The organism is Nonomuraea soli (assembly GCF_013761175.1).
Lineage (GTDB): Bacteria > Actinomycetota > Actinomycetes > Streptosporangiales > Streptosporangiaceae > Nonomuraea > Nonomuraea soli.
Window position 1 is genome coordinate 782,678 of sequence record NZ_JACDUR010000005.1, and the last position, 56,528, is coordinate 839,205.

A 56,528-nucleotide genomic window follows, 5' to 3' on the forward strand; every position below is an offset into this window, starting at 1 on the left:
TGGCTTGCTCTCCTCTGAAACGTCCGGGACGGTTCTGCGTGGTCGGTAGTGGCCGATCGCGAGGGCGATGAACGGCACGGCCAGCGTTGCCGCTCTGATCGTCTGGCCTCCGGAACTCGCCGTGGTGAGCCAGAGGCCGGTGACGGCGAGCTGGAACAGGTTCGCGGTGACCGATGCGGCGGGAGACCAGGTGGTGGTGTTCCCCTGGCTCACGGTCCCGGCGCAGAGGCATCCGAGGTCCTGCGTGGGCTGCGTGATGCTGGAGCGGATCGTGTTGTGGATGGCGAAACCCGTGAAGAGAAGGCCCAGACCGCTGGCGATGGCGACGTGATCGATGTCGAGCGTGAGCGCCACGGCCAGGCCGAGTTCGATCGTGATCACGAGGTGGAGGACGCCCGCTGCGAGCCGTACAGGAAGGCGCAGGATCTGGGCGAACACCGGATATAGGGACCGGCGGCTTCGGAGTTTGGCCAGCGCCGTCGCGGCCAAGGTGATGATCAGGTAGCAGGCGGAGACGGTGTGGAGGAGGTGGTTCACCGCTCAGGTGCGGTCTGACGGGTCGAGCCCAACGCGAATCACCACGCGCGTCGTGTTCGGGTCCATGCCCCTGAGATGTTCGAGGGAGACCTCCACGGTCTGCTCCGTGGTGGTGGCCGCGAGTGCCGTGCGGAATTCGGGCGACACGGGGATCGACAGCATGTACGCGCCGCCGGTCTTGGCCAGGATCTCGCGCAGAAGCGGCCCCTGACTGTCGTGAGTGTCCGTGATCGCCAGGCCGGCCTGGGTGCCTGCCTGGGCGATCGCCGTCGCTTGAGCGATGAATCTGGCCATGGAAAGCCTTCCTCGGGGGGTTACGGGACGATGCGCCGCAGCTCGGCGACCGATTACGCGCATCATGACAGTGCGGCTGACGGCGGATAAGATCGTGTTCCACACGTGGGACACAGCGGGACTGACCCGCCTCCGACCTGTCGTGACAGGGGCAGCCGGCGGGACAGACCGGGACGGAGAAATCCGTGGCAGTCTGGCGGTCTTTGCCCGCGACGCTCTCGCCCGAGCTTCGCACTCTGGTGATCGAACTGCGGGTGCTGAAGGATCGCACCGGGTTGAGCATCGCCACGCTGGGGCGGCGCACCGCGTGCAGCAAGTCGGCGTGGGGGCGCTATCTCAACGGGCAGGCGTTGCCGCCCCGCGACGTGACCCGTGCACTCGTGCAGTTGGCGGAGGCTGATGAGGCCCGGCTGATGGTGCTGTGGGAACTGGCCCGATCGGCGGATCGGCAGGCTGTGCCCGTCCAGCCGCCTCCCGCGCCGCCTGACCCACTGGTGGAGGTCACGGTCCCCGGCGAGTCGTCGCCGCGGTCGCGTCTCACGAGAGTTGTCGCCGGGAGCACGGTCGTCCTGCTCTGCCTCGTCGCGTTCGCGTGGGGCATGCTGAGGCAGGCGCCCCGGGAAGGGACCGCATCGGTGGTCCGGCCGGCGTCGGTGGGATATGTGCTGACGCTGGGCGGGTTCTGCCTGTCGGAGAAGGGCGAGATGGACAAGTCCGGGCTCGTGCATCTGGCCGACTGCGCACGGAGTTTCCCACCACGCTTGCTCAAACCGTACGGCGAGCAAGCGTGGCGGGTCACCACCGAGCATCCCTATTGGGGTGCCGGCTGCATGGGCACCCTGAACGGTTCCGTCCAGGCGGATGTGGCGCTTTCCGACGACGTGTGTGACGGCATCCAGATGGACCGGTTCACGCTGCAGCACACCGATGGCGGCGTACTGATCCTCCCCGCAGGGCAGAGCCTGCTGTGCCTGGGGGTGAAGGGGAGCCCGCGATCCGGGTCCCCCCTGGTTCAGGTGCCCTGCGACCCTCGTGACGACGGGCAGTTGTTCGAGGTTCGTAGCGGCGGTGCAGGGTCCTGAGCCGGTGCGGGCGCTCAGTCGGTGCTGCGCACCAGTGGCCAGTCGATGGCGACGCGGCCGCTCTTGTTGAGGTAGTTGGTGAAGACGTTCAGCGCCACGTGCGCGACGACCTCGGCGATCTCGCCTTCGGACAGGTGTTCGCCCGCGGCTTCGAGTTCGGGGTCGGAGACGTCGCCCTGGTTGCGCACGAGGCTCGTGGCCAGGGTGAGGGCGGCAGCGGTCCTGGCGTCGGTGGCCTGGCCCTTGCGGGCGTCGGTGGCGGCCTCGGGTGAGAGGCCGGCCAGTTTGGTGCCGATGTAGGTGTGGGCGGACAGGCAGTAGTCGCAGCCGTTCTCCTGGGCGACCAGCAGGGCGATGCTCTCGCGGGTGGAGGCGGGCAGCGCGCCGGCGGACAGGGCGGTGCTGAAGTCCAGGTAGGCCTTGAGCACCGCGGGGCTGTTGGCCATGGCCTTGGTCATGTTCGGGGTGACTCCGAGCGCCGTCTGTACGGCGGCGAGCAGGTCGGCCGCCTTGCCGGTGGCGGTGTCGGGCTGAATCAGTGAAAGTCCGGACATGTGGGGCTCCTTCTCAGTCAGTGGAACTGAGAGGGAGCATGCGGGCGAGGCTTGCTACATTCGCCATTCGTTCGCCATGTATGGACCAACGGGGGGATCGGCGTGCGGTTCGTGGTGCTTGGACCGGTGACGGTGTCGGTGTCGAAGGACGGGCGGCCGGCGGAGGGACTGGCGCCCCGGCAGCGGGCGGTGCTGGCCTATCTGCTGCTGCACGCCGGGACGGTGATCAGCGCCGAGCGGCTGATCGGCGCGATGTGGGGCATGGCGGCGCCGGACACCGCACGCGCCCAGTTGCAGGCGTCGATCGCGGCGATCAGGAAGGTGCTGCGCGCGGAGGGGGCCGAAGGGCTGCTGGCGACCCGCGGCGGCGGGTATGCGATCGACCTGGAGGCCGGTCAGCTGGATCTGCACGAGTTCACCGGCCTGGTCACCACAGCTGCCGGGCTCGGCCCGGCGCAGGCGGCGGCGCAGATCCGGCGGGCGCTGGGGTTGTGGCAGGGCGAGGCGCTGGCCGACGTGAACGCCGATTTCGTCGCCCAGGCGCGCGTCAGGCTGGAGGAGCGACGGCTCGGCGCGGTGGAGCAGCTGGCGGAGCTAGGGCTGAAACTGGGTGGTCACAAGGCCGTGGCCGAGGAACTGGGCGCGCAGGTCGCCGCCTACCCGCTGCGCGAGCGGCTGGCCCGCCAGCTCATGCTGGCCCTGCACCGCTCCGGCCGTCAGAGCGACGCCCTGGCCGTCGGCAGGACCTTCCGCGCCACGCTGGCCGACCAGCAGGGACTGGACCCCGGCCGCGAGTTCGAGCAGCTGGAGCAGTCGATCCTGCGCGACGACCCGTCCCTGGCCCCGCCCGCCGAGCCAGCCGCCGAACCCGAAACCGCCGCCCAGGCGCGGCCGCTGTCGTTCCTGCCCTTCGACATCCCCGACTTCGCGGGACGTGCCGGCGAGCTGGACCGGCTCGCCGACTCCTGGGCCAAAGGCAGCGCGGTGGTGACGATCTCGGCGATCGACGGCATGGCAGGGGTCGGCAAGACCACGCTGGCCGTACATGCCGCCCACCGGCTGGCCGGCCGGTTCCCCGACGGGCAGCTCTTCGTCGACCTGCACGCCCACACTCCCGGGCAGCCGCCCATCGAACCGGGCGCCGCGCTGGAAACCCTGCTGCGCCAGCTCGGACTACCCGCCGAGCGCATCCCGCTGTTACTCGCCGAACGCGCCGCGCTCTGGCGCGCCGAGCTGACCGACCGGCGTGCCGTCATCGTCCTCGACAACGCGGGCGACACCGAACAGGTGCGGCCCCTGCTGCCCGGCGCCACCCACAGCCTCATGCTGATCACCAGCAGGCGTCGGCTGCTCGACCTGGACGGCGCCGACCTGCTGTCGCTGGAGGTGCTGCCCGCCGAGGACGCGATCGCGCTGTTCACCTCGATCGTCGGCGAACGTGCGCAGGCGGAGCCGGTCGCCGCGCTGGACGTGCTGCACCTGTGCGGGATGCTGCCGCTCGCGGTGCGCATCGCCGCCGCCCGGCTGCGCCACCGGCCTCGCTGGAGCGTCGCCTACCTGGCCGCCCGGCTGCGCGACCAGCGCCGCAGGCTCAGCGAGCTGGCCACGACCGACCGGGGGGTCGCGGCGGCCTTCGCGCTGTCCTACGAGCAGCTCGGGGACGGCCAGCAGCGCATGTTCCGGCTGCTGGGGCTGCATCCGGGTGTCGATCTCGACGCTCACGCCGCCGCCGCGCTGGCCGATCTGCGCGTGGAGGAGGCTGAGGAACTGCTGGAGGGGCTGCTGGACGCGCACATGCTCGTTCAGACGGAGCCGGGACGGTACACCTTTCACGACCTGCTGCGTGAATACGCCCGGGGCATCGTCGCCACCTCCGACCAGGCCCTCGCCCGGCTGGTCGAGCACTACCTCCACACCGCCGCCACCGCGGTGGACCTGATCTACCCCCAGGAGCTCGACCCCAGGCCCGCTGTCCCCCGCCCCCACACCCCCGAGGTCCCGCTCGCCACCCCCGACCAGGCCCTCGCCTGGCTGGACGCGGAACGCGCCAACCTCCTGGCCATCAGCCACACCGCCGACGACAACCAGCTGTGCCTCCTGTCCGCGGTCCTGGACCCGTACCTCGACAGCCGGGCCCATCACGCCGACGCGCTCGCCCTGCACACCCGCGCGGCCCGCGCGGCCAAGGCGCTCGGCGACAGGAACAGGGAGGCGCGTGCCGTCGTCAGCCTGGGCTGGGCCCACCGCCGCCATGGCGACTTCCTGCCGGGCTACGAGATCACCCTGACCGCGCTGGCCCTGTACGGCGAGACAGGCCATCGGATCGGCGAGGCGCTGGCCCACAACGCCCTGGGGAACATCATCTTCCACACCTGGGACTTCGACCGCGCCACCGGGCACTACCAGCGCTACCTGGACCTGAGCCGCGAGCTCGGCCTGCTCCAGGGCCAGGCGGCCGCGCTGAACAACCTCGGCCTGATCCCGATGAACCGCAAGCAGTACGGCCTGGCCATGGACTACTTCGAGCAGGCGCTCGCCGTGCACCGGCAACTCGGCAACCGCCTCGGCCAGGCCAAGGCTCTGGGGAACATGGGATGGATGCAGCAGTACGCGGGCTCCTACGAGCGGGCCGTGGAGCTTCACCGGGAGTCGTTGGAGATCTTCCGCGAGCTCGGCTACCGCGACCACGAGATCAACGCGCTCAACGGGATCGGCGAATGCCGGCGGCTGGCCGGTGATCCCGGGGCGGCGGCGCGGATCCATCAGGAGGCGCTGGACCTCGCGCTGATCGCCGGAAACCGCGCCGAGCAGGCACGCGCCCGCGCGGGGCTGGCCTTCTCGCAGCGCGACCTCGGGCACCCGGGGGCGGCACGCGAGCAGGCCGAGCGGGCGTTGGAGCATTTCGCCGCGTGCGGGGATCCCGAGGCCGACGACATGAGAGCGCTGCTGGAGGAGCTCGGCCACTGAGCATCGGCCCTCAGGCCGAGGCTGCGCGCAGCCTCGCGTTCTCCGCCTCGAGTGCGGCGACCCGGTCCTGCAGGTGGGTGAGCGCGTGCTCGACGGCCTCGCGAGGGAACAGCTGGGGGATGTGCTGGGGGCAGTTCCAGTCGTGGCCCTCGACGTCGATCAGTACGGCACGCTCCACCTTCGCCGCGTATCCGGCGACCGCCAGTTCCTGGTCGTCCTCCACCACCCGGGCGCGGCCGAGGATCTTCAGCCGCGTCCGGTTGGCGTAGTCCATCAGGAACAGCGACACCCGGTCGTCGTGGCCGAGGTTGCCGACGGAGATGTACTGGCGGTTGCCGCGGAAGTCGGCGAATCCGAGGGTGTGGTCGTCCAGCACGCGCAGGAAGCCGGGCGGGCCGCCGCGGTGCTGGATGTACGGCCAGCCGGTCTCGCTCACGGTGGCCAGGTAGAAGCTGTCGCGCTCGGCGACGAAGGCGCGCTCGTAGGCTCCCAGGCGGTCCGGCTCGGCGGGGCCGGCGAGCATGCGCCGGTAGGCGCGGTCACTGCCGTGGGCCTTCTGCTGGGCTCGGACGCCGTCGGTGAAGGCCAGCTGGGCGAAGCGGCTCATGCGCGGGACCACCCTGTCGTACGGGATCCGAAGATCGTGCGATCACTCTCGTCGATGGGAACGTCGTTGATGCTGGCCTCGCGGCGGGCCATGAGCCCGTCCGGGGTGAACTCCCACAGCTCGTTGCCGTGCGAGCGCCACCACTGCCCGGACTCGTCGTGCCACTCGTACTGGAAGCGGACCGCGATCCGGTCCTCGGTGTAGGCCCACAGCTGCTTGCGCAGCGCGTAGCCGTTCTCCTTGGCCCATTTGCGGGCCAGGAACTCCTTGATCTCCTCGCGGCCGGTGAAAAACTCGTCGCGGTTTCGCCAGACGGAGTCCGGGGTGTAGGCGAGGGCGACCCGTTCGGGGTCGCGGCTGTTCCAGGCGTCCTCGGCGAGCTGGACTTTCTGCGCGGCGGTCGCGGCGGTGAAGGGCGGCAGCGGGGGACGGGACATGATCGTGCTCCTGTCGAGGTGGTGGCGCCGGTACGGCCCGCGCCGCTGGCGCGGGCGCGAGCCGTACCGGAGATCGGGCGGATCATCTAATGCATAGAAAGCCCATAAACCGTTAGATCGATTCCCGCTGTGGCGAGGAATTTTCGGGATCGTTCAGTTGAGCGTGCGGGCCAGGAAGTCACGGATGAGGCCGGCGATCTCCTCACCATGGGTCTCCAGAGCGAAGTGACCCGCGTCCAGCAGGTGGAGCTCGGCCTCCGGCAAGTCGCGCAGGAAGGCCTTGGCGCCGGCGGCGGCGAAGATCTCGTCGTTGCTGCCCCACGCGATGAGGACCGGCGGCCGGTGGGTGCGGAAGTACTCCTGGAAGGCGGGATAGCCGTCGAGGTTGTTCCTGTAGTCGTAGAAGAGCTGGAGCTGGATCTCCTTGTTGCCCGGCCGGTCGAGGTAGGCCTGGTCGAGAGTCCAGGTGTCGGGGCTGATCAGGCCGAGCCTGTCGGCGGGGACGCCGTGGGTGTACTGCCAGCGGGTGGCGTCGGCTTCGAGCAGCTTGCGTACGGCAGGCTCGTGGGTGACCCGGTCGGTGGCGTGCGCGAACAGCACCTCCCAGAAGGGCGTGAAGCCCTCCAGGTAGGCGTTGCCGCTCTGGGTGATGATCGCCGTGATCCGCTCGGGGTTGCGCGAGGCGATGCGCAGGCCGATCGGCGCGCCGTAATCCTGGATGTAGAGGGCGAAACGGCCGACGCCGAGCGTGTCGAGCAGTTCCAGGGTGAGCGCGGTGAGCGACTCGAAAGAGTAGTCGAACCCGGTGACGGGCGGCATCGCGGACTGGCCGAAGCCGAGGTGGTCGGGGGCGATGACGTGATAGTCGCCCGCCAGCGCCGGGATCAGGTTGCGGAACATGGCCGAGCTGGTCGGGAAGCCGTGCAGCAGGACGAGCGTGGGCTTGGAGGGGTCGCCCGCCTCGCGGTAGAAGATCTGCTGACCCTGGATCTCGAGGGTGTTGTGGGTGACGGTCATGAGGTGAACACCGGCTTTCTGTCAGGAGTGAGGAGTACGGCAGCCGCGATGCTGAAGGCCAGGCCGAGCAAGAAGTAGCCGCGGTAGCCGCCGGTCAGGGAGTGGATCAGGGCCGCCACGCCGAGTCCCGACGCGGCGGCGAGCTGGTGGGTGACCCAGGCGGGGGCCAGGGTGCGGCCGATCCTCCCGGGCTCGAGCCCGCGGGACATGATCGCCATGGTCAGCGGGATCACCGGGAAGGAGGCGGCCCCGAACAGCACCGCCACGGCGACGAGCACCTCCTGGCCGGGGATGGAGACGGCCAGGAGCAGGGCGAGCGCGCGCACGCCGTACAGGACGCGGAGCAGCGTCTCCGGACGGTGAGTGCGCAGCAGGCGGGCCACCACGGCGGAGGTGAGGCCCGCGGCGATGGCGACGACCGCGACCAGCCGGCCCGCGCCGACGACCGTCCAGCCGGTCTCCAGGGCGTGCCTGGGCAGCATGAGGACGACGACGTACATGGTCGCCGCGTGGAGGCCGAACGACACCAGGACCTTCCCGCGCCCGGCCGCCGCCTCGCCGCCCGGCGAAGCGTTTCGCGGGGCGTTTCGCGGGGCCACCGCGTCGCGGACCCGGTCAGGCGGGAGCATGAACCACAACACCGCCGTCACCACCAGGCTCAAGGCGCCCAGGATCGCGTAGGCGCCCCGGACCCCGACCGGCTCGAACAGGGCGGTCGCCGCCCACGGAGCGAGCACCTGGCCCAGGTTGATGCCGATGGCGGCGCGGGCGAGCGCGGGCGAGGCCCGCGTGCCGTACGACCGCGAGATCAGCGTGGTGATCGTCAAACTGGAGGAGGCGGCGAACCCGAGACCGCCCAGCACCATGTAGGTGACGACGAACTCCCAGGTCTGCCGGACCACCGACAGGGCCAGGTAGCTGCCCGAGCTGAGGATCAGCCCCACGGCGAGCACCGCCCTGGCCCCCACCAGATCCAGCAGTCTCCCGATGCGCCACTGCACCAGGCCCGTGAGCGCGGTGCTCGCCGCCGCCGCCAGCGACAGCGCGGACGCGCCGATGCCGTAGGCGGACGCCGTGGGGGCGAAGAAGACGCCCATGGAGAAGTTGAGGCCGAACGAGACCGTCATCGCCGCCAGCGCCACGTTCGCGGTGCGGCTCATCGGATGCGCCTTTCTCCGGGCGCGTTCTCGGGCTTGATCAGGAAAGGTCGGGACACGACGGCCCTCCGGTTGCTCATGGGTATCCACACGTTGCTGGTGGGGCGAGCCTTGTGTGGTGCGCCCCGCTTCGCTTCGTGAAGGAGCATCCGGGAGGGTCCTGATAGATTCCCCATGCGTTCGCCATGGAAGGCCCGATAGCGCCCCCGTGGCGGCGTCACCGCGGTTGGCAGCGCCCCCGTGCGGAGTGGGGCGAGAGCTGCCCCTGCAGCGGCGCCCGGCGAACGTCCGGGCCCCAGGTGCTCAGCGCACGGCGGGCACGTTCGAGAGCCGCCGCAAAGGAGCCGCGCACCCGCGACGCGCGAAGGCCAGGCGCAGCAGCGGGTGGGTGTGCCCCCAGAGCGGCGTACGCCGGCACCTTGTCGAGGTCGGGGCAGAACACGGCGACCTCGTGCTGCGTTCTTGGGTTGAGCTGGACGAGCGTCACCGTACCGCCGCCCACGAGCCCCGGCCACCGCGCGGCTGACCTCATGAACGCTTGGTGGACGTCATCTCGGATCTGCCAACGGATGCGCACGACCCAGGCACCCGTTCGCCCTTCTTCATGACGAGATCAACGACCTCGCTGAACACTTCCTAGATCATTTCTGCTGGCCCCCCCACCCCTCCAACCACGGCAACGACACGGGGGACCCGGGGGCCGGCAGGCCCCCGGCTGGGGGTCTTGGGGGGCTGGGCCCCCCAAAGAAGGGGAGCCCGACCCCCCAGGCGCGAAGCGCCCGACAGGGGAGGCCCATGCCTTTCAGGCGTCGCGCCCCGCCTTCAGCAGCCCGTACGTGACCGCCTGCTCCAGCGCCTGCCAAGACGCCTCGATGATGTTCTCGGCCACCCCCACCGTGTCCCACTCGCTCGTCTCGTCGCTCGATGTGACGAGCACCCGCGTGATGGCGTCCGTGCCGTGGGTGCCCTCGAGGATGCGCACCTTGAAGTCGACCAGTTCCACCTTCGCCAGCTCCGGGTAGAGCTTCTCCAGCGCCAGCCGGACGGCGCGGTCGAGGGCGTTGACGGGGCCGTTGCCCTCGCCGGTGGCGACGATGCGCTCGCCCTTGGCGTGCAGTTTGACGGTGGCTTCCGAGACGAGTTCGCCGCCCTTGGTGCGTTCGACGATGACGCGCCACGACTCGACCTCGAAGTGGCGGCGGCGCTCTCCGTGGACGGTGTCGCGCAGCAGCAGTTCGAAGGAGGCGTCGGCGGCTTCGAAGGTGTAGCCCCTGGATTCGAGGTCCTTGACCCGGTCGACGAGTTCCTTGGTGGTTTCGGGGGTGAGCTCGTAGCCGAGCTCGCGGCCCTTCAGTTCGACCGATGCGCGTCCGGCCATGTCGGAGACGAGCATGCGCATGTCGTTGCCGACGAGTGCGGGGTCGATGTGCTGGTAGAGGTTGGGGTCGACCTTGATGGCGCTGGCGTGCAGGCCGGCCTTGTGGGCGAAGGCGGACATGCCGACGTAGGGCGCGTGGGAGTTGGGGGTGACGTTGGTGACCTCGGTGATCGCGTGGGCGATGCGGGTCATGTCGGCCAGCGCGGAGGGAGGCACGAGGTCGAAGCCGCGCTTGAGTTGCAGGTTGGCGACGACGGTGAAGAGGTTGGCGTTGCCGGAACGCTCGCCGTACCCGTTGGCGCAGCCCTGGACGTGGGTGGCGCCGGCCTTGACGGCGGCCAGGGTGTTGGCGACGGCGCAGCCGGTGTCGTCGTGGCAGTGGATGCCGATGCGGGCGCTGGTGCCGGCGGCGGCGTGAACCACGTCGGCGAGCTCGTCGGGGAGCATGCCGCCGTTGGTGTCGCACAGGGCGATGACGTCGGCTCCGGCTTCGGCGGCAGCCAGGATGACCTCCAGCGCGTAGGCTGGGTTGGACTTGTAGCCGTCGAAGAAGTGCTCGGCATCGAGGAAGACTCGCTGTCCCTCCGCACGAAGGTGAGAAACCGTGTCGCGGATCATCGCGAGGTTCTCCTGGAGAGTCGTACGGAGGGCCAGCTCCACGTGCCGGTCGTGACTCTTGGCGACAAGGGTCACGACCGGCGCGCCGGATTCGCGCAAGGCGGCTACCAACGGGTCGTCGGCTGCCTTCACACCGGCTCGGCGGGTCGCACCGAACGCGGCGAGTTGCGCGTGCTTCAGGTCCAGCTCTGTTTGAGCACGCCTGAAGAACTCTGTGTCCTTGGGGTTGGCGCCCGGCCAGCCCCCTTCGATGAAGCCGACGCCGATCCCGTCCAGGTGCCGCGCGATGGCGAGCTTGTCGGCGACAGTGAGGTTGAGCCCCTCCTGCTGAGCGCCGTCTCGCAGCGTGGTGTCGTAGACGTGGAAGCGGTCGTCGGCCATCTGAAGTCTCCTGAAGCAAAGAAAAAGACCCCTCACGGACGTGAGAGGTCTGCGCGCTGGCGGTGTCCTTTGTCAGCCAGCGCGCCTGCCGATAATGAGCAGACCGTAGAACATGGTGAAACCGAGTCTGCCACAGGCATTCAACATCTGGCACATGGATCTCAGGATTCGAGATACGTGCCGCCGAGCTGCGCCACGACCTGCTCCAGGGCGTTGGGGTCGAAGGCGAGGTCGCCGAGCATCTGACCGTTGAGCAGCACGGTGGGCGTGCCTTCGAGCTGCGGGTTGTCCTTGAGGTGGCCGGCCGCCCGCTCCTGGCCGCGCACGCAGGAGTCGAATCCGGTCGCCCGTACTCCTGCCTTCTGCCCTGCGGCGACGAGTTCGTCGAGGGTGAATCCGCTGGCGGTGCCGTGCGGTTCGGGCTGCATGCCGTACAGCTGCTCGCGGTAGGCCAGCCAGCTCTCGGCCGGGACGCAGCGTGCGGCGGCCGCGGCGCGGATGGAGTTGGAGCGCATCGGCTCGTCCGCGAAGATCGTCACGGGGTGGAAGACGACCTTCAGGCGGCCCTGCGCGGCCAGCTTCAGGAGGGTGGAGTTCACCTTGCCGTGCAGTTCCCGGCAGATCGGGCAGTCGAAGTCCTCGTAGAGGTCGAGCACGGGCTGTGTCACCCCGGGCAGGGCCAGCACGAGCGAACCGTCAGCTTGGCGCGTGATCGGCGTCTGGGCCTGTGCCTGGTCGGGCGCCTTGTCGCCGCCGGCCCAGAACACGGTGGCCATCACGGCGACGGCGACCACGACCACGGCCACACGCTTGATCATCGGCACTCCTTAAGCTGGCAGGCATGAGCTACATCGATCCCGCTGTCGAGCAGTACATTCTGGACCACACGACACGTTCCGACGAATTGTTCACTCAGCTCGCAGAAGAGACTCGCCGTCTGACAGGTGACGCCGCGGGCATGCAGATCTCAGCTGACCAGGGACGATTCCTGACGATGCTCACCCAGCTGGTCGATCCCACGCTGGCGGTCGAGGTCGGCACGTTCACCGGGTACTCCTCGCTGTGCATCGCGCGCGGGCTCACCCACGGGCGCCTGCACTGCTTCGACGTGAGCGACGAGTGGACCTCCGTCGCCCGCCGCTACTGGGAGAAGGCCGGGCTCGCCGAGAAGATCACGCTCACGCTGGGCCCGGCCACCGAGACCCTGCGCGAGGTGGAGGGCCCGATCCAGCTCGCCTTCATCGACGCGGACAAGACGAACTACCCCGCCTACTACGAGCTCGTCATGGAGCGTATGGAGCCGGGCGGGCTGATCCTGGCCGACAACACGCTGCGGGGCGGGACCGTGGCCGATCCCGCCCGCACCGAGCGTTATGTGCAGGAGATGCGCGAGTTCAACGAGCTGGTGATCAATGATCCTCGCGTGACCACGACGATCATGCCGATCCGCGACGGCGTGACGCTGATCAGGAAGAACTAGAAAAACCGGGAGGGGCTAGCGGGCGAACGCGATGGCCGTCGCCGTCGAGATGGCCGAGACCAGCACCACGACCACCACCACGGTGCCCAGCGGGTTGCGGCGTTGGGGCGGCGCCGCGGCGATCCGCAGCGGCCGGCGCTCGGGGACGGGCGCCACCACCGCTCGCGGGGTCTTCTTCGGCTTGTCGGGAGCCGGAGGCGGCACCACGATCGGCACCGGCTGCGCCAGCCTGGGCTGCTTGGTCGGCGTCGGCGTCGGCGTCGGTGTCGGTGTCGGCGTCGGCTCGGGGGTCGGTTCCGGACTGTATGTGGGCGGCGGCGGGGCGGGGCTGTAGGTGGGCTTGGGGCTCGGCTTGGGCGCGGGCGGCGGAGCGCACTCCGCCGGGCACCCGCAGCCGAGGTTGATCGACACGAGCCCGCCGACGTTCACGCAGAGCTCGACGTCGACCGGCCCGACCACGACGCCGCCGCCCTTGCCGTGCTCGTCGTGGACGGCGTCGTCCTCGGACGTCACGTCCGGCTCGCCGGCGTCTTCGACGGTCTCGGCGTGGTCGGCGTCCTCCGGTTCGTCGGCGGCCCCCGAGGGGTGGGCCGCCATCGCGACGACCCGGCCGACGGGCTCCGGCTCGGCGACCGCCCCCGCGGCCGAGGCGCCCGCTGCCATCAGGATGGCCAGTACGGCAAGCGCCAGCCGCATGGTCAGGCGCTCCAGGAGATGCGCTGGAGCTCGGAGAGCAGCCCGGAGAAGGCGTCAGGCGTGACCGCCAGCGCCCCGTCGAAGACACGCGAGATGTCGACGGTCAGGTAGATGCCCATGCCCAGCAGGACCGCCATCAGCGCGAGCGGCAGCAGCGCCATCCCGCGTGGCCTGGCCCCGCCCAGCAGCGGCAGCACGAGAACGGCCAGACCGGTGGCCACGGTGACGCCGAGCAGGCTCGGCGGCGGGGTGGCGGCGGCGTCCATCGCCCGCTGCCTGCGGGTGGCGGAGATCTCGCTGATGTGCTGCAGGACCGAGGCCTGGGCCTCCTCCTCGTCGTTGCCCTTGACCTGCAGGTCGACGACGCCCTTGCGCAGGTCCTCCAGGCGTGCCCAGCCTTCTGGGCTGAGCTTGCCGTCCGCCATGAGCGGCCACTCGGCGTCCTTGACGAACCTGGCGTAGTCGTGCAGGCCGGTCTGGATCGTGGCGACCGAGGCGGCGGGCAGTTCGGCCGCCGACCACGACGCCTCGGCGATGGCCTGGGACTCGGCGTAGGTGTTGAGCCTGGCCGCGTCGGCGGTAGTCCACGGCACCACGATCGCGATGGCGAACGCGATGAGGAACAGCGCCGAGATCATCGACCCGGCGTGGGCGACGGTGGGACCAGCCGGGTCGCCGTCGTCGGATGCGCTGCGCAGCTTCCTGATCAACACGCTGGCGATGATCACCAGTGCGATGGCGCTCGCTCCGGCGAGAAGATATCCGGCCATGACCCTACCAGTCTCTCGGTGTCAACTACGGAGAGAGACATTAACATCACCATAGGTAGCCATGGGTGTCATCGACGGCGTGGCGGCGGCCGTGTTCGCCGCAGCCACGCCCGATCGTCAGCCGATCTTGTGGATCCACCCGTGGTGGTCGGGGCGGCCGCCGTACTGAATGCCGACGAGCTCCTCGCGCACGCGCATGGTCACCGGCCCTGGGGTGCCGTCGCCGATGGTCCAGGCGCGGTCGGCGCCCTTGACGAAGCCGACAGGCGTCACGACGGCGGCGGTGCCGCAGGCGAAGACCTCTCCGAGCTCTCCCGACTCGCAGCCGGCCTGCCACTCCTCGATGGACAGCCGTCCCTCGACGGGCTCGAGGCCGAGCTCGGCGGCGAGGGTGAGGATCGAGTCGCGGGTGATGCCGGGCAGCAGGGTGCCGGTGAGGGCGGGCGTGAGCAGCTTGTCGCCGTAGACGAAGAACAGGTTCATCCCGCCCATCTCTTCGACGTAGCGGTGCTCGTGCGAGTCGAGCCAGACCACCTGGTCGCAGCCCTGCTCGACGGCCTGCCGGGTGGCGACGAACGCGCCCGCGTAGTTGCCGCCGCACTTGGCGGCGCCGGTGCCGCCGGGGGCGGCGCGGGTGTACTCCGTGGACAGCCACACCGACACCGGCTTGAGGCCGCCGGTGAAGTAGGAGGCGGCCGGCGAGGCGATCACCATGAACTTGTAGCTGCGCGAGGGGTAGTTCACGCCCAGCCCGACCTGGGTGGCGATGATGAAGGGCCGCAGGTAGAGGCTGTGGCCCTCGGTGGTGGGCACCCAGTCGCGGTCGGTCTGGACGAGCAGCTCCAGCGCCTCGACGAAGGTCTCCTCGGGCAGCTCCGGCATGGCCATGCGCTGGCACGACAGGTTGAAGCGGGCGGCGTTGGCGTAGGGCCTGAACGTCACGATCGAGCCGTTGACCTGGCGGTAGGCCTTGAGGCCCTCGAAGAGCTCCTGGCCGTAGTGGAAGACCGAGGTGGCCGGGTCGAGGGTCAGCGGGCCGTACGGCATGAGCCGCGCGTTGTGCCAGCCAAGCTCCTCGGTGTAGTCGATCGAGATCATGTGATCGGTGAAGTGCTGCCCGAACCCGGGGCTGGAAAGTACCTGCTCGCGCTCCGCATCGGTGCGCGCGTGGTCGGAGAGCTGCACATCGAAGCTGAGCTGAGTCATGGGATTCCCTTCATGAACGACTGCGTGACCAATACTAGGACGTAAAAAGAAATACCCGGCAGCTGTCCAGCCACCGGGCATTCGAGGGCGGCCGAGCGCGGAGGGCGCCCAGCCGTGCGGCTAGGCGCCGCCGGCTACTCGGGTCGCGATGTCGTCGCCGATCCGGCTGGTGCTGCGGCCGGGGGTGCGGGCGAGGATGTCGGCGGCGACGGCCTGCTCGACGCGGACCGCCTCGGCGGCGTGGCCGAGGTGGTCGAGGAGCATGGCGACCGACAGGATCGTGGCGGTCGGGTCGGCCTTGCCCTGGCCGGCGATGTCGGGGGCGCTGCCGTGGACCGGCTCGAACATGCTCGGCGCGGTGCGGTCGGGGTTGACGTTGCCGCTGGCGGCCAGGCCGATGCCGCCGGCGATGGCGGCGCCGATGTCGGTGATGATGTCGCCGAAGAGGTTGTCGGTGACGATCACGTCGAAGCGCGAGGGGTGGGTCACGAAGAACATCGACGCGGCGTCGACGTGCTGGTAGTCGGTGGTGACCTCGGGATAGTCGGCGGCGACGCGCTTGACCGTGCGGGCCCACAGGTCGCCGGCGAAGGTGAGCACGTTGGTCTTGTGGACCAGGGTGAGGTGCTTGCGCGGGCGCGACTGGGCCTTGTCGAAGGCGTAGCGCACGACGCGCTCGACGCCGAAGGCGGTGTTGAGCGACTCCTGGGTGGCGACCTCGTGCGGGGTGCCCTTGCGCAGCACGCCTCCGGCGCCCGCGTAGAGCGACTCGGTGCCCTCGCGGACGACGACCATGTCGATGTCGTCGGGTCCGGCGTCGGCGATGGGGGTCTTCACGCCGGGGAAGAGCTTGACCGGGCGCAGGTTGACGTAGTGGTCGAGCTCGAATCGCAGCTTGAGCAGCAGGTCGCGCTCCAGGACGCCAGGGGGCACGCTGGGGTCGCCGACAGCGCCGAGCAGGATGGCGTCGAAGCCGCGCAGTTCCTCGAGCACGGAGTCGGGCAGGGTCTCGCCGGTGCGGTGGTAGCGCGCGGCGCCGAGGTCGTAGTGGTGGGTGTCGAACTTGACGCCCACAGCCTCCAGGACCTTCAGCCCCTCGGCCACGACTTCGGTGCCGATGCCGTCTCCGGGGATCACTGCCAAACGTGTCATGCGGAGCACTTTACCGGTCCGTCTCGCCGTACGAACACACATCTCAGGATTCGGACACGAGTAAATGTCTGATTTGCACCCTTTTGACCATTTCGTTAGAGTCCTGACCTGCCAAATCCGCCGCGCCGTCCGTGGCGGAGCCGGGGACCCATTCTCCCCCGGGGCGAATCGGCGCTTTCCGCCGTAGGGCCGCGCTTCCAGGCCCGAGCCCGTCAGCTAACCCGGCCGGCCTCGTGGAAGGTCAATCCCCTGTCCCCCATTCGCCTTGCCCTGCTCGTGTCCGCTCCCCTCGGACTCGGCCTCGTGCTCACCGCCTCCCCCGCCTCCGCCTCCGCTCCCGAGAAGCCCGTCACCCTCACGCTCGACGGCGCCGGGATCAAGGAGATCCGCGACAAGGCCCTCAAGCCGCCCGCCTGGAAGAAGGCCCTGGCCTTCGCCATGGCCGAGCGCGGCACCCCGTACGTGTGGGGCGGCGCCTCCGCCAGCGGCTACGACTGTTCGGGGCTGATGCTGCGGGCCTACGAGAGCGCCGGCATCGAGCTGCCGCGCACCGCGGCCGAGCAGTACTCCGCCTTCGATCGCAAGATCTCCTGGGACGACCTCAAGCCGGGCGACATGGTCTTCTTCTCCGGCCTCGGGCACGTCGGCATGATCAGCCGGCCCGGCTACATGGTGCACGCGCCGCACTCGGGCGACGTGGTCAAGGAGGAGAGGCTCAGCGGCTGGCGCCGCCAGGCGTTCGCGGGCGCCGTACGGCCCGACCCCAAGGGCGTCACCGCCTGGGCGGCCCAGATCAAGCAGAGGCGCGCTCCCGCACCCGCGATGCTCACCGCGAGCCTGTGAGCCCTTCCCGATCTATCGTGGAGGCATGGAGAAGATCCGGCTGACCGGCGCGCAGGCCACCATGCTGGCCACCCTGTACGGCAAGGCCGTCGACGCCGGCTCTCCCCGCTCGATCCTGCACGACACCATGGCACTCGACGCCATCGGGAAGATCGACCACGATTTCTCCAAGGTCGGCATGAAGCCCGGCGACGCCGCCACGGTCGCGCTGCGCAGCCTCCACTTCGACGGCTGGACGCGCGAGTTCCTCGCCGCGCACCCCTCGTGCACCGTGCTGCACCTGGGCTGCGGCATGGACACGCGCGTCTTCCGCATCGGCCCCGGCTCCGGGGTGCGGTGGTACGACGTGGACTATCCCGACGTCATCGACCTGCGGCGCAAGCTCTACCCCGCCGGCCGTCCCGGCTACGAGATCGTCGCGACGTCGGTCACCCCTCCCGGCTGGCTCGACCGGGTGCCGGCGGACCTGCCGGTGCTCGTGGTCGCCGAGGGGCTGACCATGTACCTCCGCGAGGAGGAGGGGCGCGAGCTGTTGCGCCGCATCGTGGAGCACTTCCCCGGCGGGCAGCTCGTCTTCGACGCCTTCAGCCGTCGCGGCATCAGGATGCAGAGGATGAACAAGCCCGTCCAGGTCGCCGGGGCGAGGCTGCACTGGGGCGTGGACGGTGCCGCCGAGCTGACCTCCGTCCACCCCCGGCTGCGCTGCCTCGACGCGGTGAGCGCCTTCGACATCGGAGGTTACGACCAGGTGGGGTTGCGCTACCGGGCTCTGGTGGGGGTGGCCCGGATGTTGCCGTTCATGCGGCGCATGGCCGTCATGTACCGGCTGGCGTTCTAGTCACTCGCTGGGACGGCCGCCGTTGTCGCGGCGGTCCAGGGACAGCTGAACGGCCTCGACCGCCTCGTTCTCGGTCTCTTCTGGCGCGTTCCAGGAATACATCTCGTACATGATGCGACTCGTCTCGGTTCGCGGGCGTGGTTGGGGAATGTCGGACTCCGGTCGCGAATCCAACCGGGCCTGGGCTCCCCTGATCCGGATCGCGGATCCTGCGGGGAGAAGGGACTGACCGGCCGACGCGACGCCACTCACCGCGGCGAGTCGTCGACCTGCCCTAACAGGCCTCGCCGCGGCAGGTAATAAGTACGAGTACCTGGCGCATTACCGCAAGGATAACCCGACTGTCTCGTAGGACGTCCTACTATCTCATATCGTGAGACAGCAGAACGGCCGGCGCCCCTGGCGGGACGCCGGCCGTACAAGGTCGCGAAAGGCTAGTCGGCCAGGTCGACCGTGCGTCCGCTCTCGGCGCCGATCTCGCTCACGATCTGGTCGAGCACCTCGGCAGGAAGCGCCGAGTCGACGGTGAGGGCGATGAGCGCCTTGCCGCCCTTGGTGTCGCGCGACACCTGCATCGAGGCGATGTTGATCGAGTGGTCACCCAGAATGCGGCCGACCACGCCCACGATGCCGGGACGGTCGGTGTAGGCGAAGAAGGCCAGGTGGTCGGTCGGCTCGATCTCCATCTGGTAGCCGTTGACCTCGACGATCTTGGTGATCTGCCGGGGACCGGACAGCGTGCCCGAGACCGAGACCTGGCGGCCGTCGGCCAGGACGCCGCGCACCGTGATGACGTTGCGCCAGTCGGGGCTCTCCTCGCTGGTGACCAGCTCGACGGTCAGGCCGCGCTCCTTGGCGATGAGCGGGGCGTTGACGTAGGTGACCTGCTCCTCGATCACGTCGGCGAAGACACCCTTGAGCGCGGCCAGCTCGACCACGCGCACGTCCTGCGTGGCGATCTCGCCGCGCACCTCGATGTCGAGCTTGGTCGCGCTCTCGCCGGCCAGGGCGGTGAAGACGCGGCCCAGCTTCTCGGCGAGCGGCAGGCCAGGCTTGACGTCCTCGGCGACGGCGCCGCCCTGGACGTTGACGGCGTCGGGCACGAACTCACCGGCGAGGGCGAGCTTGACGCTGCGCGCCACCTGGGTGCCGGCCTTCTCCTGGGCCTCGTGGGTGGAGGCGCCCAGGTGCGGGGTGACGACGACCTGGTCGAGCTCGAAGAGCGGGTGCTCGGTCATCGGCTCCTTGGAGAAGACGTCGAGACCGGCGCCGGCGACGCGCCCCTCCTTGATCGCGGAGTAGAGCGCGTTCTCGTCGACGATGCCGCCGCGGGCGACGTTGATGATGCGCACGCTCGGCTTGACCTCGTGCAGCTCCCTGTCACCGAGCAGGCCCAGGGTCTCCTTCGACTTGGGCAGGTGCACGGTGATGAAGTCGGCGGTCCTGATGGCCTCCTCGAGGCTGACCAGGCGCACGCCCATCTGCGCGGCGCGGGCCGGCGGCAGGTAGGGGTCGTAGGCGATCAGCTCGACGCCGAACGGCTGCAGGCGCTGCGCGACCAGCTGGCCGATCTTGCCGAGGCCGAGGATGGCGACGACCTTCTCGTCGAGCTCGACACCGGTGTACTTGGAGCGCTTCCACTCGCCGTTCTTCAGGGCCGCGTGGGCCTGGGCGGTGTTGCGGGCGCTGGCCAGGATGAGCGCGATGGTCTGCTCGGCGGCGCTGGTGATGTTGGAGGTCGGCGCGTTGACGACCATCACACCGGCCTTGGTGGCGGCCTCGACGTCGACGTTGTCGAGTCCGACGCCCGCGCGGGCCACCACGCGCAGCTTCGGCGCGGCGGCGATGGCCTCGGCGTCCACCTGCGTGGCGGAGCGGACGATGAGCGCGTCAACGTCGGCGAGAGCGGGCAGGAGCTGGGAGCGGTCGGCGCCATCGGTGTGGCGGACTTCGAAGTCCGCGCCGAGGACGGCAAGGCCGGCCTCCGACAGCTCCTCTGCGACCAGGACGACGGGCTTGTTCACAGGTGCGGATCCTTAAGGGCGGGCGTGATCAGGGGCACTTCGACGGGCCCCCGTGGGATCCCCCAGAGTCTATCCGGCCTTGTGAACGCGTTCACGAGTGTCCCAGGATCTGGGCACTACCCAGGGGTTTACAAGATCATTCAAGCTCACAGCATCTTTGTCTTGATCGGGAGTTTTCTTCACCATTAGCCTGATAAGTCGTGGCCGACTACCTATGGTTCGTCATATGAGCATCGGGAACGCTGCCCTCGCCGAAGTGCTGCGTCAGCATGGCAACCCGCACCGCCTGCTGTCCGCACTCGCCGACGGTGGAGTCCTGGTGGCCGTGCGACCAGACCGCTCCGTCGTGCTTGGAACAACCCAGGCCGGCGACCGAGTCCTGCTCGGATACACCGGGCCGGACACCTACGCACGACACCGCGGAAGCCATTCGCTGTCGGCGTGCGACGCCGACACCATCCTCGACATTCAGCGCGTCACCGGTGTGCGGGAGATCGTGATCGACGCTGCGGGCCCGGCTGCGGCAGCCGTGCCCATCGAGGACCTCCAGCGCTTCCTGCGCGCGATCCGCTCGGGGCCCATGCCCGCGCTGTCGGGGGCCGTTCCCGCGGCCTACGCCACCGGCGCCATGGCCACGGTGTCGCGAAGCGCCCCGCCGTCAGAGCGATCGTTCGCCCTGGCCGCCCCGGTCGCCTCGCCGCCGCAGAGCTGGATCCCCGCTCCCCGTCCGCACCTGTCGGGCCCCATGCAACAGGTCGACCCGGGCTACCGGCGCTGCACCCATCCGATCCTGCCCGCCCTGCGCAAGGGGATCGCCACGCTGCTGGCCGACTTCCCCCTGGTGCACCACGTGTGGATCTCCGAGGCTCGCACGGCCTCCGGGGCTCCGGGGATCATGCTGCACGTCAAGGTGCACATGTCGGCGGCCGAGGACGTGGTGCGCGACCTCCATCGCGGGATCCGCGCCAGGCTGCCCCAGCTGGCGGCCAGCGAGGCTCCCATCCTGATGGCCCGGGTGGCCGACACCCGCAGCGAGCGGCGGATGATCGAGATCGGCGCCCACGTCGTCTGCGCCGACGTGACCGACTGAGGAGCCCGGGGTAGGGGGTAGGCGTGAAGCGCACCAGCCCCCTGCACCAGCTCCGCTACGCCGTACGGCATCCCGGCCGTATCGTCCCGCACGTGCGGCGGCTGCTCCGCGACACCTGGTACCGCCTCCGGACCAGCGACCACGTGGCCTACTACCGCGCCGTCATGAAGTCGGACACGGCCAGGAACCCCGAGGCGGCCGTGGGCTCGCAGACGCACAAGCGCTGGCTGGCGCTCGGGCGGATGCAGTTCGACTACCTGAAGGGCCACGGGCTGCTGCCGGAGCACACGATGCTGGAGATCGGCTGCGGCAACCTGCGGGCGGGCCGGTTGTTCATCGACCACCTGAAGCCCGGCCACTACTACGGGATCGACATCTCGCCCGACATCCTCTTCGCCGCCCAGGCCACGCTCGTGGAGCACGGCCTGCGCGACAAGCTGCCGCACCTCACGCCGGTGCGTGACCTGACCTTCGCCTTCCTGCCCGACGAGCACTTCGACGTCGTGCACGCGCACAGCGTCTTCTCGCACTCGCCGCTGCACGTGATCGAGGAGTGCTTCGCGCACGTGGCCAGGGTGATGAAGCCGAGCGGATGGTTCGACTTCACCTTCGACAGGACCGAGGGCGAGGAGCACCAGGTGCTGCGGGAGGACTTTTACTACCGCGCCGAGACGCTGATCGCCCTGGCGGACGCTCATGGCCTCGACGCGGTCCTCATGGACGACTGGGAGAAGCTGCCGCACCGGCAGTCGAAGATCCGCGTCACGCGGCGGGCGTGAGCGCGCTCAGGTCGCCCGCCGGGTGAGCGCCGGTCGCGGCCTGCGGGTGAACACCCCGGCGATCAGCGCCGCCAGCAGCGGCAGGCCGAGCACCATCGCCACCGTGAATCCCCACGGCACCACGAAGGTCGTGGTCTCGGGCAGTTCGAAAGAGCCACTCCTCTTGGCGGTGAGCGAGATCGCCAGCGCCGCTCCCGCGACCCCGCCGACGAACATGCCCGCCACCGAGCCGAGGAGCGCGATGAACCCCGCCTGGCCGGCGAGCATGCCCCGGTGCGTCCCCGCCCCGGCGCCGATGGCGGCCATGGTCGCCTGCTCCTGACGCCAGTCCGCGGCGGCCAGCCGGGTGGCGATGAGCGTGCCTCCGAGCACGACCACCAGCGAGCTTCCGAAGAGAATCCACAACTGTCCGGCCATGGGGTCGGGGTAGCCGTGCTCCACGAAGAGATCCGCGCTGCCCGCCGCCATGAGGTCGCGTTCCAGGCGCAACTCGTCGGCGGGCACGTGCATGCCGTACAGGCGCGCCTCGGCCACCTTGAGCCCGGAGGCGGCGGCGACCGCCGCAGCGGGCAGGACCGCGCCGCCCTGAGCGGGGTCGGCGGCGGTGGCGCGGACGGCGGGCAGGGTCACCCGCACGGGATCGGGGATGGCGTCGTAGCGGTAGTAGCCGTTCAGCGTGATCGTGCCGTTGTCGATGATCACGCCCGAGTCGAAGATCACGGCCTTGCCCTCCGACAGCGCGGCGGCCGCGGCGGGGTCATCCCTGCCCTGGAAGAGCCGCAGCAGTGCCGCGTCGCCCATGGGCAGTTCCTCGCCGTGCCAGCCGTACGACTTGCACCCGGCGGAACACGTGCGCGGCATGCTGAAGGTGATCACCCGGTCCTCGGCGTCGAGGGCCACCATGCCGGGCACGAGGCCCACTCCCGGCAGCCGGGCCTCGGCCTCGGCGCGTACCCGTTCCCAGGTCGTCACCCCGTGCTGGCCGTTGACCATCATCATCCCGAGCGGCGCACCGGCCCGGTAGTTCGCCAGGTTGCCCCTGTGGTTGCTCTGGTAGCCGATGGCGAACGCCAGCGCCGCCGCGGTGACGGCCATCACCGCGGCAGCGGCCGACGCCGTGCGGACCCGGTGGCGGGAGGCGTCGCGCACCGGCAGCCGGAGCACCATGGGCAGGCGCCTGGCGGCCCGCCCGCTCCGCACCACCAGCCACGGCATCAGCGCGATGACCCCCAGCACCACGACGACCGAGGCGGCGACGACCAGGACGTCGGTCAGCGCCCGCCACTCCCAGGAGCCGAAGCCGAATATCGCATCGCCCTGCAGGATGAGCACGGTCGCCGCCAGCCCCAGCCCGATCAGGACCACGCCCAGCACCGGCTTGCCGGCCTTCCGGCGAGCGGATCGGCTCTCCCGGCCCACCTGAACGGCAGGCGCGATGGCGGCGCACACCCCGCTGACCAGCCCCAGTGCGACCACGGCGAGCACCTGCGCCCACGGCACCTCGGGCGGGCCCAGCGGGGTGCCAAGCCTGGCGACGAAGGGCGTGCCCACGAGCGCCAGCACCACTCCCAGCAGGCCGCCCGCGATCGCGCCGAGCCCGCCGAGCAGCAGCCCGTCGGCCAGGACGATCATCCGCAGGTGTCGCTTCGACGCGCCCTGGGCGGCGATCGTGGCCAGCTCGTCGCGGCGTCTGCGCAGGCCCACGGTGAAGGCGGGCCCGGCCAGCAGCACGACCTCCAGGACCACCATGAAGACGGCGAGCGCGGACCCCAGCGCGTAACCGGGGGCGTAGCCCGATCGCGACGTCTCGTCCGGCGGGTCCATGATCACAGCCCGCGAGAGCACGCCGAGCCCCGACCGGTTGAGCCGCTGGACCTCCGGCCACGTCACCGGCGCGGGAGTGTCGACCAGGAAGCCGAGGTCCTCTCCCTTCTGGGGGCGGAGCAGCAGCAGGCCCGGCAGGGAGACGATCTCGTCGGCGGTCGGCCGCTGCGGGTGCTCCACGACGCCCACCACGGTGGCCGGGCGGGCGTGCCGGGTGACGGGGACCGTGTCGCCGAGCCGTACACCGAGGTCGAGGACCGCCTCCGTGACCGCGACCTCGCCCGCGGCGGCGGGCAGCCGTCCCTCGACCAGGGTCCGCATCCCGTCCGTCAGCGGGTCGCGCAGGTCCACCTCGACCGCGTCGAGGGTCTCGAACCCGCCGGGCAGCCGCACCTCGGCCGTCCCCACCTGGTACGGCAGGGCACGATGGCCGGGCGGCAGCAGCGCGGCCACCTCCTCGGGCCGCCACGGCTCGGGCGGCTGGTTGCCGAGCCCGAGGTGGAAGGCCATTGCCGACAGGGGATGCTGCTCCACCGGTCCGTGCACGGACGAGGGCCGCACGATCGCGTCCGCCCGGCCCATGCTCGTCTCGACGCCCTCGCGCGGGGAGACCAGCACGGTGGCGTAGCCGGTGAGCAGCGCCGAGACGACCAGCACGGGCAGCCCGATCATGGCCATGATCAGGGCCGAGCGTCCCTTCGCGCGCCGGATGTCCCGCCAGGCCAGACGCAGGACCGCTCTCATCGAGCGCTCTCCAGCAGGGAGGCGTCGACGATCCTGCCGTCACGCAGGAAGATCACCCGGTCGGCCCAGGCGGCGTAGCGGGGTTCGTGCGTGACCAGCAGCACCGCCGCTCCCGCGTCCGCGCGAGCGCGGAGCAGGGTCAGGATCTCGTCGCCCGTGGCCGTGTCGAGCGCGCCGGTGGGCTCGTCGGCCAGGACCAGCCGCCGCTCGCCCACCAGCGCACGCGCGATCGCCACCCGCTGGCGCTGGCCGCCCGACAGCTCGTCGGGGAAGGCCTCGGCTTGTTCTCGCAGGCCCACCTCGTCCAGGACGGCCAGGGCCTCCTGGCGGGCCTGCCGGGCGGCGACGCCGTCGAGTTCGCGGGGCAGCATGACGTTCTCGACGGCGGTGAGCGAGTGGATCAGGTTGAGTTCCTGGAAGACGTAGCCCACGCTGCGCCGCCGCAGCGCCGCCAGGTCGCGCACCCGCGCGAGGTCCTCGCCGGCGACCGCGACGGTGCCCGAGCTCGGCCGGTCCAGGCCGCCGGCCAGGTTGAGCAGGGTGGACTTGCCCGACCCCGACGGTCCCATCACGGCGACCAGCTCGCCGGCCGCGACCGTCAGGTCGACGCCGTCGAGGGCCTTGACCTCCCCGTAGGTCCGGCTCACCGATTCCAGTGTTAACAGCGTCATGACAGCCCCTTCTCGCAGTGGTCCAGCCAGCGAAGCTCGGCCTCGGCGTGGAAGATCATCGAATCGAGCACCAGCCGGTGCGCCAGGTCCCCGTCGGCCTGGCGTTTGGCCCTCGTCAGCTCCTGCATCGTGCGCATGGTGGCGGTGCGCTGCGCCTGGATCACCGAGAGGGCGTCGGGATGGGCGGCGACCGCCATGGCGAGTTTGATGACCAGCTCGTCCCGAGGCCGGTCGGACGGGGCGACGGGGGTGCCGAACCATCGCCCCACTTCCGCCCGGCCGGCCTCGGTGATCCGGTAGACGACCCGGCCCTGTTCGTCGGTCTCGCCGGGCTCGACCAGGCCGTCGCGTTCGGCACGGGACAGCGTCGTGTACACCTGGCCGATGTTGAGCGGCCAGGTGGCCCCGGTGCACGCTTCGAACTCCGCGCGCAGCTGGTAGCCGTAGCGCGGGCCTCGGCTCAGCAGGGCGAGCAGCCCGTGTCGGATGGACATGAATACTGAGTATGCATACCCAGTATGCTCCAGACAAGCGGGATTTCTGGACATCGGCCGTCAATCAGCCCGATACTCTGGGGCATGGGCTCGACGCAACCTCCATATCGCGCATCAGATGGAGAGCGCGATCGCGCGATCGATGAGCTCCGTGACCGCGCCGTCGAGGGACGCCTGTCCCCCGAAACCTTCGTCGGACGCGTCGACATGGCCCTGCGCGCCCAGAACGTGCACGAGCTCGACGACCTGGTCGCGGACTTACCGCCGCGCGACACCTTCCGGCTGCGGGTCACCAACGCCGTCAGCTCGGTCTCGGAGTTCCTCACCCGCCTGCAGTCGGCCTGGCGGCGCCCGCGCCTGCCCCGCCTGGCGTTGCCCGACGACACCAGGGTGCGGTTCGTCGTGGGCCGGGGATCGGCCTGCGACCTGGTGCTGTCCGACCTGACCGTCTCACGCGTGCATGCGGAGCTGCGGCGCGAGGACGACGGCGGCTGGATGATCCACGACCTGGGCTCGCTCAACGGCACCCGGCTCAACGGCTGGCGCCTCGTCGGCCCGGCGCGGGTGCGCGCGGGAGACGAGCTCTCCTTCGGAGACTGCGGCTTCCTCGTCAGCTCCGGGCAACCATCTCCGCCGCGGTGAGCCGGTAGCGCAGCGTCAGCACGATCGCCACCCCGATGAACACCGCGGGCAGCAGCGTGCCGCCCAGCAGCACGGCCTGGATCGCCGAGCCCGGCTGGGCCACCTTCGTGCCCGGCTGCGACTCCACGAAGCCGTTGAGGCCGAGCACCCAGCCCAGCACCGTCGCGCCGAAGGCGAACACCACGGTCTCGCAGGCCGTCCAGAGCCCCGTGAAGACCCCGGCGCGAGCCTTGCCGCTCGTCGCGGCGTCGTGCACGATCACATCGGCCATCATCGAGAACTGCAGCAACTGGATGCCCGCGTAGCCGACGCCCACGAAGAACACGCACACGTGCGCGTAGACCGAGCCGAGGACCGGGGTGAGCGACATGGCCGCCGCACCCGCCATGAACAGCGCCGACGACAGGACCATCGCGCCCTTCTTGTCGAGCACCCTGGCCAGCCACACCCACAGCGGCATGGTGAGCAGGATCGGGCCGACCAGGCACAGGAACAGGGTCGTCGTTGCGCCCGAGTCGCCGAGCGTGTAGGTCGCGAAGTACGGCGCGCCCGCCAGCATGACGCCGGCCGCGAACATCTGGGAGCAGCTGAAGCCCAGGAGCAGCAGGAAGTGCTTGTTCGTGCGGGCCACCGCGAGCTGCCTGGCCAGGGACGGCTCGGCCTCCGAGCGGGTGACGACCGGGGCCTTGGCCGTACCGAAGTAGGTGCCCAGCATCGCCGCGAACAGCACCACGCCGACGGCCACGCCCATCACGTGGTAGCCGAAGGCCTCGGCGATCGGCTGGGCCACCGCTCCCGACAGCAGGATCGCGATGCCAAGGAAGATCATGCGCCACTGGAGCAGGCTCGACCGCTCGTGGTAGTCCTCGGTCATCTCGGCGGGCATCGCCTTGTACGGCACCTCGAAGAAGGCGTAGGCGGTGGCGGTCAGGAAGTAGAGCACGGCCACGTAGATCGCGGCGGGAGTGCCGGTCATGCCGGGCGCGGCGAAGATCAGCGCGAACGCGATCGGCAGCGTCAGCGCGCCGAGTAGCAACCACGGGCGTCTGGAGCCCGATCGGTCGGAACGTTGCCCGACCCACGGGTTGATCAGCACGTCCCAGAGCTTGGGCAGGAACACGACGAAGCTGGCGAGCCAGGCCGGCACGGCCAGCTGGTTGGTCATGTAGAAGAGCAGCAGCAGGCCTGGGACCGTGGAGAACGTTCCCGTGCAGAAGGAGCCGATGCCGTAACCGATCCGAACACTCCTGGGGACCATTGCCCTATTAGAGCCGAGCGGCCGCTCGTTCGGTAGATCTCCTGGAATATACGGATATTTGCGGATTGCAGGACGGGGTTTTCGCCTCATGATCCGATCGAGATCCCCCAGTCCCCTCTTGGAGACCCCATGCGGCGCACCTCAGCCTCCCTCATCGCGGGCGCGCTCGTCGCCACGCTCGCCTGGTCGTCCAGTCCCGCCACCGCCGTCGACCCCTCGCCCGGCATCACGGACCTGACCACGGACATCAACCAGATCCTCGCCGACAACCGGCTCACCATCGCCCGCTCCGCGGTCACCGTGCGCAGCGCCGTGAACGGCGAGGAACTCTACGCCCACGACCAGGGCAAGCTCATGACGCCCGCGTCCAACACCAAGCTCTTCACCTCCGCGGCCGCCGCCGAAACCCTCGGCCTCGACCACCGCTTCGAGACCTCCGCCCTGCGCGCCGGACGCCAGGTCGGCAGCTCGATCATCGGCGACCTCGTCCTGCGCGGCACCGGCGACCCCACCATGCTCGGCGAGGACTACGCGAGCCTCGCCGCCGCTGTGGCCGCCAAGGGCGTCAAGCTCGTCACCGGCCGGCTGATCACCGACGACACCTGGTTCGACGCCGTACGGCTCGGCAACGACTGGGCCTGGGACGACGAGCCCTACTACTACGCCGCCCAGATCTCCGCGCTGACCGCCTCACCCGACCGCGACTACGACGCCGGCACCGCCATCGTCTCCGTCGCACCCTCGGGCGACTCGGTCAAGGTCTCCGTCACCCCGCCCAACGACTACCTCAAGATCGACAACCGGGCCGTCGTCGGCACCACCACGGACGTCGTCATCGAGCGGCAGCACTCCACCAACACCGTCCTCATCACCGGCACGGTGAGCGAGGAGTACTCCGAGTGGGTGACCGTCGAGAACCCGGCCCTGTACGCCGCCGCCCTCTTCCGCGACGCCCTGGCCAAGCACGGCGTCCGCGTGATCGGCCGCACCACCGCCGGCGCCGCCCCCGCCTCGGCCGTGTCGCTCGCGACCCACCAGTCCATGCCCCTCAGCGAGCTGCTCGTCCCGTTCATGAAGCTGAGCAACAACATGCACGCCGAGATCCTCACCAAGGCGATGGGCCGCAAGGTCTCCGGCCAGGGCAGCTGGACGGCGGGACTCAAGGTGGTCAGCGACTTCGCCAAGGCCAACGGGGTGCAGGTGCTCAACCTGCGCGACGGCTCCGGCCTGTCGCGTCGAGACGGGATCACGACCTCGTCGATCGCTCAGCTCCTGTACTCGGTTCGGTCCAAGCCCTGGTACCCGGTCTGGTACGCGTCGCTGCCCATCGCCGGCGACCCCGACCGGCTCGTGGGAGGCACCCTGCGCAGCCGGATGCGGGGAACCGCGGCGGCCGGGAACGTGCACGCCAAGACGGGTTCGCTGACCGGAGTGACGTCGTTGTCGGGATACGTGACCAGCGCCGACGGGGAGCCACTGGTCTTCTCGATCATGCTCAACCAGTACCTGTCCTCGTCGCCGAAGGACATCGAGGACAAGATCGCCGTACGGCTGGCGACGTTCTCACGGAACGCGGCGAACGTGAGCGCGCAACTGCGCGGCGGGGAGAGCACGCAGGAGTTCCCCGACCTCGAGTGCTCGTGGCTCAAGCCGCTGCCCTGCTGACCTGACGGACGACAGTGGGGGCGCGCCTTTTTCCCGCTCCCCCGCTGTCGGATCCGGCGCGAGCCGTTCGTGGAAGGGATGAACACTCACCCACCCAGAGGATCCATCCCATGAAGCTGACCACCATGACCCAGGTGACCCTCGACGGCGTCATGCAAGGAAACGGCGGCACCACCGACGAGGACCGCAGAACCGGCTTCACCCGAGGCGGCTGGGCCAGGGGCGCGGGCGACGACGGCACGCGCGCCCTCATCGCCCAGACCTACCAGCGCGCCGAGGCCTTCCTGTTCGGCCGGCGGACCTACGAGATCTTCGCCTCCACCTGGGGCGAGACCGAGCCGTGGCGCTCCCACCCCATCGGCGTGGCGCTGAGCCGGGCTCCCAAGTACGTGGCGTCCACGACGCTCACCGAGCCTCGCTGGGCGGACACGACCGTCCTGTCCGGTGACCTCGCCGCCGCCATCGGCGAGCTGAAGGCCAAGCCAGGCGGGGAGCTGCAGGTGCACGGCAGCGGCGAGCTGTTCCGCTGGCTGCTCGGCAACCGGCTGATCGACGAGATCACGCTGCTCACGGTGCCCGTGGTCCTCGGCCAGGGTGCCCGCCTGTTCGCCGGGTCCGGCCCCGACGTGCCACTCGACCTGGTCGACTCGCGCGTCGACTCCAAGGGCGTGATGATCCAGGTCTACCGGCCGCGTTGAAGGGACCTGCCGTGCAGTATCTGATTTCTGTGATCCACGACACCTCCGACCTGGCCACCGCCGAGGAGGACGCCGCGATCGACGTGTTCAACGACCGGCTCGTGGCCGACGGGCACTGGGTCTTCGCCGGAGGGCTCGCAGGCCCCGCCACGGCCACGGTGCTCGACAACCGAGGCGGCAAGGCGATGCTCACCGACGGACCGTTCCTGGAGTCGAAGGAGTTCCTCGCCGGGTTCTGGATCATCGAGGCGCCCGACCTCGACACGGCGCTCGACCTGGCCGCCGAGGGCTCCAAGGCCTGCAACCGCAGGGTGGAGGTGCGTGCGTTCCTGTGAACACGATCGACGTCCGGGAGGCGGTCGGCCGGGCCCACCGAGAGGAGTGGGCCCGGCTGGTCGCCGCCCTGACCAGGAGATTCGGCGACCTCGACATCGCCGAGGAGGCGGCTGCCGACGCGTTCGCGGTGGCCGTACGGCGGTGGCCGGACGACGGCGTGCCGCCCAACCCCGGCGCCTGGCTGACCACGACGGCCACCCGCAAGGCGATCGACCGGATCCGGCGCGAGAGCAAGCGCGACCGCAAGCACAGGCAGGCGCGGATGACGTACGACGACCGGCCCGGCACTCCCGAACCCATCGGCGACGAGCGACTGCGACTGATCTTCACCTGCTGCCATCCCGCCCTGGCGATGGAGTCGCGCGTGGCGCTGACGTTGCGCCTGGTCGGCGGGCTGACCATGGCCGAGATCGCCCGCGCCTTCCTCGTCCAGGAGAGCACCATGGGACAGCGCATCACCCGAGCGAAGGCCAAGATCAAGGCGGCGCGCATCCCCTACCGGGTCCCGTCCGCCCACGATCTGCCCGCGCGCGTCTCCGGCGTGCTCGCCGTCCTGTATCTCGTCTTCAACGAGGGCTACCTGGCCACCGGACCCGGCACCGATCCCGTACGGCACGACCTGACCGCCGAGGCGATCCGCCTCACGCGCCTGATCCACGCCCTCGTGCCCGGCGACGGCGAGGCGGCCGGGCTGCTGGCGCTGATGCTCATGACCGAGGCCCGCCGTACGGCACGCCTGTCCGGCAGCGGCGCCCTGGTCCCCCTCGGCGAGCAGGATCGCGGCACGTGGGACGCGGAGCTGATCGCCGAAGGCCATCAGCTGGTGCGCCGGCGCCTGGCCTCCGGAGAACCGCCGGGCCCCTACCAGATCCTCGCCGCAATCAACGCCGTGCACACCTCGGCCCGCGACGTGCGCGACACCGACTGGCCGCAGGTCGTCGCCCTCTACGACCAGCTCGCCGCCCTCGACCCCTCGCCGGTCGTCGCCCTCAACCGGGCCATCGCGGTCGCCGAACTCGACGGCGCCGAAGTGGGACTGGCCCTCGTCGACCGGCTCGGCGACCGGCTCGCCGGCTACCACGCCTACCACGCGACCCGCGCCGACCTGCTGCGGCGGCTGGAGCGGGACGACGAGGCGCACCAGGCGTACGGCAGGGCCATCGAGCTGGCGGGCAACACCGCCGAGACCGCCCACCTGACCCGCCTCCGCGACCGGCTCCCGGTTGCTCACAACGCGCCATCCGCGACGGTGATCCCCGAGCAGGCGTAATGTGCCGAACATGAAGCTAGGTCTGCACTACTGGAACTTCTCCACCCCGGCCGACCCGGCGAGCATCGCCCCCACGCTGGCCGAGACCGCACGCATCGCGGAGGAGGCCGGGTTCGCCTCCTTCACCGTCATGGACCACTTCTTCCAGATGGAGACGGCCACCACCGCCGCCACGGAACCCATGCTGGAGGGGTACACGACCCTGGGCTTCGTCGCCGCCCACACCCGCGCGATGACCCTCGGCCTGCTCGTCACCGGCGTCATGTACCGCCACCCCGGCCTGCTCGCCAAGACCGTGAGCACCCTGGACGTACTGTCCGGCGGCAGGGCACGGCTCGGGCTCGGCGCGTCATGGTACGAGCGCGAGCAGCACGGCCTCGGCGTGCCCGTCGTCCCGGTCGCCGACCGGTTCGAGCGGCTGGAGGAGACGCTGCGCATCTGCCTGCAGATGTGGAGCGACGACGACGGGGCCTTCGAGGGGCGGCACTACCGGCTGGCCGAGACGATCTGCGTGCCGCGGCCGCTCACCTCGCCGCGACCACCGATCATGATCGGCGGGGGCGGCGAGCAGAAGACGCTGCGGCTCGTGGCCCGGTACGCCGACGCCTGCAACCTGTTCGGGACCGATCCCGACGAGGTCGAGCGCAAGCTCGGGGTGCTGCGCGGGCATTGCGAGACTGAGGGACGCGACTACGACACGATCGAGAAGACCGTGATGTACGTGCCCGCCGTCCTCGACGACGTCGACGCCTTCCTCGCCGCCGTGCAGACGTACGCCGCGATGGGGGTGAGCGAGATCCAGCTCATGCCGGCCGGCCACCCGGCGCGGTTCGCCGAGCAGGTGGCGAGCGTGGTGGTGCCCAAGCTCTGACGGGGCGCGGGTTGTAGATCATCACCAGCAGGTGCCGGGTGGCGGCACCTGCTCCACACCTGCGCGAGCCACACGCCCTCCGCCCGGGGGTCACCACCCGCTCGTGGCCCGCGTGCCGTACGGCCTTCCGGCACCGCCCGTCGTCGGGTAGCTCCGGTTCTTGCCCTCCAGGTAGAACGTTCCCATCCTCCAAGGATCACCTACGGCGGAGCCTGGCGGAAATCATGGCGCTTCCTTGATGTCTGCACCGGCTTCCACCAGCGCTGATGAGACGGCCAGCGAGACAAGGAGATCCCCCCGGGGGAGCCCCTACAACTCGGCCACCACCGGAATGGCGATCAACCCAAGACGGGCGATCATGCGGACAGCCTCCGCAGAGAGCTCTCGCACTTTGTCCCACCCGGGAACCAACACCCAGCAGTCCACGCCCTCAGGCAGCGGACCGCTCATTGCCTCAAGCCGCTCGTCAATCTCCTTGAGGATCAACAGCAGTTGCTCCGGCAGCAAGCCTGGCGACCGGTCTTCGACTGTCCACGGAACCCAGCTCAGCGCCCAGTCGAAATCCAGCGCCAGCTCGTCCTCGGACCACTGGTGCCTCTCGCACCAGGCCTCCTGCTCCTCCGCGGTCGCCGCGAGCATCACCAGTGTCCCAGCCAGAGCCCGAACTGAAGCGGGAACATCCGGATAACCCGGCTCCGCCCAACAGGGCTCATAGCCCGGAACATCAGCCCCGTCACGAACGGGCCACCATGCCGGAAAGGTCACGGAGCACGATACCAACCAAGCCCTGACCAGCAGAGACACAGCATCCGGCCAGCCCGTCGACGCGGCTCGCACCCTGCCCCGCCCCAATCCGGACACCGCAAGCCCGGAGCCCAGCCACCAACCAACCGGGGAACGGCCACCCATACCTGGAGTCACAGCTGATTCGTCAGCTAGCGCCCTCAGCCGCCACAGAAGCCTCAGTCCCACTTTTCGCCAGCTCAGACGCACGAGTCGCCAAAGGGTTTACCGAGGCCAGAGAGATGTTTGTTACGAATGAGCAACATGGAGCTCCAGGTATAGGAGCGTTTTTCGTGACATGACCGATCTGCGCACACCAGAATGCCGGTTCGAAGCAGCGTCTAACCCTCCATGGAGGCACATCGTGCGCAGACAGCTCCTGGCACTCTCCTGCCTAGGCAGTCTTGCGGCATTGAGCACTCCCGTCGCCGTCGCCCAAGCATCGACGGCCACGCCCGCCGCGGAATGCCGGGTCGGTGCGGTCAAGCCGTACCTCGACCAGAAGGGCATGATCCGCGGAACGGGCATCAGAAGTGGCTGCGACGACCGAGCCCTGCTGCGAGTGCGCATCAAGCAAGCCAAGCGCGGCCCCGACCGCACGCTCAAGAGCGGTTCCCTCCGCGTGACGAACGGCACCATCACCGCCGGCGTCCGCTGCACCGACGTCCCGCGCCGCTACTACGTGGTCGCCATCGACTACCGCGGCCACAAGCAGACGTCGAGGGCGGTCACGCTCTCGTGCGAGTCGCCCGCCACGCCCACACCCACGCCGACGACCTCACCCAGCACCAGCCCCACCACCCCACCGCCGAGCTCGGCGCCCACCACGCCCCCGCCCTCGGGCGGCGGCATCGGCACCGCGATCGAGGAGGAGGTCGTCAAGCTCACCAACGCCGCCCGCGCACAGCAGGGCTGCGGCGCCCTCGTCCACGACGCGAAGCTCCACGCCGCGGCGGATGCCCACTCGGCCGACATGTCCGCCAAGAACTACTTCAGCCACACCTCGGCCGACGGCCGCTCCTTCGGCCAGCGGCTCAAGGACTCGGGCTTCGCGTTCACCATGGCGGGCGAGAACATCGCCAAGGGCTACACGAGCGCCCAGGCGGTCGTGAACGGCTGGCTCAACAGCCCCGGCCACCGCGCCAACATCATGAACTGCAAGTTCACCCACATCGGAGTCGGGCACGTCGCAGCGGGTCAGTACTGGACCCAGGACTTCGCGCGCCCCTGATCCACCCCAGAGCGTCGGCCTTCCACCGCGCCGCATCCCCTGCGCGCCCGACGCTCGTCCCGATGGAGGTCGCCGGACCCCGCACACCCCCGGCGCCCTCCCCCGGGGGCCCGGCATCCGTGCCGGCGCCCCAGCGGAGCGCCGCGCCCCCTGCATCGGCTCGGCGCTCCGCCAGACCGCCGGGTAGCCGCGCACCCGGCCGGGAGTCACCTCGGCGCTCGCGCCGGGACCCAACTCCCACCCCGCCCGCCCGCGCCCCCTGCGCGGGCGGGCGCCTTTCTTCCTGCCTGGCACAGCACACGGACTCGCGCCTTGCCGCCCTTCGCCCCGTGCTCTGCACGTCACACGGACTCATCGCGCCGTCCTTCGCCCCGTGCCTTACGTACGGCACGCGGGCTCACCCCCACCCGCCGTCCGTGGCCGGGGACATTCCAGGGTGACGCTCACCGGCCGCGCCGGCGAGCCGCCGTCACGGACGGCTTCACCCCGCCCAAGGTCACCCGGCTCCCCGCCAACAGCCGCTGGAGCTCACCCGGCTCCCCACGGGGAAGCCCCACCCCCTCCCCCGCCGACGAGAAGCCTTACGCGCCTCCCAGCGGACTGATCTCGCCCTCCATCCCCACCTCGAACTCCGCCTCGAACTCCGCCTCCCCCAACGCCGCCCGCAGGGCCGCCGAGATGCGGTCCACGTCGGCCCGTTCCGCAGGCGGCAACGGCACCCCCACCCCGGCCCTCGCCCGCGCGGCAGCTCCCAGCAGGCGGGCAGCCATCCGGTGGTTGCCCGCCAAGGTCTCAGCCCCCGCCAGACCCTCCTGTGCCAGCGCCACCGCCCGGGGATCCCCCGTCTCCCTGGCCTGCTCGTAGCCGGCCAGGTGCAGCTTCATCGCCTCCTCCGCATGCCCCCTGAGCTCGGCGACGAAGCCCAGCTCGGCCAGGCACAACGCGCTCCCGGGGGCGCCGTCGATCATCTCCAGCCACTCCAGCCACCGCCGCAGATACCGCTCGGCGTCGTCGAGCCGTCCTTGGCGTCGGGCCGAGAGAGCCAGCCCGATCTCGGCGAAATGCCCGGCGAACGGGTTGGACTGTTCCGCGGCCAGCCGCGCGGCACGCTCGTGCAGCTCGTCGGCCTGGCCGTACTCGCCCCTGAGCAGCGCGATACGCCCGAGCCCTGCCAGGCTGTGCGACACCTCGATCCAGGATCCGAGCTCCTCGGCGGCCTCCAAGGCCTGCTGGTAGCGGACGGCCGCCTGGTCGTAGTCGGCGGCGATCAAGGCCAGCTTGGCCAGCTCGCCGGTGGCGGTCAGGACGCCGGAGGGATCGCCGAGCCGCTCGAAGATCTCGGCGCTGCGCCGCGCGTCGTCGTGCGCTCCGGCCATGTCGCCCTGCAGCAGGCACTGCCCGGATCGCAGGCCGAGCGCGGCGGCGATGCCCCATTCGTCGCCGATGGCCTCGAAGGTCTCCAGCGACTCGCGCACCAGCCGCTCGCTCATGACGAGATCGCCGCGCCCCCACATACCGGCCGCGAGATACCACGTCAGCCGGGCCCGCCGCCTCTCGTCAGGGATCTGTCCCAGCGCCCCGAGCGCGTCGACCACGGTGACGTCGCAGCCGCTGAACTGCAACATCAGCCCGGCCCGCCAGGCCATCGCCTCGGCCCGCATCTCAGCCGGCGCCTGCCCGGGACCCGAGGGCACTTCGACCGGAGCCTGCGCCGGAGCCGACCACGCCTCGCCCGCAGCCTGCCCGGAACCCGACAGCACGTCGGCTGGCACCTGCCCGGTAACCGGTGGCGGCTCGGCCGGGGTCTGCGCCGGAGCCGACCGCCCCTCGCCCGCGGCCTGCCCGGAGGCTAGCAGCCCTCCGCCCGCGACCTGCCCGAGGACCGACCGCACCTCGGCTGGAGCCTGCGCCGGAGCCGACCACGCCTCGCCCGCAGCTTGGCCGGAAACCGGCGGCGCCCCAGCTCCAGCCTCGCCGGGAGCCGAGAGTGCCAGGTCGAAGAAGCGGAATCCCGACTCGAACCGGCCGCGCAAGTGCCAGTGCCAGGCCATCGCGTTGACGAGCCGCAACGCTTCCTCCTGGGTGCGGTGCGCGGCCGCCCACTCCAGGGCGGACACCACGTTGGCGCTCTCGGCGTCGAGTGCGGCCAGCCACTCGCTCTGGCCGTGTCCGCGCAGCCCAGCCTCGGCCCGTTCGGCGAGCTCGGTGTAGTAGCGCAGGTGGCGCAGCCGTACCTCGTCGACCTCTCCGGCCTCCCGCAGCCGCTCGTCGCAGTAGGCGGCGACGGACTCGAGCACCCGGTAGCGCGGCTCGCGGCCCTCGGCCGGCGGGAGCTTGACCACCAGCGACCTGTCGATCAGCCGGGCCAGCAGGTCGAGCACGTCGAGCCCCGGCGCGGCGCACACCGCCTCCGCCGCCTCCAGCGTGCAGCTGTCGGCGTGGACGGCCAGGCGTCGCAGGACCACCCGCTCGTCGTCGGAGGCCAGCTCCCAGCTCCAGTCGATCATCGCCCGGAGTGTCTGCTGCCTGGCGGGCGCGTCGCGTTTGCCTGCAGCAAGGAGGCGGAAACGGTCGTCGAGCCGTTCCAGGAGCTGGCGCGGGCTGAGCGCACGGGTACGGGTGGCGGCCAGCTCGATGGCCAGCGGGATGCCGTCGAGCCGTCGGCAGATCTCGCCCACGATCCGCCGGTTGTCGTCGTCGAGCACCAGGCCGGGCGCCCTGGCGGCGAACAGCCGTACGGCTGCGCCGTCGTCGTCGAGGTCGAGCGGCGACACCGGCCACAGGCACTCGCCGGTCAGGTTGAGCGGCTCCTGGCTGGTGGCCAGGAATCGTACGCCCGGCGCCCCGCGCAACAGCTGCTCGACGGTGTGCGCGACCACCTCGATGACGTGCTCGCAGTTGTCGAGCACGATCAGCAGCCGCTTGTCGCCCAGCCAGTCGGACATCCTGCACCCGCCGCTGGACGGCGACGTCTTGCCCGTCGAGTCGTCGCGGATGCCGAGCGCTCCGGCCACCGCGTGCACGATGCCCATCTTCGACGGCTGGTCGATCGCGGCCAGCTCCACCAGCCACACCCCGTCGGGGAAGTCGGCCTCGGACGCCGCCTCCAGAGCCAGCCGCGTCTTGCCGACGCCGCCCGGCCCGGTCAGCGTGACCAGCCGGTGGGCCTTGATCAGCTCGCGCACCTCGGCCAGGGCGGCTTCCCGCCCGATCAGCTCGTTGACGGGCGCGGGCAGGTTGGATCGCGGCCTCGCGCCCGGACCCAGCGACGGGTCCTGCGCCAGGATCAGCTGATGCAGCTCGGCCAGTTCGGGGCTGGGATCGAGGCCGAGCTCGTCGCGCAGCAAGTCGCGTAGCGCGGTGTAACTGTCGAGGGCCTCGCTCTGCCGTCCGGCCAGGTAGAGGGCCCTGATGTGGAGGCCGCGCAGCCGCTCGCGGAGCGGGTGGTCGGCCACCAGGTCGGCCAGCTCCGCGGCCAGCGCGCCGTGCTCGCCCAGCTCCAGCCGGGCCTGCGCCTGCTCCTCCAGCGCCACGAGGCGCTGCTCCTCCAGCCGGACCACGGCCGGGCGCACGAACTCCTCGTCGCGGAAATCGGCGAACGCGGGCCCCCGCCACAACGCCAGCGCGTCGCCCAGCAGGCCGGCCTTGATGCGCGGATCGTCGCTGGCCCTGGCCAGGTCAAGCAGCTCGCGGAAGCGGTCGGCGTCGGAGGCGCCTTCGAGGAGGTAACCGGGCTGGCGGAAGGCCAGTTGCTCGCGGCCTCCCGGCACGGCCTCCTCCAGGACGCGACGCAGCTGGGACACCTTCACGCGCAGGGCGCCCGCCGGCTTGCCGGGAGGGTGCTCGCCCCACAGGTCGTCGATCAGCCGATCGGCGGTGACCGGCCGCCCCTGGTGCACCAGCAGGTCGGCCAGCAACGCGCGGACCTTGGCCTCGGGGATGCGCACCTGATCCCCGTCAGCCGACCAGACCGTGAGCGGGCCGAGCACACCGAATCGCATGCGGATCAGGCTAACCGGCGGCACCGACAAGAACGCAGCCGTTTTCGGCCGTGGTGGCAGGCAGGCAGGCATGAGGGTGGAGCGTCAGCGCCGGGCGAGGGCTGGAGGGGCGAGGGGGCGAGGGATGGGGGGCCGAGGGATGGGGGGCCGAGGGCGAGAGGGCCGAGGTGAGAGGGCGAGGAGGCGAAGGACGAGGCACGGGGGCGGGGCGAGCGGGGCGGGGCGAGCGGGGCGGGGCGAGCGGGGCAAGGGGCGAAGCGAGGAGGCGAAGCGAGGAGGCGAAGCGAGGAGGCGAGGGCGGAGAGAGCGGGCGGAGGCGCTGAGGGCGAGGTCAGCGGCTCAGTGCGGCACGTCGTAACTCGCCCCATAACCGCATCCAAACCATCCCATAACGCCCCCTAGGCAGGGTTGCCACCATCCCCTCCGCTTCACCTGCCAGGAGAACCATGGCCCTCGCGCTGCTCCCGCCCATCCAGGTGCCGGCCCGTCCGGCTGCCCGTTGGTGGGCGCTGCCCGTCCTGTTGACCGCCGCCTTCGTCACCACCCTCGACTTCTTCATCGCCAACGTCGCGCTCCCCTCCATCCGCGCCGACCTGCACGCGGGCGAGGGCACGACACAGCTGGTCATCGCGGGGTACGGCCTGGCCTACGCGGCCGGGGTGATCGTCGCCGGGCGCATGGGCGACGTGTACGGGGCTCGCCGGATCTTCCTGATCGGCCTCGCCCTGTTCACCTTGGCTTCGGCCGCGTGCGGGCTGGCTCCGTCGTCGTCGGCGCTGGTGGCCTCGCGTGTCGTTCAGGGTGCGGCGGCGGCGTTGATGGCGCCGCAGGTGCTGACGCTGCTGGGGGTGCTCTACCCCGGCGGCGCCGACCGCAGGCGGGCCTTCGCCTGGTACGGCAGCGCCGTCGGGCTGGCCGGGGTGAGCGGGCAGGTGGTGGGCGGGCTGCTGGTCGCCTCCGACGTGGCGGGGCTGGGATGGCGGATGTGCTTCCTCATCAATCTGCCGCTCGGTGTGGCCGCCCTGGTGTTCGCCAAGCGGCTGCTGCCTCAGGGCGAGCGGGGGCGCGGCGGGCAAGAATGCACCGGACGCAGCGGGCGGGACGGCAACGGGCGGGCGCAAAACGGGCAGGCGCAAAACGGGCAGGCGCAGCACGGCAAACGCGCGCGCCTTGATGGGCCCGGGGCAGCGCTCATCGCCGCCGCCCTGGTGGCCGTGGTTCTCCCGCTGACCGAGGGACGCCAGTACGGCTGGCCGTGGTGGACCTGGCTCAGCCTCGCCGCCTCGGCCGTGCTCCTGGCAGCGTTCGTCCGCCGCCAGAAGCGTGTCGCCCAGCCGCTGGTCGACCTCGCCCTCTTCACCAGCGCCCCGTTCGTCAGGGGCCTGATGGCGGTGACGCTGCTGTTCGGCAGCTCGTCGGGGCTGACCTTCGTCCTGGCGATCCATCTGCAGGACCGGCTGGGTCTGGATCCGCTGACCTCGGGAGCGGTGTTCACCGCCCTGAACGCGGGCTTCCTGGTCGCCTCTCGGTTGCCCGCGCAGCGGCCGGCGGTCGCGGCGCTGGTCCTGGCGGGCGGATTCCTGCTGATCATGCAGGGCATCGGCGACTCGCCGGTCCAGCTGGTGCCGGGGCTGTTCGCGGCGGGGGCCGGGATGGGGTTGCTCATGTCGCCGCTGATCGCCAGGACCCTGGAGGGCGTGGACGAGGGCAGGGCGGGGTCGGCGGCGGGCGTGCTGGGCACCGTCCAGGAGATGGGCGGCGTCCTGGGGGTGACCGTGACGGGGCTGGTGTACTTCGGCTCGTCCAGCGTCTACGCGGCGCTGGCCGTCCTGACGGCGGGGGCTCTGGCGCTGGTCAGGCTGGCCCGATGACCCGGCTCGAAAACGACGGCGCCGCCCGGGGGAATCCGGGCGGCGCCGTGCCGTACAGAACCGTGATCAGCCCTTCAGCCAGCTCATCATCGGCCGCAGCTTCGCACCGGTCTTCTCGATCGGGTGCTCCGCCAGCTCCTCGCGGAAGGCCGTGAACTCCTTCTGCCCGCCGTCGAACTCCTCGACGAGCTGGCGCGCGAACGTGCCGTCCTGGATCTCGGCCAGGATCTGCTTCATCGCCGCCTTCGACTCGGCCGTCACGACGCGCGGGCCGCGGGTGTAGCCGCCGTACTCGGCGGTGTCGGACACCGACCAGTACATCTTGGAGATGCCGCCTTCGTACATGAGGTCGACGATCAGCTTCATCTCGTGCAGGCACTCGAAGTAGGCGACCTCGGGCTGGTAGCCCGCCTCGATGAGGGTCTCGAAGCCGGCCTTGATCAGCTCGGACACGCCGCCGCACAGCACGGCCTGCTCGCCGAACAGGTCGGTCTCGGTCTCCTCGGTGAAGGTCGTCTTGAGCGCGCCGGCGCGGGTGCCGCCGATGCCCTTGGCGTACGACAGGGCCAGTTCGAACGCCTTGCCCGACGCGTCCTTCTCGACCGCCACGAGGCAGGGCACGCCGCGCCCGGCCTCGAACTGGCGGCGCACGAGGTGGCCGGGGCCCTTGGGGGCGACCATGGCCACGTCGACACCCTCGGGGGCCTCGATGAGGCCGTAGCGGATGTTGAGGCCGTGGCCGAAGAAGAGCGCGTCGCCCTCCTGCAGGTTCGGCTGGATGTCGTTGGAGTACAGGTGGCGCTGGATGTGGTCGGGCGCGAGGATCATGATGAGGTCGGCCTCGGCCGCGGCCTCGGCGGGGGTGACCACGCGCAGCCCGTCGTTCACGGCCTTCTCGCGGGACTTGGATCCCTCGGGCAGGCCGACGCGGACGTCCACGCCCGAGTCGCGAAGCGAGAGGGCGTGGGCGTGGCCCTGGCTGCCGTACCCGATGACGGCCACGACACGGCCCTGGATGATCGACAGGTCGGCCTGGTCGTCATAGAAGATCTCGGTCACGTACTTAATACCTTTCAGGCGGTGCGGTCCAGTGCCCTGAGGGACCGGTCAGTGATGGAACGGGCGCCGCGGCCGATGGCCACCATGCCCGACTGGACAAGTTCCTTGATCCCGAAGGGCTCGAGGACCTTGATGAAGGCCTCCAGCTTGTCGGGGGTGCCGGTGACCTCGATCGTCACCGCGTCGGACGCCACGTCCACGCACCTGGCGCGGAAGAGCTGGACCAGCTCCAGCACGTGGGAGCGGCTGTCGGCGTCGGCCTTCACCTTGATCAGCATCAGCTCGCGCTGCACCGACTGGGAGGTGTCGAGCTCGACGATCTTCAGCACGTTGACCAGCTTGTTGAGCTGCTTGGTGACCTGCTCCAGCGGGAGCGAGTCGACGTTGACGACGATCGTCATGCGGGAGATGTCGTCGTGCTCGGTGGGTCCGACGGCGAGGGAGTCGATGTTGAACCCGCGCCGCGAGAACAGGGCGGACACGCGAGCCAGGACGCCCGGCTTGTTCTCCACGAGCACGCTGAGCGTGTGCTTACTCATGCCGAATCGTCCTTCTCCCACGTCGGAGCCATGTCCCGGGCGATCTTGATGTTGTCGTTGCTGGTGCCGGCGGCGACCATCGGCCAGACCATCGCGTCGGCGTGGACGACGAAGTCGATGACGACGGGCCGGTCGTTGATCTCCATGGCCTCCTTGATGACCGCGTCCACGTCTTCGGGACGCTCGCATCGCAGGCCGACACAACCATACGCGTCCGCGAGCTTGACGAAGTCGGGGATGCGCTGGGTGGTCTTCAGGTCGGTGTTGGAGTAGCGCTCGTTGTAGAAGAGCGTCTGCCACTGGCGGACCATGCCGAGGTTGCCGTTGTTGATGACCGCGACCTTGATCGGCACGCCTTCGATGGCGCAGGTGGCCAGCTCCTGGTTGGTCATCTGGAAGCAGCCGTCGCCGTCGATCGCCCACACGACCGAGTCGGGCCGGCCCATCTTGGCGCCCATCGCGGCGGGAACGGCGAAGCCCATGGTGCCCAGCCCGCCGGAGTTGATGAAGGTGCCGGGGTTCTCGTAGCCGATGAACTGCGCCGCCCACATCTGGTGCTGCCCGACGCCGGCCACGTAGAAGGCGTCGGGGCCGACGATGGAGCTCAGCCGCTCCATGACGTACTGCGGGGCCAGCGAGCCGTCGGAGAACTCCTCGTAGCCGAGGGGGTAGGTCTCCTTCATGCCGCTGAGCAGCTTCTGCCATTCGGCGTAGTCGCCCTTGCGGTCGACGGCGTTGATGAGGTCGTTGATGACCTCCTTGCAGTCGCCCACGATCGGCACGTCGGCGTGGCGGTTCTTGGAGATCTCCGCCGGGTCGATGTCGGCGTGGACGATCTTGGCGTGCGGCGCGAAGGTGGACAGCTGGCCGGTGACCCGGTCGTCGAAGCGCACGCCGAGGCCGATCAGCAGGTCGGACTTCTGCAGCGCGCCGACCGCCGAGACGCTGCCGTGCATGCCGGGCATGCCCATGTGCAGCGGGTGGCTGTCGGGGAAGGTGCCGCGGGCCATCAGCGTGGTCACGACGGGGATGCCGGTCAGCTCGGCCAGGCGCAGCAGCTCGTCGGAGGCTCCGGCCTTGTGCACGCCGCCGCCCACGTAGAGCACGGGACGCTTGGACTCGGCGATCAGCTTGGCTGCCTCGCGGATCTGCTTGGAGTGCGGGCGCGTGACCGGGCGGTAACCCGGCAGCTGCATCGTGGGAGGCCAGTGGAACTCGGTCTGGGCCTGCAACGCGTCCTTGGAGATGTCGACCAGCACCGGACCTGGACGGCCGGTGGCGGCGATGTGGAACGCCTCCATGATCGTCCGCGGGATGTCGGCGGCGTCGGTCACCAGGAAGTTGTGCTTGGTGATCGGCATGGTGATGCCGGAGATGTCGGCTTCCTGGAACGCGTCGGTGCCGATCGCGGCGCTGGCCACCTGGCCGGTGATGGCCACGATCGGGACCGAGTCCATGTAGGCGTCGGCGATCGGCGTCACCAGGTTGGTCGCGCCGGGGCCGCTGGTGGCCATGCACACGCCCACCTTGCCGGTGGCCTGCGCGTACCCCTCGGCGGCGTGCCCGGCGCCCTGCTCGTGCCGTACAAGGACGTGGCGGACCTTGACCGAGTCGTAGAGGGGATCGTAGGCGGGCAGGATGGCACCGCCGGGGATCCCGAACACGGTGTCGACACCCACGTGCTCCAGTGCCCTCACCAGGGCCTGTGCACCTGTCATCCGTTCGGTCATCGGTCCGTTTCCTTTAGTGCAGACACGTCAGGACATAAAAAAGGCCCCTTCCACCGTGCGGGTGGAGCGGGGCGGCGCGCAGGTCGGAGTGCTTCGCTATCGGCCTGCGCGCCGGCGAAGTACTACGAGAATCCCACTGCGAAGCATGGACCCACCATAGCTGGTCATCGCCCCGAAGTGTCAATCTGATGGACAGATGTCTCACCATCCGAGACCTCCGCGTAGAGCGTGCGCCACCGCCTCCACCTCCTTCGGCCTCCGTACGGCCGGCGTCCTGGCGCCGGCCAGGCGGAACCGGCCCTCCTCCAGCCCAGCCCCGCCGGCCGTGATCGCCGAACCGGTCAGATGATCGACTGGAGGCTGGTGCGCATCAGCGAGTCGACGCCTCGCGCGGCCATCGGGCGGGCCACCAGGAAACCCTGGCCGCGCGTGCAGCCCATCTCGCGCAGGAGCTCCAGCTGCTCGGGCCGCTCGATGCCCTCGGCGACCACGATGAGCCCGAGGTCGTGGCCCAGCCGCACGATCGTGCGGGTGAGCAGGGTCAGGGTGTCGTCGCGGCCCAGGCCGGAGACGAACGACGGGTCGATCTTGATCATGTCGACGGGCAGCTGCCTCAGGAACGCCAGCGAGGCGTAGCCGGTGCCGAAGTCGTCGATGGCCAGCCGTACGCCCAGCGACCTCAGCTCCGACAGCCTGCTGATGGTCTCCTCCGCGTCTTCGACCAGCATCTCCTCGATCACTTCGAGGGTCAGCGCGGAGGCGGGCAGCCCGCTCTCGGCCAGCGCCTGCTCGACGGTCTCGACGAAGTGCGGCGCGGTGATCTGCCTGGCCGACAGGTTCAGCGACAGGCCGATGTCCCAGGAGGAGGCGCGCCAGGCGGCCACCTCGCGGCAGGCCTCGCGCAGGATCCACTCGCTCAGCGGCACGATCAGGCCGGTGGCCTCGGCCGCGCCCAGGAACTGGTCGGGCGGGATGAAGACCGAGCCGCGCCACCAGCGCACCAGCGCCTCGACCGCGGTCACCCGCGAGGTGGCCAGGTCGACCACCGGCTGATACTCGATCGCGAACTGGTTGTCGAGCAGCGCCCGCTGCAGGTCGGCGGCGAGTTCGAGGCGGCGGACCACGTCGGCGTGCATGTGGGCGGCGAAGACCTCGACGCGGCGCCCGCCGAGCTCCTTGGCCCTGGCCATCGCCACGTCGGCGTTGCGCAGCAGGTCGCCTGAGGAAACACCCTCCTCGGCGAAGGCCACGCCAACGCTGGCGGTCAGCGCGATGTCGCGCTCGGCCACACGGAAGGGCTCCTGGGAGACCGCGCGCACCAGCCGCTCGGCCAGGTCGACGGCGGACTGCGCCTCGGTCTCGACCAGTACGGCGAACTCGTCGCCGCCCCAGCGGGCCAGCGTGTCGTCGCGGCGTACGGCGCCGCGCAGGCGCCGGGCGGCCTGGCTGAGGAGGTAGTCACCGCTGGCGTGGCCGACGGAGTCGTTGACCGCGGTGAAGCCGTCGAGGTCGAGGAAGATCACCGCTTTGGCGGTGCGGCTGCCGGTGACCTCGCGGGCACGCTCGGAGAAGTAGGCGCGGTTGGGCAGGCCGGTGACGCCGTCGTGGAAGGTCAGGTGGGCCACCTGGCTGCGCAGCGCCTCCTGCTCGCTGATGTCGCGCGTGGTGACCAGCAGGAGCTCCTCGCCGCCGACGTGGCGGGTGGCCACCGACTCGGTCGGCCGCCAGGTGCCGTCGGAGCCGCGCACCCGGCAGGCGATCAGGCAGGCGCCCGGCTCGTCGCCGTCTTCCGCGTCGAGGCCCATCGAGCGCAGCGAGGCCTGGATGGCCGGGACGTCCTCCGGGTGGATGAAGTCGAAGATCGAGCGGCCGGTCACCTCGTCGGGACGGTAGCCGTAGGTGACCTCCACGCCGACGCCGATCTCGCGCACCACACCCTCGTAGTCACACAGCAGGACCACGTCGCCGGTGCTCTCGGCCAGCTCGCGCAGTTGCCGGTCGCCCAGCGCGACCAGGCGGCGCATGCGGGCGTTGCTCATGATGAGCACGACGAGGCGCACCGCGAGGATCAGCACGACGGAGGCGGCCAGCACCACCACGGGCGAGACCGGCGGCCGCCCGCCCCAGCGGGCCAGGTGCAGCAGAAGCGCTCCGGTGGCCACGACCACCAGGATGAGCGGCCCGGTCTTGAGCAGGTGGCCGAGCATCGGGCTGACGGGCTCGCGCTCCTCGTCGGCGGAGTCGTTGAGAACGGTCCACGGGAGCGCGCCGAGCAGCAGGAAGGCGACGGGTGCCAGGAGCAGGCTCCAGGCCGGGGGCGAGCCGCCGGTGAGCCTGGCCAGGCCGACGGCGGCCTCGGCGAACGTCGTGGTGGCCAGCACGCCGACGCCGCCCAGGCCGAGCTGCCACGAGGTGGCACGCCCGGTGAGCACGACCGGCAGGACGGTGCAGGTGACCAGCAGGCTGATCATGGGGGAGAGCAGGACGAAGGCGAAGCCGGGATGCTGCAGCGGATGCAGCACCGCGACCCACGCCACGACGAAGATCGCGGCCGTGGCGACGTAGGCGTCGACCAGGCGGTGCAGAATCGCCCGCGCGGCCGGGCCGCGCGTGGCCGCCATCACCGCGCCGTTGGCCAGCATCGCCGTGCCGACCAGGACCAGCAGGTCGGAGAAACTGACCGCCAGGCCGGACTCCGCCGCCACCGCGCGGACGGCGACTCCCGCGCTCCAGACCACCGCCCCCGACCCCAGCCAGCGGGCGGCCGGCGCCGCCGACGGGTGGGCCGCGAGCGAGCGCGCGGAGATCAGGAGGGAGAAGGCGGCGCCGAGCGCGCACACCAGCCCCGCGACGGCCCCGGCCGCCAGGGCGGGCGCCCCGGTCAGCAGGGCGACCACGAACCCCAGCGCACCGATCGCCCCGGCTGCTGCCAGGGGCGCTCGTGGGTCACGCCAGCGCATCAATGTCGTAGCCCATTCCGTGTGCGATCGACGACAGTTTCCATCGCCAGTGTGTGCGGTTCCGGGCGCGCGGGTGGTGACAACGCCGATGTCGTCACCGATCTGATAACCACACAGACCACTTGTCCCAAGATGTGGACTTGACTCCGAGTCAAGAACTCTTGGTAGAGGTCCAACCGTACGCACCGAAGGTCACGGGCCAGCCACGTTCGGGATTATTAATAGGTCTCGGTGATGACGTTGTTGAGCGGTTCACCGGCCAGATACCTGAGCAACTGGGAGCGCATCAGCCTGAGCGTGCGGCGCCCGGAGGCGGGGGTGCTTCCCGCGACGTGCGGGGTGATCAGCACGCCGGGCGCGTTCCACAGCGGATGCCCCTCGGGCAGCGGCTCGGGGTCGGTCACGTCGAGCGCCGCGCGCAGACGCCCCGAGCTCACCTCGGCCACCAGGGCGCCGGTCTCGACCACGCTGCCGCGCGCGGCGTTGACCAGCACCGCGCCGTCCTTCATCCGCTCCAGGAACGCGGCGTCGACCATGCCTGCCGTCGTCGAGGTCGCGGGCACCAGCAGCACCACCACGTCGGCTCTGGGCAGCAGCTCGGGCAGCGCCTCCAGCCCGTGCACGCCCTCCCTCGGCGTGCGCGCCACCCGCAGGATCTCGACCTCGAACCCCTCCAGCCGCCGCTCGACGGCGGCGCCGATGGAGCCGTAGCCCACGATCAGCACGGTCGAGTCGGCCAGCACGCCGGTGTGGTGGTAGCTCCACTCGGTGCGCCGCTGGGCGTCGACGAAGCCGGGGAACTCCCTCAGCACCGCGATCATCGCGCCCACGGCCCACTCCGCCGTTCCCGCGTCGTGCACGCCACGCGCGTTGCACAACGTGACTCCCGCCGGAAGGTGGGGTAGATAGGGCTCCACCCCCGCCGTGACGGTCTGCAACAACTTCAGCCCCGTCATTTTCGCCAGCAGACCGGGAATGTCGGGCAGGGTGATGAGAGGAGGAATCCACACCTCGACCTCCTCGAGCCGCTCGGGCTGCTCGACCACGCACTCGACACGCGGCAGATCGGAAAGCACTTCGGCGACGGCGTCGGAGGGAACCCAGATCAGCATGGGACAAGTATGGACGGCATGAAGCGTCTCTGGATTACCGCAGCAGCGCTGCTCCTGACGGGCTGCTCGTCGGCCACGGGAGTCACCCCGGGAGTCACCCCGGTCGCCACGGTGACCGCCGCTCCCCCGGGCGACTCCGCCGAGGTGGCCACCGGCCTGGCCGTCCCCTGGGACATCGCCTTCGCCGCCGACGGCAGCGCGCTCGTCACCGAGCGCGACTCGGCCAGGCTGCTGTCACTCAAGGGCGGCCAGGTGAGCGAGCTGGGCACGATCGCGGGAGTGGAGCCGGGCGGAGAGGGCGGCCTGATGGGCGTGGCGGTCAAGGAGCCGCACGTCTTCGTCTACTTCACCGCCGCGCAGGACAACCGGATCGTACGATACGAGCTCGACGGGCTGAAGAACCCGACGGTGCTGGTCGAGGGCATCCCCAAGGCCGGCATCCACAACGGCGGCGGCCTGGGCGTCGGCCCCGACGGCTTCCTGTACGCCAGCACGGGCGACGCGGGCGAGCGGCCGCAGGCGCAGGAACGCGACTCGCTCGGCGGCAAGATCCTGCGCATGACGCTCGACGGCAAGCCGGCGCCCGGCAACCCGTTCGGCACCCTGGTCTACAGCTACGGCCACCGCAACGTGCAGGGCCTGGCCTGGGACTCCAAGGGCAGGCTGTACGCCTCGGAGTTCGGCGCCAACGCCTTCGACGAGGTCAACCTGATCGAGCCGGGCGCCAACTACGGCTGGCCCGAGGTCGAGGGCCAGGGCGACAACCCCGCCTACAAGAACCCGATCGCCACCTGGTCCACCGACCAGGCCTCGCCGTCCGGCCTGGCCTTCGCCGGGGGCTCGTTGTGGATGGCGGGCCTGCGCGGCCAGAAGTTGTGGCAGATCCCGCTGTCCGACGACGGTACGGCGGGCGAGCCCGTCGCCCGCTTCGACGGGCAGTACGGCAGGCTGCGGGCGGTGGCCGCCACCCCGGACGGCACGTTGTGGTTCGGCACCAGCAACCACGACGGCCGCGGCTCTCCCCGCCAGGGAGACGACCGCGTTCTGGAGCTCACTCCGTAGACGGGCAGGTCACCTGGCTGCGCGGCCGGTACTGCGTGGTCTGCTTCGTGTCGCGGCCGACCTCCTTGCCGTCGGCGTGGAGGACCCGGACGACGTCGACGGTGAAGCCCTGCTGGCCGTCGACGGGCTCGCAACCGGTCCCGGTGCCGACCTCACGGTCGAAGGCCACGACGTCACGGGGCTGGCTGGTGATCACCTCGACCCGGTCGTAGCGCGCGGTGCTCCACAGCGAGACGGTCACGGACGTCTCGCTGACGTCCGTCTTGATCAGCACGCCGTAGTCGGAGTCGTTGCGCCAGCGCAGGTCGAGCTCGCCGGTGAGCATGGTGTCGAGCCCGGGCGGATAGGGCGGCATGTACAGGTCGAACGGGTGCTGTTCCACGATCTCGAATCCGCCGCGGAAGGCCGCGTTGAGCAGGGTGGTGGCGGTCTGGGAGACGCCGCCGCCCACCGCGCTGGACACCTTGCCCTCGGCGTACTGCGGGGCGAGCACGTAGCCGGCCGCGGGGGTGCGGTCGCCGATCACCTCGTTGACGGAGAAGGTCTCGTTCGGCTTGACCACGTAGCCGTCGAGCTGCTCGGCCATGCGGTGGATGTTGGTCACGCGGGCCAGGCAGCAGGCGAAGGTGCTGGTGTACTCCCCCACCTTCTCCTCGATGCCCATGCCGGCGAGCTCGGCGTCGGTGATGCGCGGGCGCATCCTGGCCAGCTGGACCTCGATGGTCCTGGAGCCGCCCCCGGCGACGACCTCGGCCACGTCCTTGCCGAGCTTGTCGAGGTCGACGCCGAGCCCGACCTTGGCGCGCACCGGCACCAGGCGGCCGTTGACGAGCTCGTAGGTGGCGTCCTCCGTCGCCTGGGCGGCGTTGATCAGCGCCCGGTCGACCGCTTCGACCGAGCCGCCGCGGGTGTCGAACGACGGGCCGAAGCCGCCCTTGCCGTCGGGGCCGAAGGTCAGCTGTCCGGCGATCATCGCGGGGGTGAGCGTGGTGCTGCGCGTGCCGTGCCTGAGCACGATCGGGGCCGACACGGCCCGCCTGGCGACGGCCATGCCGTCGTTGACCTGCTGCCTGGTGGTGCTGGGCTGCACCACGCGGGTCGGCAGGGTGACGTAGCCGCTGGAGCCGGTGAAGGCCTGCTGCAGCAGCCGGCCGGCGGCGTCGCGGTCGAGCATCACCCCGTCCTCGGGGTACGTGGGGGCCGGCCGCAGGCCGCGGTAGGCGATCTGGCCCTCGCGCGGCCGGCGGTCCACCGACTGCGCCAGGCTCTCGATGGTCCTGGCCAGTTGCGCGGCGTTGACGGTGATCTGCGGCTGCAGCTGGGTGCTGCCGGTCAGGCTGCGCCAGACCTCGAGCGGGGTGGGGAAGCCGGACTGGGCCTGCTTGATGGTGGCGACGACGTTGAACTCCAGCCCGGCGGTCTCGGGCTGCAGGGTCTTGCGCTCGCCGCCGACGTCGACGGTGATCGGCCGCTCGATCGAGGTCTTGAGCTCCGTGCGGATCTTGTCGGCCGCCTGCGTGACGGTCAGCCCGCCGATGTCGACGCCCGCGACGACGGTGCCGGGCAGCACCGAGCCCGACATGAGGATGGCGGGCACGAGGTAGACCAGGGCCAGGAGCACGGCCACGGCGACCATGAGGGTGAAGGGGAAGCGCCTGCGCGGGCCTTCGTGGCGGGTGGCCGCTTCGGGGGCCGGGCGCGGGCGCGCCAGCCCGAAGACGGGGGCGGGCGGCGGTGGCGGCTCGCTGATCTGCTCCCTGGCGATCGGCCAGGGCTGGGGAGGCTGGGCCACGGGCGGCAGCTTGACCGCCTGCGGCTGCTCGACCACGGGATCGGCGAGCATCTCCGGCAGCACGCCGGCGGGGAGGCCCTCGATGCGAGGCCTCCTGATCGTGGCGGACTCGGGTAACGGCACCGCGTTGAACGGGTCGGTGGGCGAGTCGATCGGCCGGGCGTTACGCACGCCTCAACCTCCTCCCGCTCCGCAGCCACTCCTTCCGCAACAGTACGGCACGCGCTTCCGGAATTGTCACGGGATCCGCACAGAGAATTATCTAACCTCTCCACCGATAGCGGTGTTCCGGCCGTCCTGCCGTGCCGTACCTGGGGCGCAGTTCCGCCCGCCCGGCTTCGCACAGGTACTCCAGATACCGGCGGGCGCTGACCCGCGACAGCCCGGTCAGCTCGGCCGCCTCGGCGGCCGACAGGTCGGCGCCCGCCTCCCGCAGCGCCTCCACGACCAGCGCGCAGGTCGTGGCCGACAGCCCCTTGGGCAGGGCGGCCTGTGTCCTGGCCGCGCCGAAGAGCTTGTCGACCTCGTCCTGGCCCACGACCCTGCCCAGGTTGGCCAGTTGCCGCCTGGCTTCGGCGTACTGCTCCAGGCGCTCGGCCAGGGCGGCGGCGGTGAACGGCTTGATCAGGTAGTTGACCGCGCCGCCGCGCATCGCCTCGCGCACGGTCGGCAGGTCGCGGGCCGCGCTGATCATGAGCACGTCGACGGCGTGCAGGTCCTTGAGCACCTCCAGCCCCGACCTGTCGGGCAGGTAGATGTCGAGCAGGACCAGGTCGGGCCGGTGCTCGGCGACCCCCGCGAGGGCGTCGCCCGCGTTGTGCACGGTGGCGACGACCTGGAAGCCGGGCACGCGGGAGACGTAGCCGCTGTGGATGCGGGCGACCATGAAGTCGTCGTCGACGACGAGGACCTTGATCATGGCAGCAGCGCCGTGAAGACCGCGCCGCCCTCGTTGCGCACCTTGACCCAGCCGCCGCGGCGCATGCAGGCCTGCCTGGTCAGGGCCAGGCCCAGGCCGCGCGGCCCCGAGCGGGCGGCCTTGGTGGTGAAGCCCTCGCGGAAGACCTCTTCGACCAGTTCCGGGGTGATGCCGGGGCCGGTGTCGCGCACTCGCACATGCAGTCCTTGGGAATCCACGCGTACGGAGACCTCGATCGTGCCGGGCGCTCCGTCGAGCGCGTCCAGAGCGTTGGCCACCAGATTGCCCACCACGAGCACCGCGTCGTGGGAGTCGGGCAGCTGCGGCACGCTCGTGTCGCCGGCCAGGATCAGCGTGGCGCCGCGCTCGGCGGCCTCGGCCGACTTGGCCAGCAGCAGCGCGGCGAGCGTCGCGTCGCCCACCCGCTCGCGGATGCCCATCGCGTACGGGCTCAGGGTCGTCTGGGTGATGTAGCCGATCGCCTGTTCCTGCTCGCCCAGCTCCAGCAGGCCGACGACGGTGTGCATGCGGTTGGCGAACTCGTGCGCCTGGGCGCGCAGCGCGCCGGTGGTGCTGCCGGCCTCGGCCAGCTCGCGCGAGAGCCTGATCAGCTCGGTGCGGTCGCGCAGGGTCACCACCCAGCCGCGGTGCTGGCCGCGCACCTCCACCGGGGTGCGGTTGAGGACCAGGACCCGGTCACCGTGGATGACGATGCGGTCCTCGCCGGGGTCGGCGCCGGTGAGCACGTCGCGCAGCCGGTCCGACAGCGGCATGTCGGCCAGCGTCTCGGGGATGTCGCCGAGCAGTTCGCGCGCCGCGTCGTTGGCCAGGGTGACCGTGCCGTGGAGGTCCAGGGCGAGCACGCCCTCCTTCACGCCGTGCAGCACGCCTTCGCGCTGCTCCAGCAGGGCGGCGATCTCCTTGGGTTCCAGGCCGAAGGTCTGCCTGCGCACCCGGGCGGCCAGCAGCGCCGCCGCGGCGGCTCCCGCGATGAGCACGGCGACGGCGGTCCACACCAGGGGCAGCAGGAGCCGGGGCAGCTCGTCGGTGACCTTGCCCTCCAGCACGCCGACGGAGGTCATGCCGATGACGGCGCCGCGGTCGTCGAAGATCGGGGCCTTGCCGCGCAGGGTCCTGCCGATGGTGCCGGTCTCGGTGCCGACCCAGCTCTGCCCGGTCTCCAGCACGGGGCTGCCGTCGGTCGACAACTTCCGGCCGATGAGGGTGGTGTTGGGATGGGCGTAGCGGATCTGGTCGCGGTTGGCGATCACGACGTAGTCGGCGCCCGCCGCGCGCTGCACGCCCATGGCCAGGGGTTGCAGCGACAGCTCGGGGCGTTCGGAGGCGAACGCGGCGCGCACCTCCGGCATGCCGGCCACCGACTGCGCGATCGCCAGGGCGCGTTGCTGGTAGTGGTGGTCGAGCTGCTGCCTGGTGTTGTGGGCCCACACGCCTGCCGTACCGGCTGCCGTGAGCAGCACGATCACGGTCTGCAGCGCGAACAGCTGGGTGCCAAGTCTCACGTCCGCGAGTGTCGCAGCGGCAGGTCACGGGACCAATACGACCAATAAGACCGCAAGCGGATTAAGCATCGACGTGAGGGCAGTCACAGCTCACGATGCTTCGCAACCCCCTGTGAGATACCTGTGGAGCAACCTATGCAGATCCGGAAAATTGCCGCCATGGCCGCCATGGCGTTGGCCCTGACCGCCTGCGGCGGTTCCACGGGCACCTCGGCGAGCGGCGGCTCCCTGCGCATCATGGCCCCCGCGGCCCCCGGCGGCGGCTGGGACCAGACCTCCCGTACGGCCGAGCAGGCCATCAAGTCCGTCGATCCCGGCCGCAAGACCGAGGTCTTCAACGTCAACGGCGCAGGTGGCACCATCGGCCTGGCCCAGCTGGCCGGCGAGAAGGGCAACGGCAACCTGCTCATGACCATGGGCCTGGTCATGGTCGGCGCGATCGAGCAGAACAAGTCCAAGGTCACGCTGGCCGAGACGACGCCGATCGCCAAGCTGACCGAGGAGTACGAGATCGTCGTCGTGCCCGCCGAGTCGCCGCTGAAGAGCCTGGCCGACCTGGTGGCCGCCTGGAAGGCCGACCCCGCCAAGGTCTCCGTCGCGGGCGGCTCCGCCGGCGGTACCGACCACATCCTGGCCGGGCTGATGGCCAAGGCCGCGGGCGTCGATCCCAAGCAGGTCAACTACATCGCCCACTCGGGCGGCGGCGAGGCGCTCAACGCCCTGCTCGGCAACAAGGTCAGCATCGGCGTCTCGGGCATCGGCGAGTTCGCCGAGCACGTCAAGTCGGGCAAGCTGCGCGCGCTGGGCGTCTCCGCGCCGGAGCGGGTCGAGTCCGTTGACGCCCCCACCCTGAAGGAGGGCGGCCTGGACGTGGCCCTGGCCAACTGGCGCGGCATGGTCGCCCCCGCCGGGCTGTCCGACACCGACAAGAAGGCGCTCGTCGACCTGGTGACCAAGATGCACGCCTCGCAGGCGTGGAAGGACGCCCTGGCCAAGAACGGCTGGATCGACGCCTTCCAGGCCGGTGACGAGTTCGCGCAGTTCCTCACCTCCGAGCAGACCCGCATCAAGGGCGTCATCGCCGAGATGGGGCTCGTCTCCTGATGAACGGTCGATGGTGGCGGCCGGAGCTGATCCTGGCTCTGGCCGTTCTCCTCCTCGGGGTCTTCGTCGTCGTCGGCACCCTCGACGTCAGCACCGCCGCCTCGACGCTCGGGCTGGGTCCGAGGTTCTTCCCCATGCTGGTCGGCGGCGCGATGATCCTCATCGGCGTCTTCTACATCGCCGACGTGCTGCGCGGCGGCACGGGTGACCCCGAGGAGAGCGAGGACGTCGACGCGGACGCGCCCGCCGACTGGCGCAGCGTGCTGCTGATGAGCGGGATCTTCCTGGCGTTCGTCGCGATCGTCCAGCCCCTCGGCTGGCCGCTCGCCGCGTCGCTGCTGTTCACCGCGCTCGCCATCGCGCTGGGTGCCGAGCACCGGGTCCGCGCCGCGATCCTGGGCCTGGTCATCGGGTTCGGCACCTATCTGCTGTTCGTCAAGGGGCTGGGCGTGACCCTTCCCGGAGGGGTGACCCCGCTGTGAACTCCTTCCAGCTGCTCATGGAGGGCTTCGCCGCCGCCCTGACCTGGGTGAACCTGCTGTACGCGCTGCTGGGCGTGACGCTCGGCACGCTGGTGGGCGTGCTGCCCGGCATCGGTCCCGCGATGACCGTGGCCCTGCTGCTGCCGATCACCTTCACCGTGGAGCCGGCCAGCGCGTTCATCATGTTCGCCGGCATCTACTACGGCGGCATGTACGGCGGCTCGACCACCTCGATCCTGCTCAACACCCCGGGCGAGTCGTCCAGCATGATCACCGCGCTGGAGGGCAACAAGATGGCCCGCCGCGGCCGCGCCGCCCAGGCGCTGGCCACCGCGGCCATCGGCTCCTTCGTGGCGGGCACCCTGGCGACGGCGATGCTGGTCGTGGCCGCTCCCCTGGTGGTCGACTTCGCGATCTCCTTCGGCGCCGAGGACTACTTCGCCCTGGCGATCCTGGCCTTCACCGCGGTCTCCTCGGTGATGTCGCGCAGCGTCGTGCGGGGCCTGGCCTCGCTCGGGTTCGGGCTGGTCATCGGCCTGGTCGGCATCGACGAGCAGACCGGCCAGGCCCGGCTCACCCTGGGCCTGCCGCAGCTGCTCGGCGGCATCGAGGTCGTGGTCGTCGCCGTCGGCCTGTTCGCGCTGGGCGAGGCGTTGTACGTCGCCTCGCGGATGAGGCACGCGCCGCCGGACGTCATCCCGGTGGGCAGGGCCTTCCTCGGCAGGCGCGACTGGGCGCGTTCGTGGAAGCCGTGGCTGCGCGGCACCGCGCTGGGCTTCCCCTTCGGCGCGCTGCCCGGCGGCGGAGCGGAGATCCCCACCTTCCTGTCGTACGCGGCCGAGAAGAAGCTCGCCAAGGGCGACGAGTTCGGCAAGGGCGCGATCGAGGGCGTGGCGGGCCCCGAGGCCGCCAACAACGCCTCGGCGGCCGGGACCCTGGTCCCGCTGCTCACGCTGGGCCTGCCGACCTCGGCCACCGCCGCGATCCTGCTCGCCGCCTTCCAGCAGTACGGCCTGCAGCCTGGGCCGCAGCTGTTCGACCACAGCCCGGCCCTGGTGTGGGGCATGATCGCTTCGCTGTTCGTCGGCAACGTCATGCTGCTGGTGCTCAACCTGCCGCTGGCTCCGCTGTGGGCCAAGGTGCTGCACGTCCCCAGGCCCTACCTCTACGCCGGCATCGTGGTCTTCGCCGCGCTGGGCGTCTACGCGCTGAACGCCTCCGTGGTGGACCTGGTCGTGCTGTTCCTGCTCGGCCTGCTGGGCTTCGCCATGCGCAGGTTCGGCCTGCCGATCGCCCCCGCCGTGATCGGCATGATCCTCGGCCCGATGGCGGAGATCCAGCTGCGCCGCGCGCTGGCCATCGGCGCGGGCGACATCGGCGTCCTGGTGGGCAGCCCGGTGGCCGTGGTGCTGCTGGCCCTGTCGTTGCTGGCCCTGTTCACGCCGCTGCTGCGCAAGCTGTGGGCACGGCGGCGCACCGAAGCGGTAACGGCCCCGTCACAGTCGGAGTAACAGCCCTTTCCCGGGGCATCATCCCCGTGGTTCTTGGGAGCGTGAAGGTCCCGCCGGCCCTGTCCACCGGCGGGGCCTTATGCTTTGTTAAGTGACTTCACCAAGATTTCTCTATCTGGTACGGCACGGCGAGGCCTTCCCCGACGGCCCCCTCACCCCCACCGGCAGGCGCCAGGCGGCCCTGCTCGGCGAGCGGCTGGGCGAGGTGACCTTCGACGCCGTGCACCACAGCCCCGTCCTGCGGGCCGCCGAGACCTGCGCGCTGATCACCGCGTCCGGCACCGCGCACGAGGCCGCGGGCGACTACGTCCCCTACCAGCCGTCACCCGGCGAGGCCCCGCCGCACCTCGCCGACTTCGCCGCCCGCTTCCCCGAGCGCCGCGACCTCGCCGCGCAGGCGGAAGCGCTGTTCACCGGCCCCGCCGAGGGCGACGAGCCGCGCCGCGAGCTGGTCGTCACCCACAACTTC

General features: G+C 70.6%; 49 protein-coding genes and 1 riboswitch (3 of these 50 only partly in view). Of the genes, 20 read left to right on the plus strand and 29 right to left on the minus strand.

What is annotated here, in order from left to right:
• On the minus strand, position 1 holds a 1-nt sliver of the coding sequence (locus HNR30_RS26865) for a hypothetical protein (protein WP_181612772.1). Its footprint begins 308 nt before the window's first position; only 1 of the gene's 309 nt is visible here; only part of the start codon is in view: it crosses the left edge, with 1 base visible at position 1; the stop codon falls past the left edge of the window.
• A protein-coding gene (locus HNR30_RS26870; protein WP_181612773.1) for a MauE/DoxX family redox-associated membrane protein crosses the window boundary here: on the minus strand, positions 1 to 537 show its 5' portion. 42 nt of this gene lie to the left of the window's left edge; the window shows 537 of its 579 coding nt (coding positions 1-537); it begins with the start codon at positions 535 to 537; the stop codon falls past the left edge of the window. Before HNR30_RS26870 ends, HNR30_RS26865 begins: the two co-directional genes overlap by 43 nt.
• A gap of 3 nt (positions 538 to 540) precedes the next feature.
• A complete protein-coding gene (locus HNR30_RS26875) occupies positions 541 to 831 on the minus strand; it encodes a hypothetical protein (protein WP_181612774.1) in 291 nt (96 codons plus the stop codon).
• Positions 832 to 1,016: 185 nt separating this feature from the next.
• Here HNR30_RS26875 and HNR30_RS26880 point away from each other — a divergent pair, with 185 nt between their 5' ends.
• Entirely contained in the window at positions 1,017 to 1,913 is an 897-nt protein-coding gene (locus HNR30_RS26880) for a helix-turn-helix domain-containing protein (RefSeq protein WP_181612775.1), read from the plus strand.
• Positions 1,914 to 1,927: 14 nt separating this feature from the next.
• Here HNR30_RS26880 and HNR30_RS26885 read toward each other — a convergent pair whose 3' ends face one another.
• Positions 1,928 to 2,467: a carboxymuconolactone decarboxylase family protein gene (locus tag HNR30_RS26885; protein WP_181612776.1), complete on the minus strand. Its 540-nt coding sequence runs from the start codon at positions 2,465 to 2,467 to the stop codon at positions 1,928 to 1,930.
• Between the two features lie 102 nt (positions 2,468 to 2,569).
• On the opposite strand from HNR30_RS26885, the gene HNR30_RS26890 reads away from it, so the two are divergent.
• On the plus strand, positions 2,570 to 5,434 hold the full coding sequence (locus HNR30_RS26890) for an AfsR/SARP family transcriptional regulator (protein ID WP_220134003.1): 2,865 nt from the start codon (positions 2,570 to 2,572) through the stop codon (positions 5,432 to 5,434).
• Between the two features lie 10 nt (positions 5,435 to 5,444).
• On the opposite strand, the gene HNR30_RS26895 is transcribed toward HNR30_RS26890, so the two are convergent.
• The 6 genes from HNR30_RS26895 to HNR30_RS26920 form a co-directional block, all read right to left on the minus strand.
• Positions 5,445 to 6,041, minus strand: a complete 597-nt coding sequence (locus HNR30_RS26895) for a pyridoxamine 5'-phosphate oxidase family protein (protein WP_181612777.1) — start codon at positions 6,039 to 6,041, stop codon at positions 5,445 to 5,447.
• Complete coding sequence (locus HNR30_RS26900; protein ID WP_181612778.1) at positions 6,038 to 6,478, minus strand: nuclear transport factor 2 family protein; 441 nt, start codon at positions 6,476 to 6,478, stop codon at positions 6,038 to 6,040. The genes HNR30_RS26895 and HNR30_RS26900 overlap by 4 nt, the downstream gene beginning before the upstream one ends.
• A 153-nt stretch (positions 6,479 to 6,631) precedes the next feature.
• Positions 6,632 to 7,495, minus strand: coding sequence for an alpha/beta fold hydrolase (locus HNR30_RS26905; protein ID WP_181612779.1), 864 nt, complete (start codon positions 7,493 to 7,495; stop codon positions 6,632 to 6,634).
• The gene (locus HNR30_RS26910) at positions 7,492 to 8,655 is read right to left on the minus strand and encodes an MFS transporter (protein WP_181612780.1); all 1,164 of its coding nucleotides are present in this window, start codon (positions 8,653 to 8,655) and stop codon (positions 7,492 to 7,494) included. The genes HNR30_RS26905 and HNR30_RS26910 overlap by 4 nt, the downstream gene beginning before the upstream one ends.
• A 799-nt stretch (positions 8,656 to 9,454) precedes the next feature.
• A complete protein-coding gene (gene cimA / locus HNR30_RS26915; RefSeq protein ID WP_181612781.1) occupies positions 9,455 to 11,029 on the minus strand; it encodes a citramalate synthase in 1,575 nt (524 codons plus the stop codon).
• A 161-nt stretch (positions 11,030 to 11,190) separates the two neighbouring features.
• On the minus strand, positions 11,191 to 11,847 hold the full coding sequence (locus HNR30_RS26920) for a DsbA family protein (RefSeq protein ID WP_181612782.1): 657 nt from the start codon (positions 11,845 to 11,847) through the stop codon (positions 11,191 to 11,193).
• A gap of 23 nt (positions 11,848 to 11,870) precedes the next feature.
• Here HNR30_RS26920 and HNR30_RS26925 point away from each other — a divergent pair, with 23 nt between their 5' ends.
• The gene (locus HNR30_RS26925; protein WP_181612783.1) at positions 11,871 to 12,509 is read left to right on the plus strand and encodes an O-methyltransferase; all 639 of its coding nucleotides are present in this window, start codon (positions 11,871 to 11,873) and stop codon (positions 12,507 to 12,509) included.
• A gap of 15 nt (positions 12,510 to 12,524) precedes the next feature.
• Here HNR30_RS26925 and HNR30_RS26930 read toward each other — a convergent pair whose 3' ends face one another.
• The 4 genes from HNR30_RS26930 to HNR30_RS26945 form a co-directional block, all read right to left on the minus strand.
• Positions 12,525 to 13,205 carry a hypothetical protein gene (locus tag HNR30_RS26930; RefSeq protein WP_181612784.1) on the minus strand — a complete coding sequence of 227 codons (681 nt, stop codon included), beginning with the start codon at positions 13,203 to 13,205 and terminating at the stop codon, positions 12,525 to 12,527.
• A 2-nt stretch (positions 13,206 to 13,207) separates the two neighbouring features.
• Positions 13,208 to 13,975, minus strand: a complete 768-nt coding sequence (locus tag HNR30_RS26935) for a bestrophin-like domain (protein ID WP_181612785.1) — start codon at positions 13,973 to 13,975, stop codon at positions 13,208 to 13,210.
• Between the two features lie 117 nt (positions 13,976 to 14,092).
• Positions 14,093 to 15,181 (minus strand): branched-chain amino acid aminotransferase, encoded by a 1,089-nt coding sequence (locus HNR30_RS26940; protein WP_181612786.1) that lies wholly within the window; start codon positions 15,179 to 15,181, stop codon positions 14,093 to 14,095.
• Positions 15,182 to 15,301: 120 nt separating this feature from the next.
• Positions 15,302 to 16,333, minus strand: coding sequence for a 3-isopropylmalate dehydrogenase (locus HNR30_RS26945; protein WP_181612787.1), 1,032 nt, complete (start codon positions 16,331 to 16,333; stop codon positions 15,302 to 15,304).
• 99 nt (positions 16,334 to 16,432) lie between these two features.
• Positions 16,433 to 16,579: riboswitch (cyclic di-AMP (ydaO/yuaA leader) on the plus strand.
• A 30-nt stretch (positions 16,580 to 16,609) separates the two neighbouring features.
• Here HNR30_RS26945 and HNR30_RS48205 point away from each other — a divergent pair.
• Positions 16,610 to 17,176, plus strand: a complete 567-nt coding sequence (locus HNR30_RS48205; protein ID WP_181612788.1) for a C40 family peptidase — start codon at positions 16,610 to 16,612, stop codon at positions 17,174 to 17,176.
• Positions 17,177 to 17,201: 25 nt separating this feature from the next.
• Complete coding sequence (locus tag HNR30_RS26955; RefSeq protein WP_181612789.1) at positions 17,202 to 18,014, plus strand: class I SAM-dependent methyltransferase; 813 nt, start codon at positions 17,202 to 17,204, stop codon at positions 18,012 to 18,014.
• Between the two features lie 434 nt (positions 18,015 to 18,448).
• On the opposite strand, the gene serA is transcribed toward HNR30_RS26955, so the two are convergent.
• Entirely contained in the window at positions 18,449 to 20,038 is a 1,590-nt protein-coding gene (gene serA / locus HNR30_RS26960; RefSeq protein WP_181612790.1) for a phosphoglycerate dehydrogenase, read from the minus strand.
• 226 nt (positions 20,039 to 20,264) lie between these two features.
• Here serA and HNR30_RS26965 point away from each other — a divergent pair, with 226 nt between their 5' ends.
• Complete coding sequence (locus HNR30_RS26965; RefSeq protein WP_181612791.1) at positions 20,265 to 21,128, plus strand: hypothetical protein; 864 nt, start codon at positions 20,265 to 20,267, stop codon at positions 21,126 to 21,128.
• A gap of 23 nt (positions 21,129 to 21,151) precedes the next feature.
• Complete coding sequence (locus tag HNR30_RS26970) at positions 21,152 to 21,907, plus strand: class I SAM-dependent DNA methyltransferase (protein WP_181612792.1); 756 nt, start codon at positions 21,152 to 21,154, stop codon at positions 21,905 to 21,907.
• Between the two features lie 6 nt (positions 21,908 to 21,913).
• Here HNR30_RS26970 and HNR30_RS26975 read toward each other — a convergent pair whose 3' ends face one another.
• The 3 genes from HNR30_RS26975 to HNR30_RS26985 are packed head-to-tail and all read right to left on the minus strand — an operon-like array spanning position 21,914 to position 25,640.
• The gene (locus HNR30_RS26975; RefSeq protein ID WP_181612793.1) at positions 21,914 to 24,475 is read right to left on the minus strand and encodes an ABC transporter permease; all 2,562 of its coding nucleotides are present in this window, start codon (positions 24,473 to 24,475) and stop codon (positions 21,914 to 21,916) included.
• Positions 24,472 to 25,146, minus strand: coding sequence for an ABC transporter ATP-binding protein (locus HNR30_RS26980; RefSeq protein ID WP_181612794.1), 675 nt, complete (start codon positions 25,144 to 25,146; stop codon positions 24,472 to 24,474). The genes HNR30_RS26975 and HNR30_RS26980 overlap by 4 nt, the downstream gene beginning before the upstream one ends.
• Entirely contained in the window at positions 25,143 to 25,640 is a 498-nt protein-coding gene (locus tag HNR30_RS26985) for a PadR family transcriptional regulator (protein WP_181612795.1), read from the minus strand. Before HNR30_RS26985 ends, HNR30_RS26980 begins: the two co-directional genes overlap by 4 nt.
• 84 nt (positions 25,641 to 25,724) lie before the next feature.
• On the opposite strand from HNR30_RS26985, the gene HNR30_RS26990 reads away from it, so the two are divergent.
• On the plus strand, positions 25,725 to 26,282 hold the full coding sequence (locus tag HNR30_RS26990; protein WP_181612796.1) for an FHA domain-containing protein: 558 nt from the start codon (positions 25,725 to 25,727) through the stop codon (positions 26,280 to 26,282).
• Here HNR30_RS26990 and HNR30_RS26995 read toward each other — a convergent pair.
• Positions 26,251 to 27,540 carry an MFS transporter gene (locus HNR30_RS26995; RefSeq protein ID WP_181612797.1) on the minus strand — a complete coding sequence of 430 codons (1,290 nt, stop codon included), beginning with the start codon at positions 27,538 to 27,540 and terminating at the stop codon, positions 26,251 to 26,253. The two genes, HNR30_RS26990 and HNR30_RS26995, sit on opposite strands and share 32 nt — an antisense overlap.
• A 129-nt stretch (positions 27,541 to 27,669) precedes the next feature.
• On the opposite strand from HNR30_RS26995, the gene dacB reads away from it, so the two are divergent.
• From dacB to HNR30_RS27020, 5 genes are all read left to right on the plus strand, one after another.
• Complete coding sequence (gene dacB / locus HNR30_RS27000; protein WP_181612798.1) at positions 27,670 to 29,205, plus strand: D-alanyl-D-alanine carboxypeptidase/D-alanyl-D-alanine endopeptidase; 1,536 nt, start codon at positions 27,670 to 27,672, stop codon at positions 29,203 to 29,205.
• Between the two features lie 110 nt (positions 29,206 to 29,315).
• Complete coding sequence (locus HNR30_RS27005; protein ID WP_181612799.1) at positions 29,316 to 29,903, plus strand: dihydrofolate reductase family protein; 588 nt, start codon at positions 29,316 to 29,318, stop codon at positions 29,901 to 29,903.
• A gap of 11 nt (positions 29,904 to 29,914) precedes the next feature.
• Positions 29,915 to 30,238, plus strand: a complete 324-nt coding sequence (locus HNR30_RS27010) for a YciI family protein (RefSeq protein ID WP_181612800.1) — start codon at positions 29,915 to 29,917, stop codon at positions 30,236 to 30,238.
• On the plus strand, positions 30,235 to 31,509 hold the full coding sequence (locus HNR30_RS27015; protein WP_181612801.1) for an RNA polymerase sigma factor: 1,275 nt from the start codon (positions 30,235 to 30,237) through the stop codon (positions 31,507 to 31,509). The genes HNR30_RS27010 and HNR30_RS27015 overlap by 4 nt, the downstream gene beginning before the upstream one ends.
• 10 nt (positions 31,510 to 31,519) lie before the next feature.
• Positions 31,520 to 32,380, plus strand: coding sequence for an LLM class F420-dependent oxidoreductase (locus HNR30_RS27020; protein ID WP_181612802.1), 861 nt, complete (start codon positions 31,520 to 31,522; stop codon positions 32,378 to 32,380).
• A gap of 309 nt (positions 32,381 to 32,689) precedes the next feature.
• Here the strand turns inward: HNR30_RS27020 and HNR30_RS27025 are convergent, their stop codons facing one another.
• Positions 32,690 to 33,019 (minus strand): hypothetical protein, encoded by a 330-nt coding sequence (locus HNR30_RS27025; protein WP_181612803.1) that lies wholly within the window; start codon positions 33,017 to 33,019, stop codon positions 32,690 to 32,692.
• 556 nt (positions 33,020 to 33,575) lie between these two features.
• Between HNR30_RS27025 and HNR30_RS27030 the strand changes: the two genes are divergently transcribed.
• Positions 33,576 to 34,394, plus strand: a complete 819-nt coding sequence (locus tag HNR30_RS27030) for a CAP domain-containing protein (RefSeq protein WP_181612804.1) — start codon at positions 33,576 to 33,578, stop codon at positions 34,392 to 34,394.
• Positions 34,395 to 34,975: 581 nt separating this feature from the next.
• On the opposite strand, the gene HNR30_RS48210 is transcribed toward HNR30_RS27030, so the two are convergent.
• Positions 34,976 to 38,395 carry an AfsR/SARP family transcriptional regulator gene (locus HNR30_RS48210; protein WP_181612805.1) on the minus strand — a complete coding sequence of 1,140 codons (3,420 nt, stop codon included), beginning with the start codon at positions 38,393 to 38,395 and terminating at the stop codon, positions 34,976 to 34,978.
• 446 nt (positions 38,396 to 38,841) lie between these two features.
• On the opposite strand from HNR30_RS48210, the gene HNR30_RS27040 reads away from it, so the two are divergent.
• Complete coding sequence (locus tag HNR30_RS27040) at positions 38,842 to 40,266, plus strand: MFS transporter (protein WP_181612806.1); 1,425 nt, start codon at positions 38,842 to 38,844, stop codon at positions 40,264 to 40,266.
• Between the two features lie 66 nt (positions 40,267 to 40,332).
• On the opposite strand, the gene ilvC is transcribed toward HNR30_RS27040, so the two are convergent.
• From ilvC to HNR30_RS27065, 5 genes are all read right to left on the minus strand, one after another.
• A complete protein-coding gene (ilvC, locus tag HNR30_RS27045; protein WP_512699301.1) occupies positions 40,333 to 41,325 on the minus strand; it encodes a ketol-acid reductoisomerase in 993 nt (330 codons plus the stop codon).
• A gap of 14 nt (positions 41,326 to 41,339) precedes the next feature.
• Positions 41,340 to 41,864: an acetolactate synthase small subunit gene (ilvN, locus tag HNR30_RS27050; RefSeq protein WP_181612807.1), complete on the minus strand. Its 525-nt coding sequence runs from the start codon at positions 41,862 to 41,864 to the stop codon at positions 41,340 to 41,342.
• Complete coding sequence (locus tag HNR30_RS27055; RefSeq protein ID WP_181612808.1) at positions 41,861 to 43,594, minus strand: acetolactate synthase large subunit; 1,734 nt, start codon at positions 43,592 to 43,594, stop codon at positions 41,861 to 41,863. The genes ilvN and HNR30_RS27055 overlap by 4 nt, the downstream gene beginning before the upstream one ends.
• Positions 43,595 to 43,935: 341 nt before the next feature.
• Entirely contained in the window at positions 43,936 to 46,554 is a 2,619-nt protein-coding gene (locus HNR30_RS27060) for a putative bifunctional diguanylate cyclase/phosphodiesterase (RefSeq protein ID WP_181612809.1), read from the minus strand.
• Between the two features lie 218 nt (positions 46,555 to 46,772).
• Entirely contained in the window at positions 46,773 to 47,666 is an 894-nt protein-coding gene (locus tag HNR30_RS27065) for a 2-hydroxyacid dehydrogenase (protein WP_181612810.1), read from the minus strand.
• Positions 47,667 to 47,684: 18 nt separating this feature from the next.
• Between HNR30_RS27065 and HNR30_RS27070 the strand changes: the two genes are divergently transcribed.
• Positions 47,685 to 48,728 (plus strand): PQQ-dependent sugar dehydrogenase, encoded by a 1,044-nt coding sequence (locus HNR30_RS27070; protein ID WP_312894660.1) that lies wholly within the window; start codon positions 47,685 to 47,687, stop codon positions 48,726 to 48,728.
• Here HNR30_RS27070 and HNR30_RS27075 read toward each other — a convergent pair.
• The 3 genes from HNR30_RS27075 to HNR30_RS27085 form a co-directional block, all read right to left on the minus strand.
• A complete protein-coding gene (locus tag HNR30_RS27075) occupies positions 48,718 to 50,691 on the minus strand; it encodes a VanW family protein (RefSeq protein WP_181612812.1) in 1,974 nt (657 codons plus the stop codon). The genes HNR30_RS27070 and HNR30_RS27075 overlap by 11 nt on opposite strands.
• Positions 50,692 to 50,782: 91 nt before the next feature.
• Positions 50,783 to 51,439, minus strand: a complete 657-nt coding sequence (locus HNR30_RS27080) for a response regulator (protein ID WP_181612813.1) — start codon at positions 51,437 to 51,439, stop codon at positions 50,783 to 50,785.
• On the minus strand, positions 51,436 to 52,962 hold the full coding sequence (locus HNR30_RS27085; protein ID WP_181612814.1) for an ATP-binding protein: 1,527 nt from the start codon (positions 52,960 to 52,962) through the stop codon (positions 51,436 to 51,438). Before HNR30_RS27085 ends, HNR30_RS27080 begins: the two co-directional genes overlap by 4 nt.
• Positions 52,963 to 53,097: 135 nt before the next feature.
• Here HNR30_RS27085 and HNR30_RS27090 point away from each other — a divergent pair, with 135 nt between their 5' ends.
• The 4 genes from HNR30_RS27090 to HNR30_RS27105 all read left to right on the plus strand — a co-directional run.
• Positions 53,098 to 54,066 carry a Bug family tripartite tricarboxylate transporter substrate binding protein gene (locus tag HNR30_RS27090; RefSeq protein WP_181612815.1) on the plus strand — a complete coding sequence of 323 codons (969 nt, stop codon included), beginning with the start codon at positions 53,098 to 53,100 and terminating at the stop codon, positions 54,064 to 54,066.
• On the plus strand, positions 54,066 to 54,548 hold the full coding sequence (locus HNR30_RS27095; protein WP_181612816.1) for a tripartite tricarboxylate transporter TctB family protein: 483 nt from the start codon (positions 54,066 to 54,068) through the stop codon (positions 54,546 to 54,548). Before HNR30_RS27090 ends, HNR30_RS27095 begins: the two co-directional genes overlap by 1 nt.
• On the plus strand, positions 54,545 to 56,059 hold the full coding sequence (locus tag HNR30_RS27100) for a tripartite tricarboxylate transporter permease (protein ID WP_181612817.1): 1,515 nt from the start codon (positions 54,545 to 54,547) through the stop codon (positions 56,057 to 56,059). Before HNR30_RS27095 ends, HNR30_RS27100 begins: the two co-directional genes overlap by 4 nt.
• Before the next feature lie 91 nt (positions 56,060 to 56,150).
• On the plus strand, positions 56,151 to 56,528 hold the 5' portion of the coding sequence (locus HNR30_RS27105; RefSeq protein WP_181612818.1) for a histidine phosphatase family protein. It continues 189 nt past the right edge of the window; 378 of the gene's 567 nt are visible here — the first part of the coding sequence; its start codon is at positions 56,151 to 56,153; its stop codon lies beyond the right edge, outside the window.

Excerpts from the sequence above, each read along its gene's own strand:
- HNR30_RS26875 (WP_181612774.1), bottom strand. The coding sequence starts at position 831 with ATGGCCAGATTCATCGCTCAAGCGACGGCGATCGCCCAGGCAGGCACC.
- HNR30_RS26885 (WP_181612776.1), bottom strand. The coding sequence starts at position 2,467 with ATGTCCGGACTTTCACTGATTCAGCCCGACACCGCCACCGGCAAGGCG.
- HNR30_RS26895 (WP_181612777.1), bottom strand. The coding sequence starts at position 6,041 with ATGAGCCGCTTCGCCCAGCTGGCCTTCACCGACGGCGTCCGAGCCCAG.
- HNR30_RS26900 (WP_181612778.1), bottom strand. The coding sequence starts at position 6,478 with ATGTCCCGTCCCCCGCTGCCGCCCTTCACCGCCGCGACCGCCGCGCAG.
- HNR30_RS26905 (WP_181612779.1), bottom strand. The coding sequence starts at position 7,495 with ATGACCGTCACCCACAACACCCTCGAGATCCAGGGTCAGCAGATCTTC.
- HNR30_RS26910 (WP_181612780.1), bottom strand. The coding sequence starts at position 8,655 with ATGAGCCGCACCGCGAACGTGGCGCTGGCGGCGATGACGGTCTCGTTC.
- cimA (WP_181612781.1), bottom strand. The coding sequence starts at position 11,029 with ATGGCCGACGACCGCTTCCACGTCTACGACACCACGCTGCGAGACGGC.
- HNR30_RS26920 (WP_181612782.1), bottom strand. The coding sequence starts at position 11,847 with ATGATCAAGCGTGTGGCCGTGGTCGTGGTCGCCGTCGCCGTGATGGCC.
- HNR30_RS26925 (WP_181612783.1), top strand. The coding sequence starts at position 11,871 with ATGAGCTACATCGATCCCGCTGTCGAGCAGTACATTCTGGACCACACG.
- HNR30_RS26930 (WP_181612784.1), bottom strand. The coding sequence starts at position 13,205 with ATGCGGCTGGCGCTTGCCGTACTGGCCATCCTGATGGCAGCGGGCGCC.
- HNR30_RS26935 (WP_181612785.1), bottom strand. The coding sequence starts at position 13,975 with ATGGCCGGATATCTTCTCGCCGGAGCGAGCGCCATCGCACTGGTGATC.
- HNR30_RS26940 (WP_181612786.1), bottom strand. The coding sequence starts at position 15,181 with ATGACTCAGCTCAGCTTCGATGTGCAGCTCTCCGACCACGCGCGCACC.
- HNR30_RS26945 (WP_181612787.1), bottom strand. The coding sequence starts at position 16,333 with ATGACACGTTTGGCAGTGATCCCCGGAGACGGCATCGGCACCGAAGTC.
- HNR30_RS26955 (WP_181612789.1), top strand. The coding sequence starts at position 17,202 with ATGGAGAAGATCCGGCTGACCGGCGCGCAGGCCACCATGCTGGCCACC.
- HNR30_RS26965 (WP_181612791.1), top strand. The coding sequence starts at position 20,265 with ATGAGCATCGGGAACGCTGCCCTCGCCGAAGTGCTGCGTCAGCATGGC.
- HNR30_RS26975 (WP_181612793.1), bottom strand. The coding sequence starts at position 24,475 with ATGAGAGCGGTCCTGCGTCTGGCCTGGCGGGACATCCGGCGCGCGAAG.
- HNR30_RS26980 (WP_181612794.1), bottom strand. The coding sequence starts at position 25,146 with ATGACGCTGTTAACACTGGAATCGGTGAGCCGGACCTACGGGGAGGTC.
- HNR30_RS26985 (WP_181612795.1), bottom strand. The coding sequence starts at position 25,640 with ATGTCCATCCGACACGGGCTGCTCGCCCTGCTGAGCCGAGGCCCGCGC.
- HNR30_RS26990 (WP_181612796.1), top strand. The coding sequence starts at position 25,725 with ATGGGCTCGACGCAACCTCCATATCGCGCATCAGATGGAGAGCGCGAT.
- HNR30_RS26995 (WP_181612797.1), bottom strand. The coding sequence starts at position 27,540 with ATGGTCCCCAGGAGTGTTCGGATCGGTTACGGCATCGGCTCCTTCTGC.
- dacB (WP_181612798.1), top strand. The coding sequence starts at position 27,670 with ATGCGGCGCACCTCAGCCTCCCTCATCGCGGGCGCGCTCGTCGCCACG.
- HNR30_RS27005 (WP_181612799.1), top strand. The coding sequence starts at position 29,316 with ATGAAGCTGACCACCATGACCCAGGTGACCCTCGACGGCGTCATGCAA.
- HNR30_RS27020 (WP_181612802.1), top strand. The coding sequence starts at position 31,520 with ATGAAGCTAGGTCTGCACTACTGGAACTTCTCCACCCCGGCCGACCCG.
- HNR30_RS27025 (WP_181612803.1), bottom strand. The coding sequence starts at position 33,019 with ATGCTCGCGGCGACCGCGGAGGAGCAGGAGGCCTGGTGCGAGAGGCAC.
- HNR30_RS48210 (WP_181612805.1), bottom strand. The coding sequence starts at position 38,395 with ATGCGATTCGGTGTGCTCGGCCCGCTCACGGTCTGGTCGGCTGACGGG.
- HNR30_RS27040 (WP_181612806.1), top strand. The coding sequence starts at position 38,842 with ATGGCCCTCGCGCTGCTCCCGCCCATCCAGGTGCCGGCCCGTCCGGCT.
- ilvN (WP_181612807.1), bottom strand. The coding sequence starts at position 41,864 with ATGAGTAAGCACACGCTCAGCGTGCTCGTGGAGAACAAGCCGGGCGTC.
- HNR30_RS27055 (WP_181612808.1), bottom strand. The coding sequence starts at position 43,594 with ATGACCGAACGGATGACAGGTGCACAGGCCCTGGTGAGGGCACTGGAG.
- HNR30_RS27060 (WP_181612809.1), bottom strand. The coding sequence starts at position 46,554 with ATGCGCTGGCGTGACCCACGAGCGCCCCTGGCAGCAGCCGGGGCGATC.
- HNR30_RS27065 (WP_181612810.1), bottom strand. The coding sequence starts at position 47,666 with ATGCTGATCTGGGTTCCCTCCGACGCCGTCGCCGAAGTGCTTTCCGAT.
- HNR30_RS27070 (WP_312894660.1), top strand. The coding sequence starts at position 47,685 with ATGAAGCGTCTCTGGATTACCGCAGCAGCGCTGCTCCTGACGGGCTGC.
- HNR30_RS27080 (WP_181612813.1), bottom strand. The coding sequence starts at position 51,439 with ATGATCAAGGTCCTCGTCGTCGACGACGACTTCATGGTCGCCCGCATC.
- HNR30_RS27090 (WP_181612815.1), top strand. The coding sequence starts at position 53,098 with ATGCAGATCCGGAAAATTGCCGCCATGGCCGCCATGGCGTTGGCCCTG.
- HNR30_RS27095 (WP_181612816.1), top strand. The coding sequence starts at position 54,066 with ATGAACGGTCGATGGTGGCGGCCGGAGCTGATCCTGGCTCTGGCCGTT.